This window comes from Paraplanobispora siamensis (assembly GCF_016863175.1).
In the GTDB taxonomy this organism is placed as follows: Bacteria; Actinomycetota; Actinomycetes; order Streptosporangiales; family Streptosporangiaceae; genus Planobispora; species Planobispora siamensis.
The window spans coordinates 1-57,671 of record NZ_BOOJ01000029.1 but is presented as its reverse complement, the minus strand read 5'-3'; the positions used below and the strand labels follow the sequence as shown (position 1 = coordinate 57,671).

General features: G+C 72.9%; 46 protein-coding genes (1 of these 46 running past the window's edge). 24 read left to right on the top strand and 22 right to left on the bottom strand.

Features of this window, described 5'->3' with window-relative positions; genetic code table 11:
- The 7 genes from Psi01_RS16520 to Psi01_RS16490 form a co-directional block, all read left to right on the top strand.
- On the top strand, positions 1–577 hold the 3' end of the coding sequence (locus tag Psi01_RS16520; RefSeq protein WP_204064910.1) for an SDR family oxidoreductase. 920 nt of this gene lie to the left of the window's left edge; only the last 577 of its 1,497 coding nucleotides appear in the window; the start codon falls outside the window, past its left edge; its stop codon occupies positions 575–577.
- 73 nt (positions 578–650) lie between these two features.
- On the top strand, positions 651–2,474 hold the full coding sequence (locus tag Psi01_RS16515; RefSeq protein WP_204064909.1) for an acyclic terpene utilization AtuA family protein: 1,824 nt from the start codon (positions 651–653) through the stop codon (positions 2,472–2,474).
- A 201-nt stretch (positions 2,475–2,675) separates the two neighbouring features.
- Positions 2,676–3,707: a phosphotransferase family protein gene (locus Psi01_RS16510; protein ID WP_204064908.1), complete on the top strand. Its 1,032-nt coding sequence runs from the start codon at positions 2,676–2,678 to the stop codon at positions 3,705–3,707.
- Between the two features lie 136 nt (positions 3,708–3,843).
- Positions 3,844–4,050 (top strand): hypothetical protein, encoded by a 207-nt coding sequence (locus Psi01_RS16505; protein WP_204064907.1) that lies wholly within the window; start codon positions 3,844–3,846, stop codon positions 4,048–4,050.
- A gap of 120 nt (positions 4,051–4,170) precedes the next feature.
- Positions 4,171–5,043: a helix-turn-helix domain-containing protein gene (locus tag Psi01_RS16500; RefSeq protein WP_204064906.1), complete on the top strand. Its 873-nt coding sequence runs from the start codon at positions 4,171–4,173 to the stop codon at positions 5,041–5,043.
- Between the two features lie 45 nt (positions 5,044–5,088).
- Entirely contained in the window at positions 5,089–5,349 is a 261-nt protein-coding gene (locus Psi01_RS16495) for a hypothetical protein (protein ID WP_204064905.1), read from the top strand.
- Between the two features lie 156 nt (positions 5,350–5,505).
- Complete coding sequence (locus tag Psi01_RS16490) at positions 5,506–6,834, top strand: S1 family peptidase (RefSeq protein WP_204064904.1); 1,329 nt, start codon at positions 5,506–5,508, stop codon at positions 6,832–6,834.
- 120 nt (positions 6,835–6,954) lie between these two features.
- On the opposite strand, the gene Psi01_RS16485 is transcribed toward Psi01_RS16490, so the two are convergent.
- The 7 genes from Psi01_RS16485 to Psi01_RS16455 all read right to left on the bottom strand — a co-directional run bounded on the left by Psi01_RS16485 (position 6,955) and on the right by Psi01_RS16455 (position 16,211).
- Positions 6,955–7,602, bottom strand: coding sequence for a TetR/AcrR family transcriptional regulator (locus Psi01_RS16485; RefSeq protein WP_204064903.1), 648 nt, complete (start codon positions 7,600–7,602; stop codon positions 6,955–6,957).
- A 155-nt stretch (positions 7,603–7,757) separates the two neighbouring features.
- The gene (locus Psi01_RS16480; RefSeq protein ID WP_204064902.1) at positions 7,758–9,833 is read right to left on the bottom strand and encodes a mannosyltransferase YkcB-related protein; all 2,076 of its coding nucleotides are present in this window, start codon (positions 9,831–9,833) and stop codon (positions 7,758–7,760) included.
- Positions 9,830–11,023, bottom strand: a complete 1,194-nt coding sequence (locus Psi01_RS16475) for a bifunctional glycosyltransferase family 2/GtrA family protein (RefSeq protein ID WP_239127766.1) — start codon at positions 11,021–11,023, stop codon at positions 9,830–9,832. Before Psi01_RS16475 ends, Psi01_RS16480 begins: the two co-directional genes overlap by 4 nt.
- Before the next feature lie 195 nt (positions 11,024–11,218).
- Positions 11,219–12,664: a HAMP domain-containing sensor histidine kinase gene (locus Psi01_RS16470; protein WP_204064900.1), complete on the bottom strand. Its 1,446-nt coding sequence runs from the start codon at positions 12,662–12,664 to the stop codon at positions 11,219–11,221.
- Entirely contained in the window at positions 12,661–13,377 is a 717-nt protein-coding gene (locus Psi01_RS16465) for a response regulator transcription factor (protein ID WP_204064899.1), read from the bottom strand. The genes Psi01_RS16470 and Psi01_RS16465 overlap by 4 nt, the downstream gene beginning before the upstream one ends.
- 185 nt (positions 13,378–13,562) lie before the next feature.
- The gene (locus tag Psi01_RS16460) at positions 13,563–15,083 is read right to left on the bottom strand and encodes a phytoene desaturase family protein (RefSeq protein ID WP_204064898.1); all 1,521 of its coding nucleotides are present in this window, start codon (positions 15,081–15,083) and stop codon (positions 13,563–13,565) included.
- 222 nt (positions 15,084–15,305) lie between these two features.
- Complete coding sequence (locus tag Psi01_RS16455; protein WP_204064897.1) at positions 15,306–16,211, bottom strand: LysR family transcriptional regulator; 906 nt, start codon at positions 16,209–16,211, stop codon at positions 15,306–15,308.
- Positions 16,212–16,475: 264 nt separating this feature from the next.
- Between Psi01_RS16455 and Psi01_RS16450 the strand changes: the two genes are divergently transcribed.
- The 4 genes from Psi01_RS16450 (at position 16,476) to Psi01_RS16435 (ending at position 21,155) form a co-directional block, all read left to right on the top strand.
- Complete coding sequence (locus tag Psi01_RS16450) at positions 16,476–17,414, top strand: pseudouridine-5'-phosphate glycosidase (protein ID WP_204064896.1); 939 nt, start codon at positions 16,476–16,478, stop codon at positions 17,412–17,414.
- Between the two features lie 16 nt (positions 17,415–17,430).
- Positions 17,431–18,372, top strand: coding sequence for a carbohydrate kinase family protein (locus Psi01_RS16445; protein ID WP_239127793.1), 942 nt, complete (start codon positions 17,431–17,433; stop codon positions 18,370–18,372).
- 64 nt (positions 18,373–18,436) lie between these two features.
- Positions 18,437–20,194, top strand: coding sequence for a hypothetical protein (locus Psi01_RS16440; RefSeq protein WP_204064894.1), 1,758 nt, complete (start codon positions 18,437–18,439; stop codon positions 20,192–20,194).
- Positions 20,195–20,372: 178 nt separating this feature from the next.
- Positions 20,373–21,155: a class I SAM-dependent methyltransferase gene (locus Psi01_RS16435; RefSeq protein ID WP_204064893.1), complete on the top strand. Its 783-nt coding sequence runs from the start codon at positions 20,373–20,375 to the stop codon at positions 21,153–21,155.
- Positions 21,156–21,340: 185 nt separating this feature from the next.
- Here Psi01_RS16435 and Psi01_RS16430 read toward each other — a convergent pair whose 3' ends face one another.
- The 4 genes from Psi01_RS16430 to Psi01_RS16415 form a co-directional block, all read right to left on the bottom strand.
- A complete protein-coding gene (locus tag Psi01_RS16430; protein WP_204064892.1) occupies positions 21,341–22,684 on the bottom strand; it encodes a glycoside hydrolase family 6 protein in 1,344 nt (447 codons plus the stop codon).
- Between the two features lie 240 nt (positions 22,685–22,924).
- Positions 22,925–23,749: a hypothetical protein gene (locus Psi01_RS16425; RefSeq protein ID WP_204064891.1), complete on the bottom strand. Its 825-nt coding sequence runs from the start codon at positions 23,747–23,749 to the stop codon at positions 22,925–22,927.
- A 321-nt stretch (positions 23,750–24,070) separates the two neighbouring features.
- Positions 24,071–24,634 (bottom strand): hypothetical protein, encoded by a 564-nt coding sequence (locus tag Psi01_RS16420; RefSeq protein WP_204064890.1) that lies wholly within the window; start codon positions 24,632–24,634, stop codon positions 24,071–24,073.
- A gap of 139 nt (positions 24,635–24,773) precedes the next feature.
- On the bottom strand, positions 24,774–25,361 hold the full coding sequence (locus tag Psi01_RS16415; RefSeq protein WP_204064889.1) for a peroxiredoxin-like family protein: 588 nt from the start codon (positions 25,359–25,361) through the stop codon (positions 24,774–24,776).
- A gap of 69 nt (positions 25,362–25,430) precedes the next feature.
- On the opposite strand from Psi01_RS16415, the gene Psi01_RS16410 reads away from it, so the two are divergent.
- Complete coding sequence (locus tag Psi01_RS16410) at positions 25,431–26,048, top strand: TetR/AcrR family transcriptional regulator C-terminal domain-containing protein (protein ID WP_204064888.1); 618 nt, start codon at positions 25,431–25,433, stop codon at positions 26,046–26,048.
- A 54-nt stretch (positions 26,049–26,102) separates the two neighbouring features.
- The gene (locus Psi01_RS16405; protein WP_204064887.1) at positions 26,103–26,939 is read left to right on the top strand and encodes an aldo/keto reductase; all 837 of its coding nucleotides are present in this window, start codon (positions 26,103–26,105) and stop codon (positions 26,937–26,939) included.
- A gap of 89 nt (positions 26,940–27,028) precedes the next feature.
- Here Psi01_RS16405 and Psi01_RS16400 read toward each other — a convergent pair whose 3' ends face one another.
- Entirely contained in the window at positions 27,029–27,958 is a 930-nt protein-coding gene (locus Psi01_RS16400) for a class I SAM-dependent methyltransferase (RefSeq protein WP_204064886.1), read from the bottom strand.
- Between the two features lie 47 nt (positions 27,959–28,005).
- Between Psi01_RS16400 and Psi01_RS16395 the strand changes: the two genes are divergently transcribed.
- Positions 28,006–28,578 (top strand): helix-turn-helix domain-containing protein, encoded by a 573-nt coding sequence (locus tag Psi01_RS16395; RefSeq protein WP_204064885.1) that lies wholly within the window; start codon positions 28,006–28,008, stop codon positions 28,576–28,578.
- Positions 28,579–28,595: 17 nt separating this feature from the next.
- Here Psi01_RS16395 and Psi01_RS16390 read toward each other — a convergent pair whose 3' ends face one another.
- On the bottom strand, positions 28,596–29,000 hold the full coding sequence (locus Psi01_RS16390) for a VOC family protein (protein WP_204064884.1): 405 nt from the start codon (positions 28,998–29,000) through the stop codon (positions 28,596–28,598).
- 180 nt (positions 29,001–29,180) lie between these two features.
- Here Psi01_RS16390 and Psi01_RS44120 point away from each other — a divergent pair, with 180 nt between their 5' ends.
- A complete protein-coding gene (locus tag Psi01_RS44120) occupies positions 29,181–29,612 on the top strand; it encodes an enediyne antibiotic chromoprotein (RefSeq protein ID WP_204064883.1) in 432 nt (143 codons plus the stop codon).
- A gap of 345 nt (positions 29,613–29,957) precedes the next feature.
- Here Psi01_RS44120 and Psi01_RS16380 read toward each other — a convergent pair whose 3' ends face one another.
- The 5 genes from Psi01_RS16380 to Psi01_RS16360 form a co-directional block, all read right to left on the bottom strand.
- Positions 29,958–30,323, bottom strand: coding sequence for a VOC family protein (locus tag Psi01_RS16380; protein ID WP_204064882.1), 366 nt, complete (start codon positions 30,321–30,323; stop codon positions 29,958–29,960).
- 597 nt (positions 30,324–30,920) lie between these two features.
- Positions 30,921–32,075 (bottom strand): acyl-CoA dehydrogenase family protein, encoded by a 1,155-nt coding sequence (locus tag Psi01_RS16375; RefSeq protein WP_204064881.1) that lies wholly within the window; start codon positions 32,073–32,075, stop codon positions 30,921–30,923.
- Entirely contained in the window at positions 32,072–32,995 is a 924-nt protein-coding gene (locus Psi01_RS16370) for a hydroxymethylglutaryl-CoA lyase (RefSeq protein WP_204064880.1), read from the bottom strand. Before Psi01_RS16370 ends, Psi01_RS16375 begins: the two co-directional genes overlap by 4 nt.
- Positions 32,996–33,056: 61 nt before the next feature.
- Complete coding sequence (locus tag Psi01_RS16365; RefSeq protein ID WP_373872498.1) at positions 33,057–35,075, bottom strand: acetyl/propionyl/methylcrotonyl-CoA carboxylase subunit alpha; 2,019 nt, start codon at positions 35,073–35,075, stop codon at positions 33,057–33,059.
- Positions 35,076–35,083: 8 nt separating this feature from the next.
- Entirely contained in the window at positions 35,084–36,691 is a 1,608-nt protein-coding gene (locus Psi01_RS16360) for a carboxyl transferase domain-containing protein (protein WP_204064879.1), read from the bottom strand.
- Positions 36,692–36,780: 89 nt separating this feature from the next.
- Between Psi01_RS16360 and Psi01_RS16355 the strand changes: the two genes are divergently transcribed.
- From Psi01_RS16355 to Psi01_RS16340, 4 genes are all read left to right on the top strand, one after another.
- Positions 36,781–37,380 carry an SACE_7040 family transcriptional regulator gene (locus Psi01_RS16355; protein WP_204064878.1) on the top strand — a complete coding sequence of 200 codons (600 nt, stop codon included), beginning with the start codon at positions 36,781–36,783 and terminating at the stop codon, positions 37,378–37,380.
- A 512-nt stretch (positions 37,381–37,892) separates the two neighbouring features.
- A complete protein-coding gene (locus Psi01_RS16350) occupies positions 37,893–39,221 on the top strand; it encodes an MFS transporter (RefSeq protein WP_204064877.1) in 1,329 nt (442 codons plus the stop codon).
- A 157-nt stretch (positions 39,222–39,378) separates the two neighbouring features.
- The gene (locus Psi01_RS16345; RefSeq protein WP_204064876.1) at positions 39,379–40,353 is read left to right on the top strand and encodes an ATP-binding cassette domain-containing protein; all 975 of its coding nucleotides are present in this window, start codon (positions 39,379–39,381) and stop codon (positions 40,351–40,353) included.
- Positions 40,354–40,377: 24 nt separating this feature from the next.
- Positions 40,378–41,232, top strand: coding sequence for an ABC transporter permease (locus Psi01_RS16340; protein ID WP_204064875.1), 855 nt, complete (start codon positions 40,378–40,380; stop codon positions 41,230–41,232).
- A gap of 235 nt (positions 41,233–41,467) precedes the next feature.
- Here the strand turns inward: Psi01_RS16340 and Psi01_RS16335 are convergent, their stop codons facing one another.
- Positions 41,468–42,583: a hypothetical protein gene (locus tag Psi01_RS16335; protein ID WP_204064874.1), complete on the bottom strand. Its 1,116-nt coding sequence runs from the start codon at positions 42,581–42,583 to the stop codon at positions 41,468–41,470.
- Positions 42,584–42,789: 206 nt separating this feature from the next.
- Here Psi01_RS16335 and Psi01_RS16330 point away from each other — a divergent pair, with 206 nt between their 5' ends.
- A complete protein-coding gene (locus Psi01_RS16330) occupies positions 42,790–45,000 on the top strand; it encodes a thiamine pyrophosphate-dependent enzyme (RefSeq protein ID WP_204064873.1) in 2,211 nt (736 codons plus the stop codon).
- 18 nt (positions 45,001–45,018) lie between these two features.
- On the opposite strand, the gene Psi01_RS16325 is transcribed toward Psi01_RS16330, so the two are convergent.
- The gene (locus Psi01_RS16325; RefSeq protein ID WP_239127765.1) at positions 45,019–46,173 is read right to left on the bottom strand and encodes a magnesium and cobalt transport protein CorA; all 1,155 of its coding nucleotides are present in this window, start codon (positions 46,171–46,173) and stop codon (positions 45,019–45,021) included.
- Between the two features lie 212 nt (positions 46,174–46,385).
- Between Psi01_RS16325 and Psi01_RS16320 the strand changes: the two genes are divergently transcribed.
- The 4 genes from Psi01_RS16320 to Psi01_RS16305 all read left to right on the top strand — a co-directional run bounded on the left by Psi01_RS16320 (position 46,386) and on the right by Psi01_RS16305 (position 52,884).
- Positions 46,386–47,105 carry a M50 family metallopeptidase gene (locus tag Psi01_RS16320; RefSeq protein ID WP_204064872.1) on the top strand — a complete coding sequence of 240 codons (720 nt, stop codon included), beginning with the start codon at positions 46,386–46,388 and terminating at the stop codon, positions 47,103–47,105.
- A gap of 103 nt (positions 47,106–47,208) precedes the next feature.
- Entirely contained in the window at positions 47,209–48,426 is a 1,218-nt protein-coding gene (locus Psi01_RS16315) for a hypothetical protein (protein ID WP_204064871.1), read from the top strand.
- Entirely contained in the window at positions 48,416–49,651 is a 1,236-nt protein-coding gene (locus Psi01_RS43350; RefSeq protein WP_239127764.1) for a hypothetical protein, read from the top strand. Before Psi01_RS16315 ends, Psi01_RS43350 begins: the two co-directional genes overlap by 11 nt.
- 71 nt (positions 49,652–49,722) lie before the next feature.
- Positions 49,723–52,884, top strand: coding sequence for a coiled-coil domain-containing protein (locus tag Psi01_RS16305; RefSeq protein WP_239127763.1), 3,162 nt, complete (start codon positions 49,723–49,725; stop codon positions 52,882–52,884).
- A 197-nt stretch (positions 52,885–53,081) separates the two neighbouring features.
- Here Psi01_RS16305 and Psi01_RS16300 read toward each other — a convergent pair whose 3' ends face one another.
- Positions 53,082–54,548, bottom strand: coding sequence for a GGDEF domain-containing protein (locus tag Psi01_RS16300; protein WP_204064870.1), 1,467 nt, complete (start codon positions 54,546–54,548; stop codon positions 53,082–53,084).
- Positions 54,549–54,838: 290 nt separating this feature from the next.
- Positions 54,839–57,671, bottom strand: a 2,833-nt coding sequence (locus Psi01_RS16295; protein ID WP_275424530.1) for an SbcC/MukB-like Walker B domain-containing protein, incomplete at its 5' end; no start/stop codon positions are given.

The following is a 57,671-nucleotide window of genomic DNA, read 5'->3' as shown; positions in this document are numbered from 1 at the left end:
CGCCACCCACTGGTCCTCCGCGTCCACCCCCGGCGCGCCGAGCGACCCCCTGCCCACCGACCCCGGCTGGGCGGGCGGCAGCCTCTACTGCGACGAACGCGAGCTGGCCGTGGCCGCGCCCGCGTCGCAGGTCTGGCGGGTGATCGAGGGCATCGGCGGGGCCAACGGCTGGTACTCCCTGCCCGTCGCCTGGCGGGCGCGCGGCCTGATCGACCGGCTGATGGGCGGCGTGGGCCTGCGCCGGGGACGCCGCGACCCCCACCGGCTCCGGGTGGGCGACCCGCTGGACTTCTGGCGGGTGGAGGAGATCGAACCCGGGAGGCTGCTGCGGCTGCGCGCCGAGATGCGCCTGCCGGGCCTGGCCTGGCTGGAGCTCTCGGTCTGCCCGCAGGACGGCTCCGACCGGCCGGCCTCTCCGGGCGGTGCCCCCGCCCGGTCCGTCTACCGGCAGCGCGCGCTGTTCCACCCGCACGGGCTGCTGGGGCACGCCTACTGGTGGAGCATCGCTCCCTTCCATAACCTCATCTTCGGCCGGATGCCGCGCAACATCGCCCGCGCGGCGCGGCAGCGGCGTTGATCCCGGCCGGGGAGCCCGCCCGGACGGCCGTCTGGAACAATGCTCCAGACCCGAACGGCCGAGGGAGGGCCCGATGCTCCGTGTCGCCAACTGTTCCGGCTTCTACGGCGACCGGTTGTCGGCCGCCCGGGAGATGGTCGAGGGCGGGCCGATCGACGTGCTCACCGGCGACTGGCTGGCCGAGCTGACGATGCTCATCCTCGCCGGGAACCGGCTCAAGGGCCGCCCCGGCTACGCGCCGACGTTCCTGAAGCAGATGGAACAGGTGCTCGGCACCTGCCTGGACCGGGGCATCAAGATCGTGTCCAACGCGGGCGGGCTGGATCCCGCCGGGTGCGCCGCGGCGGTGGCGGAGCTGGCCGACCGGCTCGGGCTGACGGTGCGGGTGGCCCACGTGACCGGGGACGACCTGCTCGCCGGCGGGCCGGACGGATCCCGGGACTCCGGAGACTCCGGGGAGCGGGGCCGGTGGGGTGTCCTGGGCGACGCGATCAACATGGACACCGGCGAGGAGCTGCCCGCCGCGCCCCTGACCGCCAACGCCTACCTCGGCGGGCGGCCGATCGCGCAGGCCCTGTCGGCCGGGGCCGACGTGGTGGTCACCGGCCGGGTCACCGACGCGGCGCTGGTCACCGGACCGGGCATCTGGCGGTACGGCTGGCGCCCCGACGACCTCGACGCGCTGGCCGGGTCGGTCGTCGCCGGGCACGTCATCGAGTGCGGCTGCCAGGCGACCGGCGGCAACTACGCGTTCTTCGGCGAGGTGCCCGACCCCGCGCGCTGCGGCTTCCCGCTGGTGGAGCTGGAGGCCGACGGGTCCTGCGTGGTGACCAAGCACCCCGGCACCGGGGGCCTGGTCTCGGTCGGCACGGTCACGGCCCAGCTGCTGTACGAGATCGCCTCGCCCCGCTATCCCGGCCCCGACGTCGTGGCCCGCTTCGACACGATCGCACTGGAGCAGCAGGGCCCGGACCGGGTCCGGATCTCCGGCGTGCGCGGCGAGGCCCCGCCGGACACGCTCAAGGTCGCGGTCAACTATCTCGGCGGCTACCGCAACACCATGACGCTGGTCCTGACCGGCCTGGACATCGAGGCCAAGGCCCGCCTGGCCGAGGAGGCCGTCTGGGCCCGCGTGCCGAAGGACTCCTTCGAGCAGGTCCACACGGAGCTGACCCCGCTCGCGGGGACCGCCCTGTTCCGGATCACCGTGATGGACCCCGACCGCAAGAAGGCCGGCCGCGCGTTCTCCTCCGCGGTGGTCGAGACCGGCCTGGCGAGCTATCCCGGGTTCTACGGCCTGACCCCGCCCGGCGACGCCACGCCGTACGGCGTCTACTGGCCCGTCCTCGTGCCCGCCGCCTCCGTCCGCCCCCGCGTCCGGCTCGACGGCCGCGAACTCCCCGCCCCGGACGCTCCCGCCGCTCCCCTCGCCGGCCCGCCTGCGCCGCCGCACACCCGGAGCACCGTCACCACCGCCGGTTCGTCCGCGTCGTCCCGCGCTCAGGACCTCGCCGCTCCCGCCACCGGGGAGACACCCACGCCGACGCCCTCGGACGGCGGACGGGAGGCCGTCCGGGCGCCGCTGGGGGCGATCATGGGGGCCCGGTCCGGGGACAAGGGGGGCAACGCCAATCTCGGGGTCTGGGTCGGGACTCCGGAGCGGTTCGCGTGGCTGGCCGGTCACCTGACGGTCGAGCGCCTTCGCGAACTCCTGCCCGCGACGGCCGGGCTGACGATCGAGCGCTTCGAGTTGCCGAACCTGCTCGCGCTCAACTTCGTCGTGCACGGCCTCCTCGGCCGGGGCGTCGCCGCCAGCCCCCGCCTGGACGCCCAGGCCAAGGCGCTGGGCGAGGAACTGCGCGCCGCCGTCACGGAGATCCCCCGGTCCTTCCTGTGACGCCCGTACGGCCCGCCTGCCCCGTTCCCACGCCCGCGCTGTGACGTCCGTAAGGCCCGCGCGATCCGCTCCCGCGTCCCCGCTGTGACGTCCGTAAGGCCCGCACCACCCGGGGTGCCGAGACAACCCGGGACTATTGACCCGCGCCGCGCGATCTCGTAGATTCGCCAGCACTAGAACATCGTTCGGTTAGGTGTCCCCATGACCTCCACGCACATCGACGTCAACGTGATCGACCTTGACGTGCTCGGGGCGTGGATGGACGGGCAGGGGCTGCCCGTCGGGGAGTTCGGGGTGGTCGAGCCGGTCGCGGGCGGGACGCAGAACGTCATGCTCCGCCTGACCCGTGGCGGCGTGCCGTACATCCTGCGCCGTCCGCCCCTGCACCTGCGGGCCCGGAGCAACGAGGTGATCCGGCGCGAGGCCCGGGTGCTCGCCGTCCTCAAGGACACCCCCGTCGCCGCGCCCCGGCTCGTCGCCGCCTGCCCGGACGAGACCGTCATGGGCGGCGCCGTCTTCTATCTCATGGAGCCGGTCGACGGCTTCAACGCCACCGTCGGGCTGCCGGAGCCGCACGCGAGCGACCCCGCGATCCGCCACCGCATGGGGCTGGAGGCGGCCTCGGCGCTGGCGGAGCTCGGCCGGGTGGACCCCGGCCCGCTCGACGGTTTCGGACGGCCCGAGGGGTTCCTGGAGCGGCAGGTCCCCCGGTGGATGGGCGAACTGGAGGGCTACTCGGCCCTGGAGGGCTATCCCGGCCCCGACATCCCCGGGCTGGCCCGGACCGCCGACTGGCTGGAGCGCAACCGGCCGCGGGACTTCACACCCGGGATCATGCACGGGGACTATCACCTGGCCAACCTGATGTTCGCCCACGACGGGCCGCGGGTGGCGGCGATCGTCGACTGGGAGATGTGCACGGTCGGCGACCCCCTGCTGGACCTCGGCTGGCTGCTGGCCACCTGGCCCGACCCCGACGGCCAGGGGCTCATCGGCGGCGGCATAGCCGGTCTGGCGACGGCGCGGGAGATCGTCGCGTGCTACGCGGCCCTGTCGGACCGGGACCTGTCGGCCATCGACTGGTACGCCGTGATGGCCTGCTTCAAGCTCGGCATCGTGCTCGAGGGCACCCACGCGCGGGCCTGCGCGGGCAAGGCCCCCAAGGAGATCGGCGACGCGCTGCACGCCACCACCCTCGCGTTGTTCTCCAGAGCGGAGACGCTGATGGCCTGATGCTGACGAACTGACACCGGTGGCCGCATGTAGTGAATGGTGGGGGAAATTTCGGGATTTATGACTGTCCTGATCTTCCAGGCTCTAGGATTGCGCGCAATTGCAATGTGAGGCTGGCTCGGGGAAGGACACAGTCATGCGTTTGCGTTTTCTCGGCTCCACCTCGGAGGCGGGGGCCTGCCCCTCCCTCTACGAGACCGACCGGGGCACCATCGTCGTCCAGGGGCTGCACGTCACCGACGCCGCCGCCCTGGCCGATCTGCGGCACGTCCTGGACGGCGAGACCGCCGTCGAGGTCCCGCGGGAACTGCTGGTCGACATCGCCCGCAAGGTGCTCTCCTGACACCCGCGGGACGCCCCTGCGGGTGACCCCGGGTCACCTGTTGATCACAATTGGAACCGCCCCTATGGCACCTTCCGTACCGCCGGGTCTACCCTCGTGCGGCACCGTACGGGAGGTCTCATGAGTGGGTTCCAGCAGGCCCGGGTCGAGCTGGGGGCGCAGCTCCGGCAATTGCGGGAAACCGCGGGCCTGTCGGGCAAGGAACTCGCCGAGCGCCTGAGGTGGCAGCCCTCGAAGATCTCCCGGATCGAGAACGCCCGCCAGACCGCCACCGAGGACGACGTCACCATGTGGGCGCGTGCCGTACAGGCCGCGCCCGAGGTCGTGGACGAGCTGATCGAGCAGGCCAACGGCCTGCTCGAACGCCAGGACTCCTGGCGGCAGCGGCACCGCAGCGGCCTGGCCGCCCTCCAGGAGGACATCCGCGACCTGGAGGCGCGCACGACCACCTTCCGGGTCTTCGAGCCGGGCGTGGTCATCGGCCTGCTGCAGACCACCGAGTACGCCCGCAGCATCTTCACCAGGATCAAGCGTCTCTACAACGCGCCCGACGAGATCGACGCGGCGATCCGGGTGCGCATGCAGCGCCAGGAGATCCTCTACGACCAGAGCAAGCGCTTCCGCTTCATCCTGCCTGAGGCGGTGCTGCGCTATCGGCTGGCCCCGCTGGACGTGATGCGCGGCCAGCTCGACCGGCTGCTCGCGGTGACCGCGCTGCCCAACGTGGAGTTCGGCGTGGTGCCCTTCGAGGCGCCCCTGCCCTCCGCGCTGCTCAACGGGTTCTGGATCTACGACCAGGACCACGTCGCGGTGCCGACCAGGACCAGGGACCTGATCCTGCGCGACCCCGAGGACATCGCCTTCTACGAGCGCACTTTCGACGAGTTCTGCGAGATCGCGGCCTTCCGGGAGGACGCCAGGCTGGTCATCATGCGGGTCCTCGATGATTTCGCGCGACAATCCGCCAATCAGTCACCGCAATTGCTTGATTAACCTCCCAAGATCGTGCAATCCTCAGCAAGACGGAGGTGAAGCACGATGCTCGACACGCTGTCCTGTCTTGAGAAGTTCGCCACGGCGATCCGTTCGCATGCCGACCTGTCCCTGCAGAGCGTGTCGCTCGGTGATCCGGCATACGTGTGCGTCCGCAACCGCTTCAGCGACACCCTCATGGAGACGGTGACCTGCTCCCCGGACGGCGGCTTCATCACCTCCTGGGGCTACCGGCTCGGCACCGCCGACAACATCGAGGACGCCGCGGCCCGTCTGGCCTTCCTGCTGGCGGCCCTGCCCGCCTGACCCCGGCCGCCCCGGCGAACGCCCGCGACCTGCAAGATCTCTCGCAGAGATCCACCGCGCCGCGGGCCCGCGGTGAGCTGGAACGTCAACCCGGCTGCAAGCCGCGCTCTAGTGACGCGGCGCACCCTCCCGCCTATACCACAGGGGAGGGAAGGTATGGGGAACTCACTTCGGCGCAGGCTCGCGGCGGGGCTCGCCGTGACCGGCGTCGTGATCTCACCCGGGCTCGTCGCCGGCGAGGCCCTGGCGGCCGGGGCGCCGCCGGGCGACGTGGCGGTCGGCACCAGGCTGGCGGCCGAGAGCGATCCCGCCGTCCAGCTGATCGCGCTGGACTACACGGCCACCGTGGTCGTGCCCCGGGCCGGGCCGCGCAGGACGTTCGCCGCCCTGCAGGCGCAGGCCGAACGGCACGCCAAGGCCAAGCGCATCCCCGGCGACCGGCAGAGCCAGATGAAGTGGGTGCTCCGCAAGGCCGCCGCGGACGTCGACCGCTATCTGCGGCCCGCGGGCGACGACCGCAGGGTCCGCTCGGGTTACGGGGGGTTCTGCACCGGATGGTGGATCACCTCGGACGGGTACATGGTGACAGGGTCGCACTGCGTCGGCTCGCCCAAGGCCGCACTCCGGCAGGGCTTCGCCGGCAAGGCCCTGCCGAAGATCGGTGACGGCGACGTCAGGACCTTCCTGAAGGAGATCTCGCAGGTCGCCCAGGCCGACGACGAGCTGATCAGGCTCACCAGGAACATGTTCGACAGGTTCAACGTCAAGCACATGCGGGTGACCGGCCTGAAGAGGTACATCTCCCTGGTCAGCCCCCTGCCCGGCGGCGGGATGGACAGGACGGCCAAGATCAGGCCGCTGAAGCTGGTCGCCCGGGGCCGGGACTATCCGGGTGAGGACTTCGCGCTGCTGAAGCTGGCCGGCGCCAGGAACCTGCCCACCGTGCCGCTGGGCCGGGACACCGACGTCCGCGTGGGCGACACCCTCTACATCAACGGCTTCCCCGGGCTCATCACCAGCAGCACGGTCTTCGACCTGCGCTCGAAGCTCTACCCGGCGCTGACCGAGGGGGCGTACAACGCCAAACGGACCACGGTTTGGAACGTTCCATACATCCAGGCACAGGCGCCGTCGTACAAGGGCAACTCGGGCGGGCCGGTGTTCAGCAGGGAGGGCAAGGTCGTCGGGATGCTGATCGCGGGCTCACCGGAGCCCGACGGCGGCGTCACCGAGAACCACAGCTTCATCCTGCCGGTGAACATCGTCAGGAAGCGGCTGGCCGCCGCCGGGGTGACGGCGCGCCAATCACTGACCAGCCGGGTCTACGACTCCGCGCTCGACGACTTCTTCGCCCACCGCTATCGGGCGGCCCTGCCCAAGTTCCGCAAGGTGCACGCGCTGTATCCGGCCCACCCGTACGTCGCCGGCTACATCGCCGACTCGCGCAAGGCCATCGCCGCGGGCAAGGACAGGACCGGGCGCTGAGACCACGCCGCGCGTCCCCGCGAGGCCGCCGGAAACGGCCCGCGGGGAACGCCGGTGCTCAGGAGAGGCTCGCGGGGGCGTCCGGCGCTCAGCGAACGGCCTCGCGGAAAAACGCGGCGCTCAGGGGGCGGTCTCGATGGGGAACGCGGAACGCTCCAGCCCCACCTCCCGCGCCGCGGCGACGCGGGCGTGTTCCAGGAGGCGGGCCCGGGACATGTTCCCGGCGTCCAGGGTGTAGCGGATGGCCAGGCCGTCGAGCATGCCGTCGAGACGCTCGGCCGCGCCCTGCGGATCGTCGCAGACGAACTCGCCCAGGACCACGCCGTGGGCGATCACGTCCCTGAGGACGTCGATCCAGGCGCCCTCGAACTGCAGCAGGATGGTCCGCACGTGCTCCTCGCGCATCCCGACCGCCCAGGCGTCGAGCCAGAGGATCCAGCCCTGGTCGTCCCGGGAGGCGGGGATGCACACGCGCAGGATGTGGTCCAGCCGCTCCACCGCGCTCTCGGGGCCGTCGGCGATCTCCCGCAGCCGCTGGATCTCCGCCTCGCTCGTGCTGCGGAGCATCTCGGTGATGAGATCGTCCTTGGTGGCGAAGTGATAGTGGATCAGCCCGCCGCTCACGTTGGTCGCCTTGGCGATGTCGGCCACGCGGGTGCTGGCCAGCCCTCGCTCCAGAACCACCTTCCGAGCGGCTTCGAGCAGTTCGGCCCGCCGCTGGTCTGCCTGGTCGGCGCGGCTGCCGCGCGCTCCTCCTCCGCTGTGCACGGCGCAAGACTACAGCAGCACGCCTGTCCGCCCCCGTTCTCTGTGATCCGGTCATCGGCGAGGGACGCCGGGGACAGAAGGGAACGGGAGACGGGGTGCGGAGGACGGGCCGGAAGAGAGCCGACGGGACCCGTGCCCGCCGGCCTCCCCGGCGTTCAGCCGCAGCGGTGGAGGGAGGACTGCTCGCTCTCCTGCCCGCCGTACTCCGACGGGGCGACCACGGTGCAGTTGGCCTGCACCCACGTGTTCACCTCGGAGCCGCCGCCTCCGCCGGGCCCGCCCCGGCCCCCGCCGAGCATCAGGTAGGCGAGCCGGCCGGAGGAGACGAATTCCTTGAGCCGGTCCACGGTCATGGCCGGGTCGCTGCCGGTGAAGCCGCCCATCGCGATGACCGGCTGACCGGTCGACAGGATGATCGACGACGCGCTCTGCGCGCTGCTCACCGCGACCAGCCAGCTCGCGCCGCCCCGGTTCCTCCGCAGGTACTCGATCATCTGCCGGCTCACGTTCCCGCCGGGTCCGCCCCGCATGCCGCCCCCGGCGTCACCCGGCGGCCCCTCCGCGGCGTCGCCGGGCGGCATCCCGCCGGGGAAGCCCTCACGTGTTCCACCGGGGAAGCCCTCGCGCGTCCCGCCGGGCATCCGCATGCCCCCGGGCCCGCCGAAGCCGCCGCTGCCCGCGGGACCCGCGGTGGGGTTGGTGCCGTTGACGGCCGAGCCCAGCGGGGTCACGGCGTAGGCGGCCGGACCGGCCAGGCCCGCGAACAGCCCGGCCACCAGTGCGACGGCGGCGACCCGCAGCCGCAGGCGCCGGCCCATCCGGGCCAGCAGCAGCCCGGCCGCGGCGACCGCGGTCAGCCCCGCCACCGTCCACGCCAGCCAGGGCACGAAGTCGGGGGTACGGCGCAGCACCGTGAACGCCCACGCCCCGGTCACCGCGATCCCCACCGGCAACGCCCAGGCCCAGGCGCGCGAGCGCCGGTGGGCCCGCCACATCAGCACCCCGCCCAGACCGGTCAGGGCCGCGACGGCCGGGGCCATCGCGGTGGAGTAGTACGGGTGGAAGGTGCCGCCGGAGAAGCTGAACACCGCGTAGTGGACGGCCAGCCAGCCGCCCCACATGATCAGGGCCGCGCGGGCCCCGGGAAGGTCCTCGCGTACGGCCGGCGCCCGCACCGCGGACGGCGCCGTCTGCGGAACCGCCTCTCCTCCGGACGGCGCCGCCGCCCGCGCGGCCCGGCGGGTGGCCAGGATCAGGCCGCAGACCAGGGCAAGGACCGCGAAGGGCAGCAGCCACGAGATCTGCCCGGCCATGACGTCGTTGAACAGCCGTCCCGCGCCCGGCTCGCCGCCGAAGCCGCCGCCTCCGCCGCCCCCGCGGCCCTCTCCGCCGAAGATCCGGCCCAGGCCGTTGTAGCCGATCACCAGGTCCCAGACGGAGTTGTCGGTGCTGCCCCCGATGTAGGGACGGTCGGCCGCGGGCCACAGGTCGACGATCAGCATCCACCAGCCGCTGGAGACCACCAGGGCCGCGCCCGCCGCGAGCAGCCGGCCGAGACGCCGCGGCACCGTGCCCGGGGCCGCCACCAGGTAGACCGCGGCGAAGGCGGGGACCACCAGGTAGGCCTGGAGCATCTTGGTGTTGAAGGCCAGGCCGACCAGGACCGCCGAGAAGACCAGGGTCCGCGTCCTGCCGTCGCGCACGGCCTCCAGGCAGAACCATCCGGCCAGCACCAGAAGCAGGACCAGGACGGTGTCGGGGTTGTTGTCCCGGTTGATGGCGACCGTGATCGGGGTCAGCGTCATCACCAGCGCGGCGACCAGCGCCGCCGCGTGGCCCGCCGTACCGGACAGCGAGCGCCGCACGGCCGAGTGGACCGCGGCGACGGCCGCGACGCCCGCGGCCGCCTGGGGCAGGAGCATGCTCCACGTCCCGTACCCGAAGATCCTCGCCGACAGTCCCATCACCCACAGGGCGAACGGCGGCTTGTCCACGGTGATGAACGACCCGGCGTCCAGGGCGCCGAAGAAGAACGCCTTCCAGCTCTGCGTGCCGGACAGGATGGCCGCGGCGTAGTAGGAGTTGGCGTCGCCGTTGCGGCCCAGCGCCCACACGTGCAGGACGGTCGCCAGGGCGAGCACGGACCAGAAGGCGGGAGGGGCCCAGCGGGGGGCGGCCCGCCGGGAGCGCGCGGGCGGGACCGCACGCCGGGTGACGGTGGCGGCGGTCATCGCGCGGCCTCCACCCGGCGCGGGTTGAAGACCCACGCGCGCAGCAGGAAGAAGCGGACCAGGGTGGCCAGGGCGTTGGCGGCGATCACCGCGGCGACCTCGGCGGCGGTGGAGGCCCCCGGGGCCAGTGCGGTCAGCACGGCCAGGCCGCCGGTGCTCAGCACCAGGCCGATGACGAAGGCCAGGCCGCCCTCGAGCTGCTGGCGCAGGGCCCCGGCCCGGCCGGTGACGCCGAAGGTGAAGCGGCGGTTGGCCGCGGTGTTGGCGACGGCGGTGACGAACAGGGCCAGGCCGTTGGCCGCCACCGAGGGCACCAGCGTCCGCAGGAGCACGAACAGGCCGAGGTGGGCCAGCGTGCTGATTACGCCGATGACGGCGAAGACGGGCAGCTGGCGGGCCAGGCCCCTGGGGAGACCGGCGTCGCGGACCCGGGGCGGGACCGGGATGCCGGCCGGGCCGGACAGGGTCCTGCGCGCCACGCGGGCCATGCCCTTCAGGTCGTCCTTGATGGTCTTGACGATGTCCACCCGGCTGTCGGGGTCGTCCACCCAGTCCACCGGGACCTCGTGGATGCGCAGCCCGTGCCGCTCGGCCAGCAGCAGCAGCTCGGTGTCGAAGAACCACTCCTCGTCCTCGACCGCCGGCAGCAGCGCCTGGGCGATCTCGGTGCGGACCGCCTTGAAGCCGCACTGGGCGTCGGAGAAGCCCGCGCCCATCGCCCCGCGCAGCAGCAGGTTGTACGAGCGCGAGATGAACTCCCGCTTCGGCCCGCGCACCACGTTCGAGCCCCGGGACAGGCGGGTGCCGATCGCCAGGTCGCTGTGGCCCGACAGCAGCGGGGCCACCAGCGGAAGGAAGGCGTCCAGATCGGTGGACAGGTCCACGTCCATGTAGCCGACCACGTCGGCGTCGCTCTCGGACCACACCCGCCGCAACGCCCGTCCCCGGCCCTTGGCGTCCAGGTGCACGGCCCGCACGTGCGGCAGCTCCCGGCTCAGGTCGACCGCGATCGGCCAGGTCCGGTCGGTGCTGGCGTTGTCGGCGATCGTGATGCGGAAGCCGTAGGGGAAGGTGGCGGTGAGATAGGAGTGCAGGCGGCGGACGCTCTCGGCGAGCACCCGCTGCTCGTTGTACACGGGAACGACGATCTCCACCAGCCGGGTGCGTACCGGCGCCGTCAGCTGGGTCATGCTGCCCCCCCGTGGATCGTGGCTCTGCTCTGTCATGGCCTCAGGCTCGGCGACCGGTCTTGGGCGTTCCTGAGGCGATCATTAATGCGGGGTGAGAAAAACGACGGTCCACAGCATGATCAATTGATCTTGTAAATGACTTGCGGGCGCCCGGCGGGCGCCCTCGCACCGCGGACGCCCGCCGGGCGTGCCAGGTCAGCGCCCGGCGGTCCCCTCCGGCGCGGGAGAGCCGGGAAGGCGCAGCCGGGCCAGGGCCCCGCCGCCGTCGGCGTTCTCCAGGACGACCTCTCCCCCGGCGTCCCGTACGGCCTGCGCCACGATGGCCAGGCCCAGTCCGGAGCCCGGCATGCTGCGCGCCGAGGACGAGCGCCAGAACCGGTCGAAGACGTAGGCCAGGTCCTCCTGCGCGATTCCGGGACCGTGGTCGCGCACGGTCAGCTCGCCGCCGCGCAGCCGTACCTCCACCGGTCCCGCCGCCACCGGTCCGCCGGCCTCCGCGTCACCGGCCGCCCGCCCCTCCGCCGGCGCCCCGGAGAACTTCACCGCGTTGTCCAGCAGGTTGACCACGGCGCGTTGCAGCGCCGCCCGGTCGCCCCGGACGTACCACGGCTCGATGTCGACCTCGATCGGGATGTCCCCGGCGCGCAGCCGGGCCCGGTCCACCGCCGACTCGACCACCCCGTGGAAGGCCACCTCGACGTACGGCTCGTGCTCCCCGGCGGAGCGGGAGAGCTGGAGCAGGTCCCCGATCAGGGTGGACATCTCCTCGAACTGGGCCTTGAGGCTGCCCAGCAGCCGGTGCCGCGTCTCCGGCGCCAGCGGGCGGCCGGTGTTCTCGCTGCGCAGCAGCAGGTCGACGTTCGTCCGCAGGCTGGTCAGCGGGGTGCGCAGCTCGTGCCCGGCGTCGGCGACCAGCCGCCGCTGCCGCTCGCGGGACCCGGCCAGCGCGGCGGTCATCGCGTTGAAGGAGCTGCCGAGCCGGGCCAGCTCGTCGGTGCCCTCGACCGGGATCCTGGTGTCGAGGTCCTCGGTCCTGGCGATGTGCTCCACCGCCCCGGTCAGGCGCTCGACCGGCCGCAGCGCCGTACGGGCGATGATCCTGCCGGCGGTCGCGGCGCCCACCACGCCGAACCCGGCGACCCCGGCCAGGATCACGGCGAGCGTGGTCAGCGTGGACTGGAACTCGCCCAGCCTGCGGGCCTCCATCACCACGCGCCCGCCGCCGATGGTGCGGGTCAGCACCCGCACCTCGGCCCCGTCCGTGGTCACCCCGTCCCGGAGCCGCTCCGTGCCGACCGGCGCGTTCCGCAGGGCGAGGTCCGCCGGGACGACCTCGACGGCGCCGTCACCGAGGGAGCACACCCCGCCCTGCGCGTCGACCACCTGGATCGGCGGCACGTGGGGCGGGAACCGGCGCGCGCCTCCGCGCAGGAAGTCGTCCCCCGCCGCGGCGTTGCTCTCACAGAAGGCGACCCAGCCGTCGCCCCGCGGTCCCGGCCCGCTGAGGGAACGGTCGACCTGGTTCAGCAGCGCCGTGCGCACGATGAACCAGCAGGCCCCCGCGCACACCGCGATGGCCGCCGCCACCGCCACCGCGACCAGCAGGGTCAGCCGCGCGCGCAGGGAACGGCGGCCCCTCACGGGGAGGTCCGCAACACGTAGCCGACGCCCCGGACGGTGTGGATCAGGCGGGAAAGCCCGTCGACCTCGGTCTTGCGGCGCAGATACATGACGTAGACGTCCAGGGAGTTGGAGGACGGCTCGAAGTCGAAGCCCCACACCTCGCTGAGGATCTGCTCGCGCGTGAGCACCTGCCGGGGGTGGAGCATGAACAGCTCCAGCAGCAGGTACTCGGTCCGGGTCAGCTCCAGCGGGATGCCCGCCCGGGTGACCTGCCGGGCGGCGACGTCCATCCGCAGGTCGTCGAAGACCAGCTCCCCGGAGTCCTCGGCCGCCGGGGCGGCCATCGCGCCGCGCCGCAGCAGCGCCCGGACCCGGGCCAGCAGCTCGTCCAGCTCGAACGGCTTGACCAGATAGTCGTCGGCGCCCGCGTCCAGCCCCGACACCCGGTCGCCCACGGCGTCGCGCGCGGTGAGCATGAGCACCGGGACGCGGTTGCCGGCCGCCCGGAGCCTGCGGCAGGTGGTCAGCCCGTCCAGCCTGGGCATCATCACATCGAGCAGCACCAGCTCGTACTGCTCGCGCTCCAGGGTCTCCAGGGCGGCCTGCCCGTCGGCGGCCAGGCCCACCCGGTAACCCTCGAACTCCAGGCTGTTCTGCAGCGCCTCCCTGAGCGCGGGCTCGTCGTCCACGACCAGCACCCGCGCCGCCCCACCATCACCCGTGGCAACCATGGCACCCACGGTAGGCGTCCTTCATGAGAGTCCGATGAAGGGACCTGTGCGTTTCCCCTGAGAGACGCCCCGCTCCCCTGAGAGACGCCCCGCTCCCCTGAGACGCCCCGCCGCGCGAGGCCGTACGGCCCGCCGCGAGGCCCGGGACCGCCCGGCTCAAGAACCGCGTCCGGGGACCGCCCGGCTCAAAAACCGCCCAGCACCGCCATGGCGGCGTTGTGCCCGGGGATACCGCTGACCCCGCCGCCGCGCCGGGCGCCCGCCCCGCACAGCAGGACCCGCTCGTGACCGGTCTCCACGCCCCAGGTCCCCGGCTCGCCGAACGGCCACGACAGGTCGCGGTGGAAGATGTGACCGCCGGGCAGGCCCGCCTCGTTCTCCAGGTCCACCGGCGTCTTGGCCTCCAGGCACGGGCTCCCGTCCGGGGCGCGCAGCAGGCAGTCCTCGATCGGCTCGGCGAGCACCGCGTCCATCGAGGCCAGCGTCGCGCGCAACGCCCGCTCGCGGGAGCCGGCGGGGTCCTCGCGGAACAGCCGGGCGGGCATGTGCAGACCGAACAGCGTCATCGTCTGCGCCCCGGCGGCGCGCAGGTCCGGTCCCAGGATCGACGGGTCCGTCAGCGAGTGGCAGTACACCTCGGCCGGGGGCAGGCTCGGGATCTCCCCCCGTGCGGCCTCGGCGTGCGCGCGGGCCAGCTGGTCGCGGCCCTCGTTGATGTGGAAGGTGCCGCTGAAGGCCGCCACCGGATCGACGTCCGGGTCCTTCAGCCGGGGCAGCCGGGACAGCACCATGTTGACCTTGAGCTGGGCGCCCTCGGGCGCGGGCTCCTCGGCTCCCAGCAGCCTGGCCAGTACGGCGGGCGGCACGTTGGCCAGCACCCGCTCCCCGGTCACCGTGTGCTCCCCGGCCGCGTCGCGGAAGACGACCTCGCCCGAGGGGTCGATCGCCACGGCCTCGGCGCCGGTCGCGATCTCGGCCCCGGCCGCCCGCGCGAGGTCCGCCAGGCCCCCGGAGACCGCGCCCATGCCGCCGACCGGGACGTTCCAGTCTCCCGTGCCGTCGCCGATCACGTGGTAGAGGAGGCAGCGGTTGGCCAGCAGGCTCTCGTCGCACGGGTCGGCGAAGGTGCCGATGAGCGCGTCGGTGAGCACCACGCCGCGCACGGTGTCGTCGGCGAAGCGCTCGTCCACGACCTCCCCGATGGGCCGCTCGAACAGCTCCCGCCACGCATCGCGCCCCACCAGGTCCCGAATCGCCGTACGGTCGGCGAGGGGTTCGAGCAGCGTCGGCGCGACCTTGGCGGCCACCTCGGCGGTCATCGCGTAGAACCGCTGCCACGCCCGCAGGTCGGCGGTCCCGCCGGTGACCCGCTCGAAGGACGCGGCGGTGCGCCCGGCGTCGTCGTTGTCGACCAGCAGGCCGGTGCCGCCTGCCGGGGTGTAGGAGGCGTACCGGCGGCGGCGCAGCTCCACCGCCAGGCCGAGGTCCTTGACGACCTTGGACGGCAGCAGGCTGACCAGGTAGGAGTAGCGCGAGAGCCGGGCGTCGACCCCGGGGAACGCCCTGGCCGAGACGGCCAGGCCGCCCACGTGGTCCAGGCGTTCCAGGACGAGCACGCGGCGGCCGGCGCGGGCGAGGTAGGCGGCGGCGACCAGGCCGTTGTGGCCGCCTCCGACGATCACGGCGTCATAGCGGGAACGGAGCATGGGGACATCCAAGGGTGAGACGTGGCGGGGCCGGAGGATCCGGCGGCGGGACAGAGCCGGAGGACCCGGCGGTCCGGCGGGGCCGGGGACACCCGGTGGTCGGACACGGCCGGAAGCGCCCGCGCTCAGAGCCCGGTCTGCCAGTGCGGCTCCGGCCGGAGCACGCCCCGCATCTCAATGCACGCCATGGCCGAAACCATACAGCGAATCCGACAAAACGGTCTATGGTCGCGCGGTGGACAGGGCGATCTCCAGAAGCGTCCCCGCCGGCCCGGTGGGGGTGCGCCCGCGCCGCCAGACGGCCCGCAACCGGCGCTGCAGATCGATCCCCCGCGTGGGCACCTCCGCCAGGCGGCCGGTCGCCAGCTCCGCCTCGACGGCGTAGCCGCTGAGCACCGCCGGGGCCGCGCCCTCGCGGGCGGCGCCCTTGACCGCGGCGTTCGAGCCGAGCTCCAGCCGGGGAGCCGCGACGGCGTGCCCCGCCAGCGCGCGGTCGAGAGTCTCCCTGGTCCCCGACCCGCGCTCGCGGACCACCAGCGGCGTGGCCGCCAGCTCCGCCTCCAGCAGCGGGGTACGGCGCCGCGCCCACGGATGGTCCGGCGCGACCACGACCACCAGCCGGTCGGTGGCCACCACCCTGGAGGCCAGCCCCTGCGGCACCGAGGGGCCCTCCACGAAGCCGAGCTCGACCCCGCCGAGCTCGCCGCCGACCAGCCTGACCACCTCCGCCGAGTTCTGCACGTCCAGCCCGACCTGGACCTGCGGCTCCCGGTGCTGCAACTCCCCCAGCCAGCGCGGCAGCAGATACTCGGCCACGGTCATGCTGGCGGCGATGTGCAGGTGCGCCGCCCGCGCGTGCCGTACGGCCTGCGCCCCGCGCACCAGCTCCTCGGCCGCCGCCAGCACCTGCGTCGCCCAGGCCGCGATCATCGCCCCCTGCGCGGTGAGCGTGGAGCCGCGGGGGGTGCGCTCCAGCAGCGTCAGGCCCAGACGGCGCTCCAGGAGCGCGATCCGCTTGCTCGCCGACGGCTGGGCCAGACCCGCCGCCCGGGCCGCCTGTCCCAGGCTGCCCAGCCGGTCGACGTCGACCAGCAACTGCAGGGAATCCAGGTCGGGCAGGCGACTCATAGCTCCAGGCTATGACCTGCGTGATCGGCGGGTTTCGGTGCCCCCGGCCGACTGCCTTTACAAAGTAGATTCACTTCTCCGGCGAAGAGGTCGCCGCGGTCATCGGCATGATCTCACCACGCCGGGCCCCCGCCCTCGGCTGATCTCCCGATGGACGGTTCGGGAACCGGCCCCCTAGCGTGCTCTCTTTAGAACGGAGATCCCTGTTTACACCGTTCTAATCAGGCAAGCATACGTTTCTGACCCGAGGAGACAGCCCAGCCCATGCGTACCTCCCCGCTACCGATCGACACCGTTCTCCGTCCGTCACAGGAGGTGGCCGAGGCGCTGGCACAGGGCGCGCCCGTCGTCGCGCTCGAGTCGACGATCATCTCGCACGGCCTGCCCCAGCCCCGCAACCTCGAGGTCGCCACCGAGCTGGAGGAGATCGTCCGGGAGCAGGGGGCGGTGCCCGCGACGATCGCGGTGCTGGACGGCGTGGCGCGCATCGGGCTGGACCACGCCGAGCTCAAGCGGATCGCCACCGAGTCCGGCCTGCGCAAGCTGGGCTACCGCGACCTGCCGGCCGCCGCCGCGCTGAAGGCCAGCGGCGCGACCACGGTCTCGGCCACCTCGTTCCTGGCGGCCCGGGCGGGGATCCGGGTCTTCGCCACCGGCGGTCTGGGCGGCGTGCACCGCCAGTGGTCCGACAGCCAGGACGAGTCGGCCGACCTCGACACGCTCAGCCGTACCCGCATCACCGTCGTGTGCGCGGGCGTGAAGTCGATCCTGGACGTCCCGGCCACCCTGCAGCGGCTGGAGACCCGGGGCGTCACCGTCACGGGGTTCAGGACCGACGAGTTCCCGGGCTTCTACCTGCACACCTCGGGCGAGCGGATCGACTGGCGGATCGAGACCCCGCAGGAGGCCGCGGCCGTCATGCGGGCCCAGGACGCGTTCGGCGGCCCGGAGACCGCGCTGATCGTGGCCAACCCGGTGCCGCTGGAGCAGCAGCTCGACCCGGACCTGCACGACAGGGTCCTCGCCGAGGCCCTGGACGCGGCGGAGCGCAAGAGGATCACCGGACAGGCGATCACCCCGTTCCTCCTGGACTACCTGGTACGCGGCACCGACGGTGCCTCCCTTGAGGCGAATCTGGCGGCCGTGCGAGGAAACACCCGCCTTGCCGGACAGATCGCGGCATCATGGAGTAAGGAAAGTTGAGGTACCCGTGACCGAAATGGGCCTGCTGGTCATCGGCGACGTGGTCACCGACGTCGTCGCGCTTCACGGAGAACTGAGTCTGGCGGGCCTCGCGGCCGGCACGGACACCGCCGCCGACATCGTGCTCCGGCCCGGCGGCTCGGGGGCCAACACGGCCTCCTGGGCCGCCCGCCTGGGCGCCGACGCGCGGATCCTCACCAGAGTCGGCTTCGACACCAGCGAATGGCACAGTGCGGAGCTGCTGCGCAGCGGGGTACGGCCCCACCTGAGGGTGGACCCCGAGCGGCCGACCGCCGTGGTCATCGCCATGGTGGACGTCACGGGGGAACGGTCCATGCTCACCAACCGGGGGGCGGGCGGCCACATCGGCACCGAGGACTGGGAGGAGGGCCTGCTCGACGGGGTGGGCCACCTCCACCTGTCGGGATACACCCTGTTCGCCGAGCCGGGCCTGCGCCTTTCCCGCCTGGCCCTGACCGACGCCACCCACCGGGGCGTCACGACCAGCGTGGACCCCGCCTCGACCGGTTTCCTGCGCGCGTTCGGCCCCGAACGCTTCATCGAGGAGACCCTGGTCGCCCGGCTGATCATCCCCAACCTGGACGAGGCGCTGCTGCTCACCGGCACGACCTGCGGCGAGCGCGCGGCCGAGGAGCTCAGCCTGCTGTACGGCGCCGCCGCGGTGAAGCTGGGTCCCCAGGGTGCCCTGATGGCCAGAGAGGGATGTCTCACCGCCAGGGTTCCCGGGCTCGCGGTGAAGGCCGTCGACTCCACCGGAGCAGGTGACGCGTTCGCCGCGGGCCTGCTCACCGCCCTGCTGACGGGGGCGGGCGACGAGGCCGCACTCGCGGCGGGCTGTCGGGCGGGCGCGGAAGCGGTTACAGTCATCGGCGGTCGCCCGCATATCCTTCAATCGGATTTGAGTTCCAACCAGCTTTACCCTCTTAGCACCAATTGATAGCTTGCGGCGTAGACTGCACCATTAGCCACATGCGTCACTTTGGGGAGGTTGCGGTCCGCCGATGGATGCCGAGTCATCGATCTGCCTGAGTGATCTGGTCCCGGCCCTGCGCTGGAGCCGGCAACAGCAGATAGCCGAAGCCCTGGCCGATCCCCGCCTGCCCGCGGGCTGGTGGTCCTCCGTCACGCTGCCCAAGGCCCTCGGCGCCACCGGCCTGGACTGGGTCTGCGACCGGCTCGCCCGGCTCTCGGTCTCCCGCTGGGACCACCTGCCGCTGAGCGACGTCCTGCCCGCGCTGCACGTGCACACGGTCGACCCCAACCTGCCCGGCTGGTCCGAGCCCGCGCGCTCGGCCATCACCGGTCTGGGCGGCTGGTCCCGGCTGCGCCGCCTGACGCCCGGCGACCTCACCGGCCCCGCCGTGCCCGCCTCGCCCGAGGTCCTGGTCACCGCCATGTTCCGCGAGGTGCTCGGCCGGATCCCCGGCATCTCCGAGCAGATCGCCCCCGCCGCCCAGGCCGCCGCCTCCGCTCCCGCGACGCAGAGTGCCCCGGCGCCCTCGCACACGGCGCCCTCGCACACGGCCCCGGCGCCTTCCCACGCGGCTGCTGCCCCGCAGGTTCCCTCGCACGCGGCGCCCGCCCCGCAGGCCCCCTCGCACGCGGCGGCCGCCCCGCAGAGTGTCCCGGCGCCCTCCCACGCGGCCCCGGCCGCGCAGCCCGCCGCTCCGGAGCCGCAGGCGCTGCCGTCCCGCCGGCCGCAGGTCGACCTCAGCGAGTACCCGCTGGTCCGCCTCGTCGACAACATGTTCCGCGACTGGAACCCGCTGGAGCGCGCGGTCGCCGTGGAACGCCTGTTCGCCGTCGACCCGATCAGCCTGCGGGCGCTGGCCCACAAGCTCAACGCCGACCTCAGCGCCCTGTCGCAGGCCCAGCGTGCCGCCGAGGAGCGCATCCTGCTGTGGCTGCGCTCGTCCGAGTCGGCCCCGCTGACCGGCCACATGTTCGGGCTGACCGAATGGCTGGGCGCCGCCGCCACCCAGGAGCAGCTCCTGGGCGCCGACCCCGCCCACCCCATCGAGGTGCCCACGCTCCGCACGCCGCTGTGGCGGGTGCTGGTCACCCTCATGCCGGACCGCAGGCTCCAGGACGGCTGGCTCGTCGTCGGCGACCTGGGCAGCCTGCGCGACCGCACCAGGAAGCTGCTGGCGGGCAAACCGGCCGACGCCGACATCGTGGTGCTCATGGAGCACCAGCTCGGCATCCGCGCCCACTCGGCCCAGGCCTGGCTGGACGCGCTCGCCGCGACCCCGGCGCAGGAGGAGGCCTTCGAGCCCGCCGCCGAGACCACCCGCCAGCTGCCCCGGCGTACGCCCGGTGCCAACGGCCACCACCGCGGCGGCCAGCCGATCCCGCAGGTCAACGCCTCCTCGATCGACCCCCGTGCCGCGCTGGCCACGCTCTCGGCGCTGTCGGGCAACAGCCGCCCGCACCTGATCACCAGCCAGCGCGCGCCGCTCCCCCCGCCGACCAGCCCGACCACCGATCCGAGCCGCTGGCAGCGGATCGAGGTGACCAGCGAGCACCTGCGCGGCGCCCCGGTCGCCGTGCCGGAGGGGTACGCCACCCAGCTCGGCATGCGCCCCGGCACCCTGCTGTCGGTGACCGGTCCCGGCGACAACGCGGTGGTCCTGGTCTGGCGCGACCACCCGGTCTTCGACTCGCTCCAGCCCGTGCTCATGCGCCTCAACGCCCGCCCGGGCGACCAGGTGTACGTGACCGTGGACGGCTACCGCCTGGAGGCGCAGCTGCCCAGCTGAGGGGCCGGCCGTGAGCACCCGGCCCGTCCTCGCGGGCGGGACGGGAGGCCTGCCGTGAGCACCCGGTCCGCCCTCGTGGCGGCGGTGGGAGCTCCTCCTCAAGCGCCCCTGCGGGCGGCGGTGGAAGGTCTGCCGCGGGCACCCGGTCCGCCCTCGCGGGCGGCGTTAGGGTGAGGCCGTGAACAGATCATCCGCCTTCGGGGACATCGACCCGGAGGCCCTCTCCCTGCGGGCCTCCTCCTTCGGCGGCCAGGCGGCCGCCTACGCCCGGGAGCGGCCCGGCTATCCCGACGCCGCCGTGCGCTGGTCGCTGGAGCCCGTCTCCGGCCCGGCCCGCCCGCGCGTGCTCGACCTGGGGGCCGGGACGGGCAAGCTCACCGAGTCGCTGCTGCGGCTCGGCGCCGACGTCGTCGCGGTGGAGCCCGATCCCGCCATGCTCGCCCAGCTCCGCTCCGGCCTGCCCTCGGTCAGGGCGGTGCAGGGGGCGGCGGAGGAGATCCCGCTGCCGGACGCCTCGGCCGACGCGATCCTCGTCGGGCAGGCGATGCACTGGTTCGACCTCGACCGCGCCCTGCCGGAGATCCGCAGGGTCCTGACGCCGGGCGGCGTGCTGGCGGGGCTGTGGAACCTCGACGACGACCGGGTCCCGTGGGTGAGGGGGCTGAAGGAGGTCGCGCGCAGCACCGTGTCGTTCCGGCAGTGGCATCCCGGCGCCGGCCCCCTGGAGGGGCGCGGGTTCCGCGTGGTCGAGCGGGCCGAGTTCGCCCACGGCCAGCGCAGGACCGCCGAGTCGATGGCCGCCACCATCGCCACCCACTCCCACGCCCTGACGCTCCCCGAGGCCGAGCGCACGGAGCTGCTGGCCCGCGTCCTCGGCTATCTGCGCTCCACTCCGGAGACCGCGGACGGGGAGTTCGAGCTCCCGATCGTCACGGTGGCGGTCCGCGCGCTGACCGGCTGACGACCCCGGAGCCCGGGGATCCCCCACGGCCCGCGGGAAGCAGGCCGGACACGTGGGAATCCCGTACGGCCCGTGGGGAGACGCCGGGCCGTACCGGATGCTCCGGGTGCGTGCGCGGTACGGCCCGCCGCCGGGTCCTGCGGGACGCGGGGCGGGCCGTACCTGATCTCCGGTGACCGCGTGGGTCAGGCGCAGGTCACCGAGGACGGGGTGGCGCTGCTCCCGGTGCCGACGAACCCGAAGGTCGTCGAGGCTCCGGTGGACAGGTTGCCGTTGTGCGCGACGTTCCGCACCGTGACCGCGGCGCCGCTCTGGCTGTGCTGGCCGTTCCACAGCTGGCTGACGGTCTGGTTGCCCGGGAAGGACCAGCGGACCGCCCAGCTCGACAGGGCCACGCCGCCGGTGTTCTTGACCGTCACCTCGGCCTGGAATCCGCCCTGCCAGGAGTTGACGATCCTGTAGGCGGCCGTGCAGGCCGCGTCCCCGGTCGGCGTCACCGTCGGGGTCACGGTGGGCGTCGCGGTCGGGGTCACCGTCGGGGTCACCGTGGGAGTGGCCGTGGGGGTCTGCTGGGGCGCCGCCATGGCCAGGTCGTAGGCCCGCTGCGGGACGAACTGCCCCGCTCCGGCGATGCAGCCGTCCGCCTCGCCCGGCAGCTTGATCCAGAGGAAGGCGTCGATCATGGAGTCGCCCGTGGCGGTCGTGCTCGGGGTGCCGATCGCCCGGCCGGCCGGGTCGCACCACTCGCTGCCCAGCGGGCCGTTGCCGTTGCGGCTGGTGTCGATGACCGCGCGCAGCCGCGAGACGCCGGTGGCGGACAGGATGTTCTTGGCGTAGGCCACCTCGGTGGAGGTCCACCGGTAGTTGGAGACGTTGAGCGAGATGCCGTCCGCGCTGTCGGCGACCCCGGCCGCCCTCAGCCGGTTCGCGGCCTCGCCGGCGCCCAGCCAGCCCGAGTGCCCGATGTCGAAGTAGACCTTGGCCTGCGAGGAGGCGGCCTTCAGCTTCTTGCCCGCGTACGCCATGGAGGCGTTGACCTCCTGCTGCAGCGAGGAGCTCATGCAGTTGGTCATGATCGGCAGCACGTCCGGCTCGAGGATGATCGCGGCGGGACGTCCCTGCAGGCCCGCGGCCACCTCGTCGATCCACTGGCGGTAGGCGGTGTGGTTCGGCGCGCCGCCGGTGCTCGCCCCGCTGCAGTCTCGGTTGGGGATGTTGTAGACGACCATGATGGGGACCTTGCCCGCGTTCGCCGCGGCGCCGACGAACGCCGACACCTGCGAGCGCACCGTGGAGGTGTTGGTCGTGGTGAACCAGCGCGCCTGGGGCACGGAGGCGATCCGGTCGCGGATGACCGGCGCCCGGGAGTCCCCGGGGTTGGCCGCGACCCACCTGGCCGCGCTGGTGTCCGGGTCGACGTAGAACGAGGAGTCCGCGGCCGAGGCCCCGCTCGCCATGGACACTCCGGCTGCGCAGGACAGCGCGGCCAGCGCTGTGCAGACCGTGGCCAGAATGGACTTTCTCCGCATGTAACGGCTCCTTAGGGGGTGATGTGGGAGCCTTGCCAAGCTAAGCCGCACACCCTCCGGGCACCTAGCCGGAGCCTGGCTCCGGACCGGCGCCGAGGCGTCTGAGCTGCGCGAAAGCCGCTGTCCCGCGATGAAAATTTCACGGTCCCGCCGGTTCCGCCGGTCGCGCGACGGCGCTTCTCCCCCTGCGGGACGGGTTCCGGCGAGCGGAGGGGTCCCCGGACAGGGCGGGACGCGCCCCTAGAGGGCGGAGCGGTCCCCGGGAAGGCCCGCGGCCATCTGGAAGCGCGCGGGACCGGTGCGTTCCAGCGTCCAGGAGCCGTCCCCGGTGACGGTCACCAGGAACGTGCCGTCCGGGAGCGCCTCCTCGACCTCGCAGCTGCCCACCTCGCTGGCCAGCAGGCTCGAATCGTCCTCGGTGTAGCCCTCGACCGCGAAGTAGTCGTCGCCGGCGAACCGCGACCTGAGCGTCTCGGCGCCCGCGGCCTCCTTCTCCAGATGGAGGACGTCGTCTCCGGACCCGGTGACCTTGGTTCCGCGCCACGTGCGGGCCGCCGACACCGGCTTCAGCGTGATCGTCCAGGAGCCGCCGGCGACGACCCGCAGCGCGGTGATGTCCTCCTCTCCCTCCACGTTGTACAGCCGCGTGCTGCGGTGATCGTCGTACCCGTGGGCCAGCGTCTCCGCGTCGTCCCCGGAGACGCCGACGCTCTGGACGAGGAAGCTCCCCCTGCCGTGGGCCACGGCCGTGATCAGGCCGATCTCGCCCGTCCGCTCGATCGGGATCAGCTTGTCCCCCGATCCGCTGTAGCGCTTCGCGGCTGCCCGGGGCGTCCGTGACGGGGAGGGCTCCGGAGTCGCGGAGGATCCGGCGGACGCCTCGGAAGGGGATCCGGCGGACGCCTCGGAAGGGGATCCGGTGGACGGCGCGGCGGCGGACCCGGTGGACGGCGCGGCGGAGGGCGGGGGGCTCGGCGCGGACGCCCCGAGGGAGTCGCGGACGGCGGCGCAGCCGGTGAGGCCGAGCACCAGCCCGGCGGCCACGAACACCGGCGAGAGTCGCATCGCCGCACTCCGGGGACGGGGACCCGGACGGGAGGGATCTGTGGCGCGGACACCCCCGCGCGGCCCCCTCGAACCCGGCCCCGCCCCCTCCTGCCTGAGGGGACCAGCCGTCATGCATGGAGAGAATACCCCCGCAATCCCACATTCCGGCCGGTGAAGCCGGGATGCGGCAGCCGTACGGCCGGAGCGGACCCCGGCCGGCGCGATCGAGACGGAGTACGGCCCCGCGGGCGTCATCAGGGCGCGGCGCCGTCCGACCGGCACGGCCGGGGTGCGGGTACGGCCCGGCCGGAGCCGGTGCGCCCAGGCCGGGCCCGCGGGTCAGGACGTCTGGCCGGAGTCCTCGGTGGTGTCGGCGGGGCCGCGCCTGCCGCCGTGGTGGCCGCCGAGCAGGCCGGCCCGGTGGGCCTTCAGGACGGCGTCGGCCTCGGCCTGGGTGAGGGTGCCGGCGGTGACGGCCGCCTTGAGCCTCTCGCTCAGAGCCGCCTCGGCCTCGGCGGAGCGCTGCCGGCGCAGCGTGTCCAGGGCTGCGGTGATCTTGTCGGCGCTGACGCCGAGCTTGGCGGCCAGGGCCTCGGCCAGCTGCTCGCGACCGGCCTCCTTGTCGGTCCCGGAGGGACGTCCGGTGCCGCGGACCTCCTCCAGGGCCGCGGTGACCTTGGCCTCGTCGAGACCGAGGGCCTCGGCGAGCTTGGCGGCCATCTGGCCGCGGTCGCCGTGCCGGCCGCCCCGCGTGGTGTCGGACGAGGTGCCGGAGCCGGTGGTGGACGAGGACGACGGCGTGGGCGTGGGCTCGGCCGCCCAGGCCGCTATCGGCATGACCAGCCCGCCGGCCACGGCGGTGCCGATCCCGGCGACGACGGCTATGCGCTTGGTGCGGTTCATGACACTCCTTTGTCGATATGGGTCGGTGACCTGCATCGACAGTCGGTCAGCAGGATGAGATCCCCGTAGCCGCAGTCTGAGAATCGGATGAGGATGCCGGCGTGGTCGCCGCCTGCCGGTGAGCGCCGCGGTCTCCGGGTCAGTGGCCCCGCGCGCCCTCGTCCGCCTGCGATCTCCAGGCGGCCGCCAGGGCCAGCACCTCCTCCACCGGCCACTGGTCGTAGACGTGCTCGCCGTACCTGCACGCGACCACCCGGCCGTCGGGGTCGATCAGGAAGTCGGCCGGCAGCCCGAACCGGCCGCCGTGCGGGCGGGCGGCCGGTCCGCGCTCGCGTCCGCGGGCGATCTCCCGCAGGCTGCGCGCGACGGCCCTGGCGATCGTCGCCCACGCCCGGGGATCGAGCAGCGCGCGGACGGCCGACTCGACGCCGAACTCCGCGTAGAGCCGCCTGCCCGGGTCGGCGACGACGGCGAACGGCAGGCCGGCGACGTGCTCGGCCAGCTCCCCGGCCGGGGAGTGGAAGACCACCACCTCGCGGACGCCGGCCGCCTCGATCTCGGCGTGCCGGGCGACGACGGAGCGCAGGTGCAGGTTGCAGACCGGGCAGCCGGCGAAGCGCCGGAACTGCAGGTGGACCAGGCGCCCGGGATCGGGCACGGGTACCGCGGGCCCGGTGACGGAGGGCAGCTCGCGGGCGGGGACGGTGAAGCCGGGACGGAGACGCATCGGAGACCTCTCGTAGGCGTACGACATACGCTTACGATTGTAGGCGTATGCCGTACACTTTCAGCCGCCATGCCACGACCCCGTTCGCTCACCCAGGGACAGATCGCCGCCGCCGCCCTCGCCGTCATCGACCGCGACGGGCTCGCGGCGCTGTCGATGCGCACGGTCGCCGGGGAGCTGGGCATGAGCACGATGGCGCTCTACCGCTACGTCGGCGACCGCGACGAGCTGGAGGGGCTCGTGGTCGAGCTCGTGCTCGACGGCGTCGACGCCTCTCCCCCGCCCGGGGCGACCTGGCAGGAGCGGATCACGGTCCTGGCCGGCCGGGTGCGCGAGCGGGTGGGCGCGCACCCGGGCGTCGTGCCGCTGACCATGACCCACCGGCACCGTTCGGCGGGCATACTGCGCTGGTCGGAGACGGTGCTGGGGGTCCTCGCCGAGGCCGGTGTCGAGGGCCCCGAACGGGTCGTCGCGCTGCGCGGCCTGCTGAGCTATCTGATCGGCGCGATCCAGCTGGAGCACCTGGGCCCGCTGTCGGGCGAGGGGACCGCCGCCATCGCCGGGCTGCCCCGCGCCGAGTTCCCCCGCATGGCCGAGACGGCCGGTCACGCACTCCTCATCGGCGCCGAGGAGGAGTTCCACGGCGGCCTGGCCATCGTCCTGCGCGGGATCGCCGCCCGGACCTGACGATCACCGGCGCTGCTACCATGATCGCCCTCGGATGAAGGGCGGAGACCGCGGATGACATCGGAGACGTTCCGCATCGGGGGCGAGCGCACCGTGCGGCGGCTGGGGTTCGGGGCCATGCAGTTGCCGACCGCCCCCGGACCGGTCCGGGAGGCCTCCGTCGCCGTGGCCCGGCGCGCCGTCGAGCTGGGCGTCACGCTGATCGACACGGCCCATCTGTACGGCTGGGGCGCCAACGAGGAACTCCTCGCCGAGGCGCTGCACCCCTACCCCGACGACCTCCTCATCGCGACCAAGGTGGGCGTCGCACCGCCGGACCCGCCGCGTGACGCGGAGATCTGCGGCCGGCCGGACTTCCTGCGGGAGCAGGTCGAGCAGGGCCTGCGCAGGCTCAGGGTCGACCGCCTGGAGCTGCTCCAGCTCCACCGCATCGACCCGGCGGTGCCCCTCGCCGACCAGGTCGGGACCCTGGGCGAACTCCGGGCGGAGGGCAAGATCGCCCACATCGGGCTGTCCGAGGTCACCGTCGCCGAGCTGGAGGAGGCCCGGCGGATCGTCGACATCGCCAGCGTGCAGAACCGCTACAACATGCTCGACCGGGAGCACGAGGCCGTGCTCGACGCCTGCGCCGCGGCGGGGATCGCCTTCCTGCCCTGGCGGCCCGTCCTGCCGGCGGTGTCGCACGCCTCCGCCGGGATCGCCGCCGTGGCGGCCGAACTCGGCGCCACTCAGGCGCAGGTCGCGCTCGCGTGGCTGCTCCACCGCTCACCGGTCATGCTGCCGATTCCGGGCACCGCCACGATCGGGCACCTGGAGGAGAACGTCGCCGCGGCGGACCTGCGGCTGAGCGAGGATCAGCTGCGGCGGCTCGACCGGCCCGGACCGCGCTGAGCCGCCCCGGGGAGCGGTGCCCCGATCCGGCCCGGCCGGCGGCTCGATCCGGCTCGGTCGGCGTCCCGGCGGCCCGGGGGCGGATCCCCTCACGGGCGCCTGGCCACCCAGACCGTCCTGACGGTGCGCACGGACAGGTCGTCGCGCCGCAGGATGCTCTCCGGGTCGTCCCCGTCCAGCAGTCTGTCCAGTGCGGCCAGGTCGTCGGCGTCCAGCCGGCCCTCCAGCCTGGGGCGCGTGCGTCCCAGGGACAGCTGGGCGTAGCGACCGGCCGCCGCCGGCAACGGGGGCGCCAGCTCGACGGCGAAGATCCGCTCGGCCTCGACGGTGAAGCCCGCCTTGGCCAGGCGCGGCCCCCAGTCGGAGCCCATGGTCGGCATGTCGACGGCCCGCATCTCGGCCACGACCGCATGGCAGCGCTCTTCGAGCCCGGGCCGGCCGAAGCCGAGGTCGTCGGGCAGGAAACGCGGGAAGGAGTCGATCTCCGCCGCGACCATGAGCCCGCCGGGGCGGAGCGTGGCCAGGACGTCGGCGAGGACGCGATCGGGGTCCGCCATGTGGTGCAGGGAAGCCGAGGCCCACACCAGGTCGACGGGGTCGAGCTGCGGCCAGGCCGCGTCCAGGTCCGCCTGGACGGTGCGAACTCGATCGGCCAGCCTGCGGGCGCGGGCGTTCTCCTCAAGGCGGCGCAGCATGTCCTCGGACATGTCCAGCGCGATCGCCTCGGCCCCGTCGAAGTGCCCGAGCAGGGCGAAGGAGCCGGTGCCGGTCCCGCTGCCCAGGTCGAGGATCCGGCGCGGAGGCCGGTCCGCGGTCAGCTCGCGGATCCAGCCGGTCACCTCGGACAGGTAGGAGTGCAGAACCTCGGCGTCGAGATCCAGGACCTCCGCCAGGGCCGCGGAGTCGTGTCCGTGGCCATGTCCGTGGCCATGTCCGTGGCCATGTCCGTGTCCGTGGCCATGTCCGTGGCCGTGGCCGTGATCCTGGTGCTTGTGGGAATGATGCTGGTGGCTCGTCATGCTCCGACTGTATGCGCAGCTTGCGCATATGACATACAGTTTTGCGCATGAAGCAAGACGCGGATCTCGACGGTCTGGTACGGCAGCGCATCAGAGGGCTGCGTACGGCCCGCGGCTGGTCACTCGACGACCTGGCCGCCCGCTGCTATCTGAGCCCTTCCACGCTGAGCCGGATCGAGACGGGCCACCGGCGGATCAGCCTCGACCAGCTGGTCTCGATCGCCCGCGCCCTGGGCACCACCCTCGACCAGCTCGTGGAGTCGGCCTCCGACGATGACGTGGTGATCAGGCCGCAGCGCGACGAGGCCCGGGGGATGACCTCCTGGCTGCTGAGCCGGGACCCCGGGATGACCGTGGCCAAGGTGCGCATCACCAGGCCGGCGCCCCAGCCCGGCAGCACGGAGCTGAACGTCCACCCCGGCAAGGACTGGTTCACCGTCCTGTCGGGCACCGTCGTCCTGCTGCTGGGAGAGCGGACCATCCTCGTCGAGACCGGCCAGGCGGCGGAGTTCTCCACGATGATCCCGCACGCCTTCGGCGCCTACGACGGCCCGGCCGAGGTCCTGGCCATCCTCGACCACGACGGCCAGCGCACCCACCTGCGCCCGTCCACCTCCTGAAGGACCCGCCGAGGGTCTCAGGCGGGCGGCCGGGAACCGGTACGGCGTCCTTCGACGCAGAACCGGTTGCCCTCCGGATCGGCGAGCACCACGTACGCCGGTTCCTCCGGCCGGGGGTCGTCCGGATAGTGCGGCCAGTCGACGCGCTGCGCCCCCAGCGCCACCAGCCGGTCGACCTCCTCGTCGAGATCACGTTCCCCGGCGCTGAGATCGAAGTGGATGCGGGGGAACTCGGCGGCGGGACTCTCACTCACGTCCATCGCGATCGCGACCCCCGCCACTCCCGGCGGAGGCTCCAGGACGATCCACTCGTCGCCCTCGAAACGCGGCGGCCGCCGTACGTATCCGAGCGCCCGGCTCCAGAACTCCCCCGCCCGCACATCGTCGGCGACACCCAGCGAGATCTGCGCAATCGTCGTCACCGGCCGAGACTACCAAGGCGCCGTCCGGCGGAAGTCACACGATGGAAAGCCTCACGGCTGACAGGAAACGGATATCGCCCGGCATCTTGCTGACTCCGGCATTCATGTCCCAGCCGTCCTGAATGCAGCAAGATTTTCCTTGCAAGCGCGAGTCAATCGCAGCAGAAAAGGAGTCAAGAAATGCAGAACAAGTCCCGCCTCCTCACCAAGCTCGGCATCGCCACCGCCGTCGCCCTCGGCGGCCTCACCCTCGCCTCCCAGCCCGCCGCCTTCGCCGCCGCCCCCGGCTTCTCCGTCACCCCCGCCACCGGCCTGACCGACGGCGCCACCGCCACCGTGACCGTCACCGGCGCCACCGCGGGCACGCAGTTCAGCGTCGTCCAGTGCGCCACCGTGAACGACCAGCTGGCGTGCAACGAGGACACCGTCAAGACCGTCACCACCGATGCCGCCGGCTCGGCCGGCACGGCCTTCGTGGTGCGCAAGACCTTCCAGGGCACCACCCCGGCCGGCGCCTCGGTCGGCACCGTGGACTGCGCCGCCACCACCTGTTTCGTCAGCGCCGGAAACGAAACCGCCTTCCTCGGCTCCCAGGCCCTGACCTTCAAGTAATCCGTTCCCCGAGTGAATCGACCTTTTTCGTCAACCGAATGGAACGCCATCCGCAATTTCACTGAATGATTCCACGCCGGCCCCGGAAGGGACGATAATATAAAAATTATCCATCGCCCCGGAAAGGGCCGGCCGGATGGATTCCCAGATCAGAGATCGCCCAGGCCGAGCCGGCGGGACCGCTGCTAACAATTGAGGGCAACGGTGCTCCGAGGTCGGCCTGAGGCGGGGCAATGATCTCAAGACCTGATCACCGCTGTGCATGGAGTTCTCACAGAGGCTGGAGGGACCGCTCGGGGTCATCCCGTACCACTCCGTCTATAGCGGTCTACGGCGCCTAGCGGTTCAGGCGCCGGGCAGGGCCTGGTTGAGCTCAAGGAGATGACCGTCGGGATCGAGGGCGAAGCATCGGCGTTCCCCTCCCCATGGGGGAACGGTGGGCGGGCCCAGCACCCGTGCGCCGAGAGCGGCGATGCCTTCAGCCGCGCTGTCGCAGTCAGGCACCTGTAGGACCAGCAGGAAAGGCCTGCTGTCCGCCGTGGACATCGGGGCAAGGGAGATCTGCGGTCTGTCGGGTGGCGGGGAGGCGGCCACCGCCAGATGCAGGCGCTGGGTCCCGGTTTCGAGCAGGGCGTAGTGCTGCAGCCGCAACCGCACTGTCGCACCCAGAGCCCGCGTGTAGAACTCCACCGAGACATCGAGGTCTGACACAGCGATCAGTGGGGCCACACTGACTTCGATCGGATCCGTCATCACGATCCCGTTCAGCGGAGACTGGACCTGGCACGAAAAGATCTTTGGGTGTCCCATCACCATAGGGAAGAGGTCACAGGGGGCACAACAGCGTTCACCAGGTCTGTGGGAGCAAGCCCCCGGCGTACCGGTACTCCGCCCAAGGGGAAGATCGGGGCGTGAACCGATCGCATGCTGGGATACGGCATGAAGCTCTATGCCCAAAGCGGCACCTGCCACATGCCCTGAATCGAGGCGATCCGGGTCCATGTCGGCAAGTACCCGTCGCTCGTTTGCTCACTGCCTTGGAAGAAGCCGAACGGCAGGCTGCGCACGCACAACCTGCTGTTTCGCTGGACCGATCCGGCACTTCTATGCCAGCGTCATGCTCAGTGAAGGTGTCGCCATCAAAGAACTCGCCGAGCATCTCGGGCACGTGGGCCCGGCCTTCGCACTCCTGTCCTACGCGCACATGCGGCCGGGTTCTCATGACCGCGCCCGGCGGGTCATCGATGAGCGGCTGTTCCGGCCCCGCTCCGCATCTGACGGAACAGGGCCGGTGACGAGATCGCCAGGTCAGAGGTCGCCGAGGCCGAGCTGGCGGGCGATCAGCATGCGCTGGACCTCGCTGGTGCCCTCGCCGATCTCCAGGATCTTGGCGTCGCGGTAGAAGCGGCCCACCGGGTACTCGTTCATGAACCCGTACCCGCCGAAGATCTGGGTGGCGTCGCGGGCGTTGTCCATCGCCGCGTTGGAGGAGACCAGCTTGGCGATGGCCGCCTCCTTCTTGAACGGCTCGCCGGCCAGCATCTTCTCGGCCGCGTGGTAGTAGGCCAGGCGGGCGGTGTGGGTGCGGACCTCCATGTCGGCGATCTTGAACTGGATGGCCTGGTAGTGACCGATCGGGTGGCCGAACGCCTGGCGGTCGCGGACGTAGCGCAGGCACTCGTCCACGCAGCCCTGGGCCAGGCCGACCGAGAGCGCCGCGATCGCGATGCGGCCCTCGTCGAGGGTCTGCAGGAACTGGGCGTAACCCCGGCCGCGCTCGCCGAGCAGGTTCTCGGCCGGGACCCGGCAGTCGGTGAAGGCCAGCTCGCGGGTGTCGGAGCAGTTCCAGCCGACCTTGGAGTACTTCTTGGCGACGGTGAAGCCGGGCGTGCCCGCCGGGACCAGGATGGTGGAGATCTCGGGGCGGCCGTCGGCGCGCCGGCCGGTGATCGCGGCCACGCCGACGACGCCGGTGATGTCGGTGCCGGAGTTGGTGATGAACGCCTTGGAGCCGTTGATCACCCACTCGTTCCCGTCGAGCACGGCCGTGGTCCGCATGCCGCCCGGCACGTCGGATCCGCCGCCCGGCTCGGTCAGGCCGAAGGCTCCCAGCATCTCGCCGGTGGTCAGCTTCGGCAGCCACTCGGCGCGCTGCTCGGCCGTGCCGAACCGGTAGATCGGCATGGCGCCCAGCGAGACCGCGGCCTCAACGGTGATCGACACGCTGGAGTCGACCCGGGCCAGCTCCTCCAGGGCCAGGCAGAGCGCGAAGTAGTCGCCGCCCATGCCGCCGTACTCCTCGGGGATGGGCAGGCCGAACAGACCCATCTGCCCCATCTGGCGGACGATGTCGTAGGGGAACTCCTCGCGCTCGTACAGCTCGCCGATCACCGGGGCCACCACGTCGTGGGCGAACGCCTCGACGGTCTTGCGCAGGTCCTCGTACTCTTCGGTCAGCTTCATGGTTTCGAACTCCTAGAGAGGGCCTGGACGACCCGGGAGGGACTGGGACGGCCGAGCCGGGCGGCCAGCCAGGTGCTGGTCTCCACCAGCGCGTCGAGGTTCAGGCCGGTCTCCACGCCGAGGCCGTGCAGCATCCAGACCAGGTCCTCGGTGGCGAGGTTGCCGGTGGCGCTCTCGGCGTACGGGCAGCCGCCGATGCCGCCGGTGGAGGCGTCCACCACGGTCACGCCCGCGCGCAGCGCCGCCAGCGTGTTGGCCAGGGCCTGGCCGTAGGTGTCGTGGAAGTGCACCGCCAGCCGGTCGGGACCGCCGAACGCCTCGATCAGGGCGCTCACGTGCCCGGGGGTGCCGACGCCGACGGTGTCGCCGAGCGAGAGCTCGTAGCAGCCCAGGTCCAGCAGCCTGCGCCCGACCTCGACGACCTGGGCGATCGGGGTCGGCCCCTCCCATGGGTCGCCGAAGCACATCGAGACGTACGCCCTGACCCTCAGCCCGTGCTCCAGCGCCCGCGCGACGACCGGCGCGAACATCTCGAACTGCGAGTCGAGCGTGCGGTTGAGGTTCTTGGCGGCGAACGTCTCGGTGGCGCTGCCGAAGATCACGATCTCGGTGACGCCGTGTTCGAGCGCCCGGTCGAGCCCGCGTTCGTTCGGCACGAGCACCGGGTAGCGCACGCCGGGGACCCGTTCCATCGACGTCAGCAGCTCGGCGGCGTCGGCGAGCTGGGGCACCCATTTCGGGTGCACGAAGCTCGTCGCCTCGATCACCCGGTGCCCGGCCGCCGCCAGCCGGGCCACGAACTTGGCCTTGACCTCGACGGGGATCACGGCGGACTCGTTCTGCAGCCCGTCGCGCGGCCCGACCTCGTAGACCGTGACCCGCTCCGGCAGGCCCTCCATCCGGTACGGCTCCCGCCGCATCACGTCCTCCCTCCGGTACGGCTCCCGCCCGCCCGCGCCGTCGCACGGCCCGATCCGGCCATCACGGCTCCTCCGGCCGGACGACGGCCAGGACCGCGTCCATGTCGACCGCCTGGCCCGCGCGGACCGGCAGCTCGGCGACCGTTCCCGCGACGGGGGCGGTCACGGTGTGCTCCATCTTCATCGCCTCGACGATGACCAGCGGCTGGCCCTCCTCGACCCGCTCACCGGCGGTCACCTTCACCAGGAGCACGGTGCCGGGCATCGGGCTGCGGACCACGCCGTCCCCGGCCCCGGCCGCGCCCGCCCGGTCCCCGGGGTCGCCCAGGTGGTGGCGGGTGAGCGCCCAGGTGTCGCCGTCGCGGCCGAGCCAGACCGTGTCGCCGTCGCGGGCGGCCGTGTAGCGGCGCCGTACCCCGTCGAGGGTGACGAGCAGGCCGGTCCCGTCCCGCTCCAGCCGCGCCCGCAGGGTGCGGTCGCCCTCCTCGCCCTCGTGCGCGGGCAGCCGGACCTCGGCGCCGGAGGCGGGCAGGCCCCGCACGGCGATCCCGGCCACGCCGTCGCGGCTCTCCAGGCGCCAGGTGGTCCACGCGGCCGGGGAGCCCGGCCGCCAGCCGTCGGGGACGTCCCACGGGTCGGCCGGGGCGGCGGGCACCCGCTCGTGCTGCAGGAGCAGGGCCGCGGCGGCCAGGACGTCGCCGGGCGTCGCGGCGCCGGGGACCAGCTCGTCGAGGCGGCGCTCGACCAGGCCGGTGTCGAGGTCGCCGGCGACCACCTCGGGGTGGGTGACCAGCGCCCGCAGGAAGGCGATGTTCGTCGTCACGCCGAGGACGGTCGTCGCGGCCAGGGCGCCGTCGAGGGTGCGCAGCGCGCTCGCCCGGTCCGGGCCCCAGGCGATGACCTTCGACAGCATCGGGTCGTAGTCGCTGCCGACCCTCCCGCCGACCGCGATGCCGGAGTCCACTCGGATCGTGGGAGATTCGGGGCCGGGGAGGCCGGGTTCGTGGAGGGCGAGGATGCGGCCGCCGGTGGGCAGGAAGCCGCGGGCGGGGTCCTCGGCGTAGACGCGGGCCTCGACGGCGTGGCCGCGCAGCCGTACCTCGTCCTGGGTGAGCGGGAGCCGCTCGCCCGCCGCCACCCGCAGCTGGAGCTCGACCAGGTCCAGACCGGTGACCATCTCGGTGACCGGGTGCTCGACCTGCAGGCGGGTGTTCATCTCCATGAAGTAGTAGTCGGCCGTGGCGCCCTGGACGATGAACTCCACCGTCCCGGCGCCGACGTAGCCGACGGACCGGGCCGCCTCCACCGCCGCCGCGCCCATCCGGGCCCGGGTCTCCTCGTCGAGCAGCGGGGACGGCGCCTCCTCGATGATCTTCTGGTGACGGCGCTGCAGGCTGCACTCGCGCTCGCCCAGGTGGATGACGTTGCCGTGGGTGTCGGCCAGCACCTGGATCTCGATGTGCCGGGGATTCTCCACGAACCGCTCGATCAGCAGGGTCGCGTCGCCGAACGCCGCGGCGGCCGTACGGCGGGCGGAGGCCAGCGCGTCCGGCAGCTCGGCGGCGGAGCGGACCAGCACCATGCCCTTGCCGCCGCCGCCCGCCGACGGCTTGATCAGCGCGGGGAAGCCGATCTCGGCGGTGAGCAGGTCGTCGGCCGGCTCGGCCGCGCCGGGCACCACCGGCACCCCGGCCGCCGCGACGGTCTCCTTGGCGCGGATCTTGTCGCCCATGGCCTCGATGGCCTCCGCCGGCGGCCCGACGAAGACCAGCCCGGCCTCGGCGCAGCGCCGGGCGAAGGCGGTGTTCTCGGCCAGGAAGCCGTAGCCGGGGTGGACGGCCCGGGCTCCGGTGGCCGCGGCGGCCTCGACGATGCCCTCGATGTCGAGGTAGCCGCCGGGGAGCCGGACCGCCACGTCGGCCTCACGGACGTGCGGCGCCCCGGCGTCGGCGTCGCTGTGCACGGCGACGGAGCGGACGCCCAGCCGCCGGAGGGTGCGGATGATCCGCAGGGCGATCTCGCCCCGGTTGGCGATGAGGACGGTGTGGAACATCGCGGGTGAGCCTGGCAGGTGTGTCATGGTCGCGGTCACATCCGGAAGACGCCGTAGCCGACGGGGTCGAGGGGGGCGTTGGCCGAGGCGGACAGGGCCAGGCCGAGGACGGTGCGGGTGTCGAGCGGGTCGATGACGCCGTCGTCCCACAGGCGGGCGGTGGAGTAGTAGGGGTTGCCCTGGTTCTCGTACTGCTCGCGGATGGGCCGCTTGAACTCCTCTTCCTCCTGCGCGCTCCAGGCGTCGCCGAGCTGGTCGCGGCGGACGGTGGCCAGCACGTTGGCGGCCTGCTCGCCGCCCATCACCGAGATCCGGGCGTTGGGCCACATCCACAGGAAGCGGGGCGAGTAGGCGCGTCCGGCCATGGCGTAGTTGCCCGCGCCGAAGGAGCCGCCGATGACGACGGTGAACTTGGGCACCCGGGCGCAGGAGACGGCGGTGACCATCTTGGCGCCGTGCTTGGCGATGCCCCCGGCCTCGTAGGCCCGGCCGACCATGAAGCCGCTGATGTTCTGCAGGAAGACCAGCGGGACGGCACGGCGGTCGCACAGCTCGATGAAGTGCGCGCCCTTGAGCGCGGACTCGGCGAACAGGATGCCGTTGTTGGCGATGATCCCGACCGGGTGGCCGTGGATGCGGGCGAAACCGGTGACGAGCGTGGAGCCGTACTCCGCCTTGAACTCGCCGAAGCGGCTGCCGTCGACGATGCGGGCGATGACCTCGCGGACGTCGTACGGCGTGCGGGTGTCGGCGGGCACGATGCCGTACAGGTCGCGGGGGTCGTGCACGGGCTCCTCGGAGGGCGCCCGCTCCCACGGCGCGGACGGCCGGGGGCCGAGGGTCGAGACGATGTCGCGGACGATCCGCAGGGCGTGGGCGTCGTCCTCGGCCAGGTGGTCGGTGACGCCGCTGACCCGGGCGTGCAGGTCGCCGCCGCCGAGCTCCTCGGCGGTGACCTCCTCGCCGGTGGCGGCCTTCACCAGCGGCGGGCCGCCCAGGAAGATCGTGCCCTGGTTGCGCACGATGACGGCCTCGTCGCTCATCGCCGGGACGTAGGCGCCGCCCGCCGTGCAGGAGCCGAGGACCGCGGCGATCTGCGGGATGCCCCGCGCCGACATGGTGGCCTGGTTGTAGAAGATCCGGCCGAAGTGCTCGCGGTCCGGGAAGACCTCGTCCTGCCGGGGCAGGAACGCGCCGCCGGAGTCGACGAGGTAGACGCACGGCAGGTTGTTGTGGAGGGCGACCTCCTGGGCCCGCAGGTGCTTCTTGACCGTGACCGGATAGTAGGTGCCGCCCTTGACGGTGGCGTCGTTGGCGACGACCACGCACTCTCGGCCGGAGACCCGGCCGACGCCGGTGATGATCCCGGCCGCCGGGGCCTCGTCGCCGTACATGCCGGTGGCGGCCAGCTGGGACAGCTCCAGGAACCGGGAGCCCGGGTCGAGCAGGGTGTCGACGCGGTCGCGGGGAAGGAGTTTGCCGCGCGAGACGTGCCGGGCCCGCGACTTCTCCGGACCGCCCAGCGCCGCGGTCGCGACCCGCTCGCGCAGGTCTGCGGCGAGCCGCTCGTTGGTCCCGGCGTTGGCCTTGAAGCCCTCGCCGCCGGGGTCGCAGGTGCTTCGCAGCACCGGCCAGCCACCCATGTGAGCCCCCTCCACCCGGCTCCGTCGCCGGGGTTAACGGTCACTAACCCTACCGAGGATGTTAGTCATCATTAACCTCACCGTCTACTATGCGAGAGGTGACGACTGCCCAGACCCCTACCCGCAATCGCGGGTCACGGCGCACGGAGATCCTGGACGCCGCCGCCCGGCTGTTCGCGGCGCGCGGCTTCCACGGCGTGTCCATCGAGGACATCGGCGCGGCGGTCGGCACCTCGGGTCCCGCCCTGTACCGGCACTTCAGCGGCAAGGAGGCGCTGCTGGCCGAGATGCTGCTGGACGTCAGCGAGCGGCTGCACGCCTCGGCCGCCGACCGGGTCACCGCGGCCTCCGACGCCGAGCAGGCCCTGGACGCCCTGCTCAACGGCCAGATCGAGTTCGCTCTCGGCCATCCCGCGCTGATCACCGTGCACGACCGCGAGCTCGGCAACGTCCCAGAACCGGCCCGCCGGCAGATCCGCCGCCTGCAGCGCCTGTACGTCGAGGAGTGGGTCACGGTGCTGAGCGAGCTCTACCCCGGCTGCCCGCCGGCCCGGCTGCGCGCCGCCACCCACGCCGTCTTCGGCCTGCTCAACTCCACCCCGCACAGCGCGGGCGAGCTGCCGCCCGAGGCCATGGCCCCCCTGATGCGCGCGATGGCGCGGGCGGCGCTCGCCGAGGCCGGGAATTAACGATCGCTAACAAAAAAGGGGCGCGCCGGACAGGCGCGCACCCCGGTGCACACAGAACGATCGGGAACTCAGCCCCAGACAACGTCTCGCCGCATGACACCCTCCCTTCCGTCGACTCCGTACCGCCACCGCGGTGATCATAAGTAATTCATATGAGGTTGCTCTATATATGGACATATAGAGAGACCAATTCTCCCGGCACCGGGACATACGAATCAGAGATTTGACATTCGGACGCGCTCGGCGTCGAGCGGTTCGCACCAGGTCGTGAGCATGCCGAGTCAGGGCGGCCGGGATGTCAACCGTTCCACAGCCGCGCGTGCGCCGTACCGGCGGGAACGGACAGCAACTGTGCGTCCACCGGTGCTGACGTGACCAGAATTACCAGGATGACCGAAACTCCTATATGTCCCCTTATGTAAGGATGAATCGCCTATGATCATCCGGAGATCGCCGCGTTCCTCGCCCTGCGGGATCCGAGCCCCTCCCATAACGCTGGAGATCACACGTCGATGGCCGAGAAAGCCCGGGGGACCACCGGCGCGTCGCCGGCGGAGGACGCCGCCGATCCCGCACCCGGCCGCACCGCCGACCGGCCCGCCACCTTCCGGGAGGTCTTCGGCGTCGCCGAGTACCGCTATCTCTTCGCCTCGGCGATCCTGTCGTGGATCGGCGACTACTTCGCCCGGGTGGCGGTCGCCTATCTGATCTTCCGCGACACCGGCTCGGTGCTGCTGTCGGCGGCGGGCTTCGCCATCAGTTACCTGCCCTGGGTGGCCGGGGGCCCCATCCTGGCCGCGCTCGCGGAACGGTATCCGTACCGGCGCGTGATGATCCTGTGCGATGTCGCCCGGACGGCGCTGATCGCACTGATGGCCGTGCCCGACATGCCGCTGCCCGCGCTGCTCCTGCTCCTGCTGGCCGCCTCGGTCCTCACCCCGCCGTTCCAGGCCGCCCGCTCGGCCATGCTGGCGCAGGTGCTGGACGGGGACCGGTACGTGGTGGGCCTGTCGGTGCAGAACATCGCCGGCCAGACCGCGCAGGTGGCCGGTTACGCGGTCGGCGGAGTCATCACCGCCGTCGACGCCCGGGTCGCCCTGCTCCTCAACGCGGCCTCATTCGGCGCCTCGGCGCTGCTGCTCTGGCGCGGCGTGCGCCCCCGCCCCGCGGCGACGGGCGCGACCGCCCGCGCCTCCCTGCTGAGGGAGACCGCCGAAGGCGCACGGGTGGTCTTCGGGCACCGGGTGATGAGACCGATCGCACTCGTGGCGTTCAGCATGGTCGCCATCGTGATCGTCCCCGAAGGGCTGGCCGTCGCCTGGTCGGCCGAGCTCGGCGGGGGTTCACGGGCGGCGGGGCTGCTCATGGCGGCGATCCCGGTCGGCAGCGCCGTCGGCGCCGTGGTCATCGGCCGCATGATGGCGCCGGAACGGCGGATAAGGCTCATCAGGCCGTTCCTGCTGGCGTGCCCTCTCCTCCTGGTGCCGGCGCTGCTCTCCCCGCCGCTCGCCGTGGTGTTCTTCATGATGCTGGGGGCCGGGATCGCCGGCACGGTGATCGTGCCGCTGAACGGCCTGTTCGTCCAGGTGCTGCCCGGCGCCTTCCGCGCCCGCGCCTTCGGGCTCATGCAGGGCGGCCTGCAGATCACGCACGCGGCCGCCGTGCTCGCCGCCGGGGCGCTCGCCGAGGCGTTCTCCGTCGCGGCGGTCGTCGGGATCTGGTCGCTGTGCGGCCTGGTCCTGATGGCGGTGGCGGTGACGGCGTGGCCGTCGAAGGAGGTCATCGACGCCGAGGTCGCCCGCGCCGCGGAGCTCAACCGCCCGGTTCCGGCGTCCGGCTGAGGCTCGTACATCCCGCCCTGCGCGGCACTCCACCCTCGTTGAAGATATATCTTTACTATATCTAGATATTCGGTATATTTCGCCCTGGGGGCAAGGAGGAGACGGACACAGGGTCCGGGGAGAAGAATCAACCGAGACGCACGGAGGGGCGGTGTCGATGGCCGAGGCAGCGGTGGCCGTGAAGGGCCTCACGAAGACGTACGGGAAGATCGAGGCCGTCAAGGGCGTCGACTTCGAGGTGGCGCCCGGTGAGGTGTTCGGGTTCCTCGGGCCGAACGGCGCGGGCAAGACCACCACGATCAGCATGCTCTGCACGCTCGCCGACCCCTCGGGCGGCTCGGCCACCGTGGCCGGGTACGACGTGGTGCGCGAGCGTGACGAGGTACGGCGCAACATCGGGCTGGTCTTCCAGGATCCGACCCTGGACGGCTATCTGAGCGCCGAGCAGAACCTCAGGTTCCACGCCGAGCTGTACGGCGTGCCCAAGACGCTGGTGGACGACCGGATCCGGCAGGTCATGGAGATGGTCGCCCTGTGGGACCGCAAGGGCGACAAGGTGCAGACCTTCTCCGGCGGCATGAAACGGCGCCTGGAGATCGCCCGGGGGCTGCTGCACTCCCCCCGCGTGCTGTTCCTCGACGAGCCCACCGTGGGACTGGACCCGCAGACCCGCTCCGCCATCTGGGGCTACATCAACCGGCTGAGGCGCGCCGAGGACATCACGATCTTCATGACGACGCACTACATGGACGAGGCCGAGTTCTGCGACCGCATCGCGATCATCGACCACGGCGAGATCGTGGTGATCGACTCCCCCGAGGCGCTCAAGGCCAGCGTCGGGGAGGACAGGGTGCAGATCCAGACCGCCGACGACGAGGCCGCGATCGCCGCGCTGCGTGACCGCTTCGGCCTGGAGGCCGCGGTCCGCGAGGGCCAGGTGACCTTCGCGGTCGCCTCGGGCGAGCAGTTCGTGCCCAGGCTCTTCGCCGAGCTGGGCGTGCCCATCCGCTCGGTGAGCGTGTCCCGGCCGTCCCTGGACGATGTGTTCATGTCCTACACCGGCTCGACCATCCGCGACGCCGAGGCCGAGGGCTCGGCGAACGCGTGGATGCGGGCCATGGCCCGCCGCTGAGCCCCTTCAGTCAGGAGGTAGAAGATGGCCACCGACGTGGTGGGCGTGCGGATCCCGCTGCGCACCGCCGGACACGACATGCGCGCGGTCAAGGTCGTGCTCCACCGGGAGATGCTGCGCTTCGTCAACGACCGCACGCGCATGCTCTCGATGCTGATCCAGCCGGTGCTGTGGCTGTTCGTGATGGGCACCGGGCTCGGCTCGCTCGCGCAGGGGGCGATCCCCGGGATCGACTTCCGGACGTTCATGTATCCGGGGATGATCGCGATGACGGTCATCATGACCGCGATGTTCTCGGCCGGATCCATCGTGTGGGACCGGGAGTTCGGCTTCCTGCGCGAGATGCTCGTCGCCCCGGTCAGCAGGGGCGCGATCGTGGTGGGCAAGTGCCTGGGCGGATCGGTCGTGGCGGTCGGGCAGGGCGTCGTCATCCTGGCCATGGCCGGGCTGGTCGGCGTGCCGTACGACCCGGCGCTGATGCTGACGCTGCTGGCGGAGATGTTCCTGGCGGCGTTCACCATCACCGCCTTCGGCGTCACCCTCGCCGCGCGGATGAAGAACATGCAGACCTTCTTCGGCCTGATGCAGATGGCCATCATGCCGATGATGTTCCTGTCCGGGGCGATGTTCCCGCTGGCCAACCTGCCGTCCTGGCTGCACGTGCTGACCACCGTGAACCCGCTGACCTACGCGGTCGACCCGATGCGCCAGGCGGTCTTCTCCCGCCTGGACGTGCCGCCCGAGGTCGACGCCACGCTCAACCCCGGGGTGAGCTGGTTCGGCTGGCAGGTCCCCGTCCCCCTGGAGCTGGGCCTGGTCGCCCTCATGGGCGCCGTCCTGCTGGGGGTGGCGATCGTGCAGTTCCGCAGGAGCGACTGAGACCGGGCACTGAGCCGGGCACTGAGCCGGGCACTGAGCGGGCCGGGCAGGGTGCGGACTGAGACGGGACCGGGCAGGGTGCGGACATGGGACGGCCCGGGTGCTCGAGCACCCGGGCCGCCGTCGTGTCCGGCCCGCCGGGCGGGCCGGGGTCATTCAGGTCTCCGGCCGGAGCCGGAGGCCGTCCGGGTCGGCGCCCCACCTCATCGGGATCAGCGCCCGACCTCGTCCGGGGTCAGCGCTTGACCCGGACGTAGTCGACCCGGCTGGTGTCGCCGTAGAAGTCGTCGTCACCCTTGAAGACGAACTTCCAGTAGCCGGACTTGTAGGCCTTGGCCTTGGTGTAGAGCTTGCCGTCGTCGTTGGACCACGCGGTCTTCACGTAGTACCACTTGTGCGAGCCCTTGGGCTTGAAGTACAGCCCCACCTTGGACTGGTAGCCGTCCCAGCTCCCGTCGTCGCGGACCTGGAGCTTGCCGGTGAACTTCAGATAACGGCCGTAGCGGACCGGCTCGGGCGAGGCGTTGAACTTCGCCACCCGGCTGTCGGCACGCTCGGGCTCGGGCTCCGGCTCCGGCTCACGGACCGTCACGTGCAGGGTGCGGTCGGTGCCCTTGACGCCCTTGGCGCCCTCGAACACGGCCTTCCAGTGGCCGGAGGTGCGGGCCTCGGCGTTGACGCCGAAGCGGCCGCGGTGGTCGGTCCAGTCGGAGGCCACGTGCTCCCAGCGGGACGAGCCGTCGGCGCGGAACAGCACGTGGACCTTCTGGCCCTTGTAGCCGTCCCAGCCCTTCTCGGTGTCGACCTGCAGGACGCCGCGGACGTGGATGGTGTCACCCTTGTCCACGGGGTCGGGCCAGGCGCGGTAGTCGACGATCCGGCTGTAGACGAACTTCGGCGGCGTCTTGACGTCGACGCGGTCGGTGTCGCTGACCGAGCCCTTGGCCGCCGAGGTGGCGAAGAACTCCGCCCGCCACCAGCCGGTGACCTCGGCCGTGACCGTCGCCTTGAACGAGCCGTCGGCGGTCGTCTTGAGCGTGGCGATGTGCTGGTAGGCGTCGGTGTCCTTGGCGCGAAGAGTGATCTTCACGTCCTGGCCGCCGTAACCCTTCCAGCTCTTGTCGACCTCCTGGAGCAGCCGGCCGGAGACCTCGATCTTGTCACCCTTCTTGACCAGGTCGGGGGTGGCGTCGAAGTCGACGATCTTGGTTTCCAGCAGGGCCGCGACCTCCGCGGAGGCGGCGGCGGGGACCAGGGCGGTCCCGGTTGCGGCCGTCGCGGACGGCGCCAGAGCGAGGGCTCCGGCACCGATGGCCACCACGACGGCGATGGATCGGGTGCGTTGCAACATGCGGATTTCATCCTCCCCGTTGCATGAACGCGGCATGAGGGTGCCACGTAATCGTTCTGTCAAGTAGACGTCCAGATCCGGCAGATCGATGTCACATCTGACAAATAGTTATTAATAACTGTTGAATAGGACCGATCCACAGGATCCGCCGAGCAAAGCAGTCAAGGGTGGCGACGGGGACGCTCCGCCGAGACATAATCGGTTGCGTGGCGCGCGACACTGTTGAGACTCACTTCGCAGAGACGGTGGCGACCCTGGTCCCCGGGGCTCCTCGTGATCCCGCTTCCCCGGTGCGCGACGGCACGAGCCTGACGGGAGCCCGCTGCAGGGAGTTGTTCGGCTTCCAGCTCGGCAGCCGCCTGCTGGACATCACAGCACGTCACCTGCGCGAACAGGGCGAGGGCTACTACACCATCGGCTCGGCGGGCCACGAGGGCAACGCCGCGGTGGCCGCGGCCCTGCGCACCACCGACCCGGCCCTGCTGCACTATCGCTCCGGGGCCTTCTATCTGACCAGGTCGGCGATGGCCGGGCGGCTGCCCGAGGAGGGCATGCGCGACGTGCTGCTCGGCCTGGTCGCCGCGGCCGAGGAGCCGATCGCCGGCGGCCGCCACAAGGTCTTCGGCCATCCGGACCTGGCGGTGATCCCGCAGACCTCCACGATCGCCAGCCACCTGCCGCGCGCGGTGGGCACGGCCTTCGCCATCGAGCGCGCCCACCAGCTCGGCGTGCGCGGCAGGTGGCCGCAGGACGCCATCGCGGTGTGCAGCTTCGGCGACGCCTCGCTCAACCACGCCAGCGCCCTGTCGGCCTTCAACACCGCCGCCTACTGCTCCTACCAGGGCCTCGGCCTGCCGCTGCTGTTCGTGTGCGAGGACAACGGGCTGGGCATCAGCGTGCGCACCCCGAACGGGTGGGTGGAGGCCGCCCGCCACCCCCTGCTGGAGTACTTCCCGGCCGACGGCTGCGACCTGGCCGACGCCCACGACACGGCGCGGGCCGCCGCCGACCACGTCCGCGCGCACCGCTCCCCCGCCATCCTGCACCTGCGCACGGTCCGGCTGATGGGCCACGCGGGCTCCGACGTGGAGCTGTCCTACCGGACCAAGCGGGAGATCAACGCCGACCTCGAGCGCGACCCCCTGGTCGCCACCGCCAGGCTGCTCGTCGAGGCCGGCCTGGCCACGCCCGACGGGCTGATCTCCCTGTACGAGACGACCCGCGAGCACCTGTTCAAGATGGCCATGGAGAGCTCCCGGCGCCCGCGCCTGACCTCCGCCGCCGACATCGTGGAGCCGCTGGCCCCGCGCACCCCCGAGTCGGTCGCCCGGGTCTCGGCGGTGTCCTCGCCGGACCGGGACAGGGCCTTCGGCGGCAGGCTGCCCGAGCAGGAGGGCCCGCTGACCCTCGCCCAGGCGATCAACCGGACGCTGGCCGACGCGCTGGCCTCCCACCCCGAGGCGATGATCTTCGGCGAGGACGTGGCCCGCAAGGGGGGCGTCTACGGCGTCACCCGCGGCCTGCAGAAGCGCTTCGGCGCCGGCCGGGTGTTCGACACGCTGCTGGACGAGCAGACCGTCCTGGGCCTGGCGCTCGGCACGGGCGTGTCGGGCATGCTGCCGATCGCCGAGATCCAGTATCTCGCCTACCTGCACAACGCCCTGGACCAGATCCGCGGCGAGGCGGCCACCCTGTCGTTCTTCTCCCGCGGCGCCTACCGCAACCCGATGGTCGTGCGCGTGCCCTCCTACGCCTACCAGAAGGGCTTCGGGGGCCACTTCCACAACGACCACTCCGTCACCGCGCTGCGCGACATCCCCGGCCTGGTCATCGCCTCCCCGGCCCGGCCCGACGACGCCGCGGCGATGCTGCGCACCTGCGTCGCCGCCGCCCGCGCCGACGGCAACGTCTGCCTGTTCCTGGAACCGATCGCGCTGTACAACACCCGCGACATGTTCGACGACGGCGACAACGGCTGGCTGGCGCCGTACGCCCCGCCCTCCCGCTGGGCGGAGACGCACGTCCCGATCGGCCGCGCCCGCAGCTACGGCGACGGCCGCGACCTGACCATCGTGACCTTCGGCAACGGCCTGCGGATGAGCCTGCGCGCGGCGGTCAGGCTGACCGCCGAGGGCCACAGCTGCCGGGTCCTCGACCTGCGCTGGCTGTCCCCGCTGCCGGTGGACGACCTGCTGCGGGCGGCGGAGCTGACCGGCAAGGTGCTGATCGCCGACGAGACCCGCCGCACCGGCGGCGTCTCCGAGGCGATCGTCACCGAGCTGCTGGACGCCGGTTTCACCGGCAAGATCGCCCGGGTGACCTCCTCCGACAGCTTCGTCCCGCTGGGCGACGCGGCCAGGCACGTGCTGCTGTGCGAGGGCGAGATCGAAGAGGCCGCCCGCAAGCTCCTGGGCTGAGCCCCTCGTCGTGCCCGGTCAGAGCCAGTCGCGGCGTTTGAAGACCAGATAGAGGGTGACGCAGACGACCGCCATCAGCAGGACGGCGAACGGATAGCCCCAGGCCCAGTGGGTCTCGGGCATGACGTCGAAGTTCATCCCGTAGACGGTGCCGACCAGTGTGGGCGCGAACAGGATGGCGGCCCAGGCGGAGATCTTCTTGACCTCCTCGTTCTGGGCGTTGCTGGCCTCGGTGAGGTTGGTCATGTGCTCGTTCTGGGCCTGGGCGACCATGGTCGAGTTGACCACCAGGATGTCGTGGAGCATCTGCCGGAACCCGGCGACGCGCTCCACCACGGTGATCGCGTGGTCGGCCACGTCGCGCAGGTAGGTCTGCAGGTCCTCGGTCAGGCCGTACTTCTGCGCGCCCGCCACGAAACCGTCGATCATGGCGAGCAGCGGCCTGGTCGCCCGCTGGAACTCGATCACCTCGCGCGACAGCTCGTAGATGCGGCGGGAGACGCCGGGCTCGTTGCCGAAGACCTCCACCTCGATCTCGTCGATGTCGTTCTGCAGCCCGGCGACGACCGGGGCGTAGCCGTCCACGACGGCGTCCAGGATGGCGTCCAGGATGGCGTACAGCACCGCCTGCGGGCCCTGGGCCAGCAGTTCGGGGTCGTCCTCCATCCGGCGGCGGACCTGCGACAGGTCCGGGCTCTCGCTGTGCCGTACGGTGATCACGAAGTTGGGGCCGACGAAGACGTGCAGCTCGCCGAAGACGACCTCCTCGACGTCGTCGAGATACCGGGCCGGGCGCAGCACCACGAACAGCGTGTCGTCGTAGCGGTCGGCCTTGGGCCGCTGGTGGGCCACGATGGCGTCCTCGACGGCCAGCTCGTGCAGGTCGAATTCCTCGGCGACGTTGCAGATCACCGCGCCGTCCGGCCGGTAGAAGCCGATCCAGGCCATGCCGCCCGGGGTGTCCTTCAGGGCCGCGAAGGCCTCGGGCAGCGAGGCGGGGGTGGCCACCCGCCGCCCGCCGGCGTAGATCGCCCTGTCGACCACGTGCGAGTGGGAGGAGAACGGCTCGCTCTCCCCCGGCCGGGGATCCATCGACCGCTCCGGGGAGTCGAGCCCGCCCCGGGAACGGCCCCGCATCAGGGCGCGTAGGTCCTGCGCCCGCCGATCCGCCACGTCCGCCTCCTCAGCCGGTCCCGCGGGCCCGCCCGGCGACGGCGGTCCCGCCCGGCGCTCCTGCCCCGGATCACCGGTTTCCACCGTCCATCAGGTGCGATCTCGAGATAATCCCGGCAGCTATCCAGCATTCCCCGCCTGTCGCCGCCAGACTCGATGTCATGGGACGCTTTGCTGCGCCGTTCCGAACCGCCAGTGAGGAGAGCTGATCGTTGACCGACGTCTGGGTGACCCTTACCACGGCCCAGCCCGGGCCGCCCGCATGGGTCGTGCTGCTGTCCGCCGTGGCGGCGCTGGCCGTCGTGGCGTGGTCCACCTCCTGGCAGCTCTCCCGGGGGCTGATCACCATCGCGCACGAGGGCGGGCACGCGCTGATGGCGCTGCTGACCCGGCGCAAGCTCCAGGGCATCCGGCTGCACTCCGACACCTCCGGCGTCACCCTCACCCGGGGCAGGCCCACCGGTCCCGGCATGATCCTGACGGCCGCCGCGGGCTACATCGCGCCGTCGCTGCTGGGGCTGGGCGGCGCGTGGCTGACCGCCTCCGGGCACATCGCCATCCTCATCACGGTTGTGATCGTGCTGCTGGTCGCCATGCTGCTGATGATCCGCAACCTGTTCGGGGTGGTGAGCCTGCTGGTCACCGGCGGGGCGATCGCGGCGCTCACCTGGTACGCGCCGCCTGAGGTGGACGCGGTCATCGCCTATCTGGCCGTCTGGTTCCTGCTGTTCGGCGGGATCCGGCCGATCCTGGAGCTGCGGCGCAAGCGCAGGCACGGCCGGGTGCCCGACTCCGACGCCGACCAGCTCGCCCGGCTGACCTTCCTGCCCGCCGGGGCCTGGGTGATGCTGTTCCTGCTCGTCGCGGCGGCCTCCCTGGCGGGCGGCGCCTACCTGCTGGTCCCGCTGCCCGCCCTGAACAGCCTCTTCTGAGCGGGTTTCTCCGTAAGGCTCCGTACGGCCCGCGCGGCCCGGGACGATCGCCCTGGGCGGATCGGGGACGGGATTGTCGGGCGCAGGCCGTACGGTATACCGCGTGCCAGAGACGAACCACGAGATCACGCTGGACTCCGCCCTGGGCGAGGAGGCCGTGCTCGCGACCTACCGCCGGATGTTCGCCGCGCTCGCGCGCGACAGCGGCGCGGTCGTGGACGACCCCGTGCTGGTCGACATCGCCGAGACCCTGTTCGCCGCCTTCGCCGAGGCCGGCGAGGAGTGGCTGACCCACGAGCAGATGCGGCACGTCTGCCGGGCCCATCCGGTGGAGCTGTTCGAGAACCGGCTGCGGGTGCTCAAGGGCCTCGGCGCGATCCGCGAGGTCTTCCCCAAGCCCAACCAGCTGCGCTACCGGGCGTCGTTCACCAGCGTGGTGGGGCTGATGTTCATCCGGCGGATGATGGACGACGGCGGCCAGTCCGAGATGCACCGGCTGCTGGCGCTGGAGGATCTCAACGTCGCCGACCCCCGCACGACCATGGAGGAGGCGCGCGCCAGCGCGCAGAACCTGGCGCGGGCGTTCCGGCTCTGGGCGCTGGAGCTGATCACGCTGACCGGCGGCACCATCGAGGAGTTGCGCGAGCAGGCTCCCAAGCTCTGGGGCACCGAGGAGATCGCCCGCCGGGCGCAGAGCCTGCACGGCACGATCCTGAACCGCTGGCCCGACCTCGACCGCACCTGCACCGAGCTGCGCGCCGCGATCTACGCCTACAGCGACGCCTCCCGGCGCGCCGCCGGGCGGCTGGCCGACTCGGCGGGCACCACGAGGAACCTCACCCTGCTGCCCGCGGAGACCTGGCGGACCTTCGCCCAGACCGCCAGCAAGGAGCGCCTGGCCGCGGTGCTCGACGGCTTCGTCTTCGACGCCCCGGCCCCCTGGCACGACCCGGCGGCGATCGTCAGGGCCGTCGACGAGAGCCCGCGGCCCGCGCCCGTGCACCCCACTCCCCCGCGCTCGGCGCTGCCCGACCCCGGTCCCGCCGACTCCCACGACACGGGCCCGGCCGGGCTCGACCGGCTGGCCTCGGTGGCCGAGGGCGCGCTCGGCGGGCGCTCCACGGCGCGGCTGGAGGAGCTGCTGACCGCCGACGGCGAGTGGGTCTCCGCCCGCCGCCTGCTCGCCGACCTCGTCTCGATCGACCTGCGTCCCGAGTCGCCCTACCGCCTGCGCTGGTCCGACGAGCTCACCGCCGCCCCCGGCGCCGAGCCCGCCTGGCTGTCGCACGGCGTGCTGGAGAGGACCGGCAATGACGCCTGAGCCCGCGCACGCCCGCACCCGGGCGACCGGCGGTGAGCATGAGGGTGCAGGGGGCACGGCGCTCGCGCACGCCCGCGCCCGGGCGACCGGCCCGCTGCCGCTGGGGGCCGGCCAGCCCGCCCCGCCCGGGATGGTCCGGTTGGAGCACGGCGACGGCACCGGCTTCGCGCTGCCCGCCTGGCCCGACGGGGCGACCCCCTCGCTCCTGGAGGAATACCAGGTCGCCCCGGTCGCCGTGGAACGGTCCGGGGAGACCCGGCGGGTGCTGGCCGCGGCGCTGAGGTGCTGCTGGAGCGACCTGGCCGCTGGTCCCTGGCCGGGCACGCCCGCGCCGGTCGACGACGTGCTGGCGGCCTACCGGGCGCTGATCGGCCGCGGTGACGACCTCATGCGCAACTGGGCGATCGGCGCGCTGCGCCGCCTGCACGACTCGGCCTGGCTGGTGGTGGCCGACGGCCTGGTACGGCTCGGCCCCCGCTGCGCCTGCTGGCCGGAGGAGTCGCACGCGCAGCTGCGGGAGCTGGTGCGCCGCCTGCCCGCCCCCGGCCAGGCGGCGGCCGGTCTCGACGTGCTGCCCGCCGCCGGGCCGGACGAGGGCTCGGCGAGCGTCACGCCGCCCGGCGGCGTGGACGAGGACCTGCTCGGCCCCTTCGACGAGCGCCGCCGGGCGGAGATCGTCGCCGCGTTCATGGCGGTGGAGCACGCCGCCGAGCCGGTGCACGAGGCCCGCTTCCCGGCGCTGCGCGATCCGGCTCCGCGCCGGGTGCTCGCGGAGATGCTGGAGCGCCGGGGCCGGGTCCTGATCCAGGACCGCGAGCGGTGGACCTCCGGTTACGCCGACGGTGCGGCGGCCGGGGCGGGCACCCTCCTGGACGAGGCCCAGCGCGCCGTCCTGGTGCTGGTGCTGATCCACTCGGTGGCGATCCCCCGGGCCGAGGGCCTGCTGCCCGCCGACAGCTGGCTGTCGTCGTTCCCCGTCCAGGCGGAGGAGCTGCGGCGGCACACCATGCTGCCGATCGGCGAGCTGGAGGCCGCGCTGCGGACTCTGCGCCACGCCGGTCTGGTGACCCAGGTGAAGGCCGGTGAGGAGGCAGGCGGCTACGTTCCCGGCCCGCAGTTCCACCGGCTGACCGGCCCGGCCCGGCGCCGCCTGCAGGAGGAGCTGATCCTCGCCGCGGGCCCGCACACTCCGCTGGCGGCGGCCGTACGGGCCAGGCGCCGGTGAGCGCGGCACGCCCGGAGAGCACGCCGGGCAGAGCCGATACGAAGATCACGCAGAGGGAAGGAACGACGGGGTTGACCGAGCAGCCGGAGCGGGCCGCGCAGGCCGTGGACACGGGCCGGGCCTCCAGGACGAGTGCCCAGGAGAGCCTCGTGGCGGTGGACTCCGGGGCGAACGCGCCGAGCGAGAATGTCGTCGGCGACCGTGTCCTGGTCGCCGTGCAGGCCGTCAACATCTCCCGGCTGTCCACCCACCCGGTGCCGACCGTGCCGGGCACGCTGATCGTGGTGGCCGGGGCCGGGCCGAAGGACTCCAACGGCGCGGGCAAGTCGTCGTTCATCGCGATGATCACGGCGCTGCTCGGCGACGAGCAGTGGCGCTTCGCCTCCGGCGCCAAGGCGGTCGCCGAGCTGCTGTTCAACGCCGAGCTCGCCGCCGGGGCCGGTGGGAAGTCCTGGGCCAGCGCGGCCCACGGCTACATCGTGGGCGTCTTCTCCGCGCCCGGCACGATGGACGACGCGGTGACCGTCTGGTTGCGCGTCAACCAGGAGGCGCCGCACCTGGAGATCCGCTGGACGCGGGGAGTGCGCATGGCCGTCGCCTCCTCCGAGGCGGAGCGGGTGGCGCGGGCCGACGAGATCTGGGCGACCCTGCCGCGCTCGGCCGGGCGGCGCGACGTGGTCGCGCGCGACCTGACGCGGTTCCTGTACGGCGACCGCGTGCGGTGCGTGTCGTTCCTGTCCACCTCGGTGCGGAGCAAGGTCGCCACGAACCTGCTCTCCCAGCCCCTCAACGAGATCTCCCCCGAGCGGGTCTTCGAGGCGATCGCCGCGCTGACCGGCCTGGACTCCGAGCTCGACCAGGAGCGCGAGGCCCGGCGCGACGAGCACGCCAAGCGGGTCCGGGCCGAGCGGGCGATGGAGCTGCTCAAGGAGTTCGAGGGCGAGTCGCGGGCGCTGCTGGAGACCTTCGACCGGCGCGACCGGGCCAGGGTCAGCCTGGCGGACGCGCTGCGCTGCTGGCGGGGACGGCTGGCGCGCAGGCTCGCCGACGCCGCGCGGCGGGACGAGGCGCTGGCCGCCGACCTGGAGCGGTTGGATGAGGCGGGCGAGCGTGCGGCCGAGGCGATCCGTGAGGTCCGCGCGGAGATCGCCACGCTGAAGGAGGACACGCTTGACCGTGCCCTGGCCGCGGCCCGCGCCGAGCTGGCCGGTCTGCAGGCCCGTGCCGCCAGGCTCGAGGCCGACCGGGCCGTGGCGGAGAACTCCGCCGACGAGCTGCGCGCCCGGATCCCCGCCCTGCAGGAGCGGCGGCGCCTGGCCGACGGCCGCGACGTGCCGGCCGCCGAGAGCGAGCTGGCGCAGGCGAGGGCGCGGCTCAACGAGGCGCTGAAGGCCCTGGGCGTGGCCGACCGCGAGGTCGACGACGCCCGGGCGGCGCTCGACGACGCCGAGGGCGGCCCGGCCGCCGCCCAGCTCAAGGCCCTCGCCGAGGCGGGCATCGGCGCGACGGGCCTGCTCGACGCGATCGACGTGGCCGAGCACGCCCGCGACGACGAGGCGTCCGGACCGGGCGGCGCCCGGACCGGACAGGGCGGCACGGCGAACGGGCAGGGCGGCACGGATGGGCACGGTGGCCCGGTCGGTCGGCACGGCCTGCCGGGCGGGAACGGCGACGCGACCGGGGAGGGCACGGCGGCGGGGGTTCTGGCGGCCGTCACCGGGGGCCGCGGATGGCCGCAGGAGCACGCCGTCGTCGTGGACGCCGGCGACCTGGAGGCGGCGGGCCGCGCCCTGGCGGGCCTGCTGGGGTCGGTGCTGGTCAGCGCCGCGGGGGTCACCGTGGTGGGGTCGTTCGAGGCGGTGGCCACCGGCAGGGAGGCCCGGATCAAGGCAGCGGAGCTGCGGCTGCACCGGGCGCGTGACGTGCAGGAGACGGCGGCGGGCGCCGTACGGACCGCCGAGGACGGGGTGGCCGACGCCGGGCGGCGGCTGGAGGGTGCCCGGGCGGCCGTGGAGCTGGACGACCTGGAGCGGCGGCTGGCCGGGCTGCGCGCCAGGCTGACCGAGCTGACCGAGGCGCTGGCCGAGGTCGCGCCCCGGGTCGGCGAGGCCGAGCGGGAGGCGGGTGCGCTGGACTTCCGCGCCCGGACCAGGAACATGGAGATCGAACGCCTGGAGGGTCGCCGGGCCCGCCACGAGGCCGAGCGCGACCAGGCCCGCGAACGGGCGGCCGCGGTCGCCGCCGACCGCGAGGCGCTGGGGCTGGAGGCGCTGGCCCGCGACTGGGGCGGCACCGCCGCCGGGGCGCGGGAGTGGCTGGAGGCGCTGCCCGAGCACGAGCTCCCGCTGACCGCCGAGGAGTGGTGGCGGGCAGCCGAGCGCCGCCTGGACGAGGCGCTGCGCGACACCTTCCCCGGCGAGGACGAGGAGATGCCGGAGGAGCTGCGCTTCCTGCTGCGGGAGCGGACCGAGCCCGGCGCCGGCCGGACCGCGCGCGAACAGGCCACCTTCCCCGGCGTGTGCGCCGCGCTCTCGTCCTACCTGCGCGGCCAGGAGGAGTACGAACGGCACCAGCGCCGCCAGATCGAGACCCAGCTCGCCACCCGGCAGCGCGACCTGACCGCCGCCGCCCGGGGCGCGGAGGAGGCCGCGCAGTCCACCGCCGTCCACCGCGCGGCGCTGACCGCGGCGATCAAGGCGCGGCTGACCCGGGTGGCCGAGGAGTTCGACCGGCTGGACACCTCCTACGGCGGGTACGGCGCGACGCTGGAGTTCCCCGTCCCGGCCGCGCCCGCCGACCCCGAGCAGCGCTGGGCCTGGCGGGTCACGCCGAAGTGGCGCCGGGGCGAGGGGCAGGGGTTCGTGCCCTACAACCGGCGGGCCAACACCGCGCTGATGGACGAGAAGGCGGTCAAGCTGGTCTGCGCGGCGGCGATCGCCTCATCCGGCGGCGGGCACCTGTGCCTGGTCCTGGACGAGCTGGGCCGCAACCTCGGCAAGGAGCACCGGCGCGAGGCGGTGGCGCTGTTCCGCCGGATCGGCGAGACCTACGGCATCACGGTGATCGGCGCCCTGCAGGACGACATGGAGCCCTACGCGGTGGACGCCTGCGGTCAGTACATCAAGCTGCGCCGTTCCTCCGACGCCATGCCGTACAACGAGCCGCCGGTGATCATCGGCCACGACGCCCACGCCGACCGCGTACGCGCCCTCGCCTCCGCGGTGAGCCGATAGCCCCGCCGCCCTCCACTCCGGTCCGCGTGCCCGGGTACGGCCGTCCGCCCCGGCACGCGGGTCTCGCGGTACGGCCGCCCGCCCCGGCCTACGGCCGCCCGCCCCGGCACGCGGGTCCCGCCGTACGGCCGCCCGCCCCGGCACGCGGGCTCCGCCGTACGGCTGTCCGTCCCGGCTTGCAGGTTTCCCGGAGGGGATTACCCGCCCGCGAACGCCGAGGGCTCCAGGAACGGGCCCTCGGTCTCGGATGGCGGGGCCGCCAGCACGACGCGGTCGCGTCCGGCGGTCTTGGCGGCGTACAGCGCGGTGTCGGCGCGGCGCAGCAGCCGCAGGGGAGTCTCCCGGCCGTCCCACAGGGCAAGACCGGCTGAGAAGGTCTGCTCGTGCGGGGTGACCAGGCGCAGCGCCTCCAGCAGGTGCTCGGCGGCCTCCAGGTCGCGGCCGGGCATCAGCAGCACGAACTCCTCGCCGCCGTAGCGGGCCAGCATGTCGGTGGAGCTCAGCACCAGGCTCCAGGCGGTGGCGGCCCCGGCCAGCAGCTGGTCGCCGCCCTGGTGGCCGTGGGTGTCGTTGAAGCGCTTGAAGTGGTCCAGGTCGAGCATGGCCAGCGTCAGCGGGATGTCCTCGCGGGTGGCCCGTTCGTAGTCACGGACCAGCTGGGCGTCCAGGGTGCGGCGGTTGGGCAGCCCGGTGAGCATGTCGGTGCGGGCGATCTCGTCCAGGCGGCGGGCCTGGTGCTGCAGGCGGCGCAGCATGACGGCCATACGGGCCACGACCAGGACGAACAGCACCGCGGAGGCGATCGCGACCGGCCAGGCGCTGAGCTCGAAGCCGAAGGCGAGCTGCACGATCAGGGTGCCGGGGGCGAGCAGGACGACGGCGGTCAGAGTGAGCAGACGGCCGGTGGTGAAGGCGGGCGGCGTGTCGGAGGTGGGGCGCAGCAGGTCCCTGGCTGAGGGGTGCAGCGCGGCGGCGCCCCAGACCACGTACGACAGCAGGAACGGCGTCAGCGAGATCGGCATGCCGTGGATGATCGTGTCCCCGACCAGGACGAAGATCACGTCGCCGGCCATGACCAGGATCATGGCGGCGATGACCATGCGCCCGGCGGCGCTCCGCGCGCGCGAGGTCGCCAGCACCAGGACGAGCCCGGCCAGCAGCAGCACGTCGCTGAACGGATAGCCCAGCGTGATCAGCTGTTCCAGAGGGGACTCGTATCCGCCGAGGCTCGGGCTGATCACGAGCACCCAGTAGGGCAGGACCAGGCCTACCGTGAGGATGGCGCTGTCGAGCAGGGCCTCCCGGTTCTCCGGCGAACGATGGTGCCGGGCGAGCATGAGCAGAGCCCCGGCGACGAGCGGATACTGCAGCAGATAGAAGGCGTCGGCCGGTGACGGGAAGGGGTCGATCTTGGCGACGTGCTCGTAGTAGGCCCACATGGCGTCGCCCACGGCCGCGGCTAGCTGGCCGCCCGCCATGAGCGCCCAGAGCATGCGGACCCCGCCGCGGGAGCGGGCGGCCGCCACGGACGCGGCCGTGGCGCTGGACATGCCGATGGCGACGTACACCAGATCACGGGCGACGCCGTACGGCATCGCCAGGTAAATCGCCACGACGACGATGCCGCCGAGGAGATAGGCGCGCCAAACCCGCGAACTGTCCATGCCGCTCCATCGGCGAACATCAGCGACTTCTTAGCGTAGCTGTGAGATCGCTTACTGTCAGTATGTTGGGATCTTACCGGAATCGTCACCGTGGACCGCAACCCCCGCACGGGCGTCATCGGCGATCTACGGGCGGTCGCCGATGGTTTACGGGCGCCACCGGCGGCCGATGACGCCCCACCGGTGGAGGGTCGGACCACCGGCGGACGACCGGATCACCGATGGGGGCCGGACCAGTGATGGACGACCGGATCACCGATGGATGACCGGATCACCGGCGGACGGCCGGATCACTGATGGATGGTCGAGCCGTGGCGGTCCTTGCGGATCCGCAGCTGGGCGGGGACGCGGGTGCGCAGCTCGCCGACGTGGCTGACGATGCCGACGGCCCGGCCGCCGTCGCGCAGGCCGTCCAGGATGTCGAGGACGCCGTCGAGGGTGTCCTCGTCGAGGGTGCCGAAGCCCTCGTCGACGAAGAGGGTGCCGAGCTCGGCTCCCCCGGCCTCCGCGGTGACCACGTCGGCCAGGCCGAGGGCCAGCGCCAGCGACGTTATGAAGCTCTCGCCGCCGGACAGCGTCGCGGGGTCGCGGTCCACGCCGGTCCAGCCGTCGAGGATGCGCAGGCCCAGGCCGCCGCCCGACCTGCTCCGGTCGCCCGCCGAGCGCCTGAGATCGTGGTCGAGGAGATAACGCCCGCCCGACATGTGGTCCAGCCGCTCGTTGGCCGAGGCGACCACCTGGCGGAGCCGCTCGCCCAGGACGTAGGACGACAGTCGCATGTTCCACCGGTTGTCGGTGGAGTTGCCACTGGTCAGGGCGGCGAGCCGGTCGGCCAGGCGGTGCCGTTCGGCGGCGGGCCGCCAGCGGTCCAGGCAGTCGGCCAGCTCGGCGCGGAGCGTGACCAGCCTGGCCCGGCGGGCCTCGGCCCGGTCTCGGGCGGAGATCACACCGGCGTGGGCGGCGTCGGCCGCGTCCCTGGCCCGCTTCAGCGTCTCCAGGTCGGGCTCGGACTCGGCGGCGGCGCTGATCAGCTCGGGGTCGGCCAGCTGGGCGTCGACGGCGGCGCGCTCCCGGTCGAGGTCGCGCAGCTGCCTGGCCTTGTCCTCCTGCTCGGCGGCCGGGCGGACCGCCGCCCGGGCGTCGTCGAGCCCCCGGAATCCGGCCTCGGTGACCGCGGCCACGGCCCGCGCCCGCGCCGTCTCCAGCTCGGCCGCGGTGGACCTCTCCTCCCTGGTCGCCTCCAGGGCCTCCCTGAGCAGCTCGGCCTCGTCGGTCAGCCGCTCCAGCCGGGCGGCGAGCGTCGGGTCCTCCCCCCGCGCCTCGTCCAGACGCGCGGACAACCGGTCCGCGTCGGCGGTGAGGGCGTCCAGGTTCGCCCGGCGCGCGGACGACTCGACCGCGAGCGCGCGGGACCGCTCCTGCTCCCGCCTGAGCTCCGCCGTGACACTCTCGGCCTCCGCCATGAGCGCGGCCACCGCCCCGGCCGACTCCCGCAGAGCCTCCACGAGACGCTCCGCCTCCCGGAGATCCTGTACGGCGTGCCCGAAGGTGAGCGGGCCGGGCTCCGTGTGACCGGTGCCCCCCACCTCTCCCGAAGGCGCCACAGCGGCCATGGCTCCGTGTCCGCCGGCCCTGCCCTCGGCGCCATCGAGCGCCCTCGTGCCGCCGGCGACGAAGTGGTCACCGATCCTGTCTCGGGCGTCACCCGGCGCCTTCGCATCGTCGGCGGCGAGGTGTCCGCCGGCCCTGCCCTCGGCGCCGTCGGACGCCTTCACGCCGTCCGAGGCGGCGTGGCCGTCGGCCGGGCCGTCCTGCCGGGTGCCGAAGGTGTCGCGGTCGATGCCGTGGCGGGTGGCGGCCTCCTGGTGCCGGGCGGCGATCTCCTCGGTTCGCAGGGCGGCGGCCAGGGCGGTGGCGAGGGCGGCGGCCTCGGCGGTGAGCCGGTCGCGGCGGGCCTGGACGGTGGCGTCGCCGCCCCGGGCCGCGTCGAGGCGGGCCGTCAGCCGGGCCTGCTCGGCGTGGGCTCCGTTCCTGCGGGCGTGTCCCTCGGCCAGATCGCGGGCGATCTCTCCGGCGCGCGCCGTCACCGCCTCCAGCTCGGAGGTGAGGCGTTCCACCTCGCCGGCCAGCCCGGGCTCGGCCTCCGCGGTGGCGAGCAGGGCGTCCAGCTCCCGGCCGGCGTCGGCGACCACCTCTCCGGCCTCCGCGACGGTCAGTTCCCCCGCGACTCCCAGGGCGTCGCCGAGCTGTGAGGTGAGGGTGGCGACCTCGTTCTCCGCGGCCTGGCGGCGCTCCAGAGCCGCGTCGTAGGCGAGCTGGGCGGCGCCCTCGTCGTCGGCGGTGGGGGCCTGGGCGGCCGGCGCGGCCGGGGCGGGGTGGTCGGGCGAGCCGCAGACCGTGCAGGGCTCACCGGGGACGAGCTTGGCGGCGAGTTCGGCCGCCATCCCGTCGATGCGGGCCTGCCGCAGCTCCTGCAGCCGGTCGCGGAGCTCCTGGGCGTGGTCGACGGCCTCGGCCCGGGAGACCTTCGCCGTTTCGAGGGCGGTGCGCAGCGCGTCGCGGCGCCGGGCCGCCTCCAGCGTGGCGGCCGCGGCGTCGGCCGCCGCCCGGGCCTGCGGGATCCCGGCGGCCTCGGTCCTGGCGGCGGCCAGCCGCGCCGACGCCTCGGCGAGAACGGCGGGCAGCTCGCTCCGGGCACCGGCGAGCTCGGCCTCCCGGTCGGCCAGCTCCCGCAGGGCGTCGTCGAGGCCGGAGATCTCGGCCTCCAGCTCTGCCAGCCGCGCCTCGTCGGCCCGCAGCCCTTCCAGCCCGGCGAGGGCGTCGCGGCGGTCGCGCTCCCAGGCACGGAGCAGTTCCCGGAGCCCGGGCGTCTGCGGCGTGAGACCCTGCCCCGGGCCGAGACCGAAGGCGGCCATGCCGCGGTCATCGGCCTCACCGGACCCGGCCAGACCGCAGTCATCGATCTCACCGGACCCGGCCAGGCCAAGACCGCCGGCCTCGCCGGACCCGATCACGCCGGGACCGCCGACCTCATCGGGCCCGTTCGGGCCGAGAGCGTCGGCCCCGGCGATCCCGTTCAGGCCGAGAGCGCCGGCCCCGGCGGGCCCGGTCGCGCCGGGGGCG

What these genes read in the sequence shown, in the direction of transcription:
- Psi01_RS16515 (WP_204064909.1), top strand. Translation starts at nt 651, where the DNA reads ATGCTCCGTGTCGCCAACTGTTCCGGCTTCTACGGCGACCGGTTGTCG.
- Psi01_RS16510 (WP_204064908.1), top strand. Translation starts at nt 2,676, where the DNA reads ATGACCTCCACGCACATCGACGTCAACGTGATCGACCTTGACGTGCTC.
- Psi01_RS16505 (WP_204064907.1), top strand. Translation starts at nt 3,844, where the DNA reads ATGCGTTTGCGTTTTCTCGGCTCCACCTCGGAGGCGGGGGCCTGCCCC.
- Psi01_RS16500 (WP_204064906.1), top strand. Translation starts at nt 4,171, where the DNA reads ATGAGTGGGTTCCAGCAGGCCCGGGTCGAGCTGGGGGCGCAGCTCCGG.
- Psi01_RS16495 (WP_204064905.1), top strand. Translation starts at nt 5,089, where the DNA reads ATGCTCGACACGCTGTCCTGTCTTGAGAAGTTCGCCACGGCGATCCGT.
- Psi01_RS16490 (WP_204064904.1), top strand. Translation starts at nt 5,506, where the DNA reads ATGGGGAACTCACTTCGGCGCAGGCTCGCGGCGGGGCTCGCCGTGACC.
- Psi01_RS16480 (WP_204064902.1), bottom strand. Translation starts at nt 9,833, where the DNA reads ATGACCGCCGCCACCGTCACCCGGCGTGCGGTCCCGCCCGCGCGCTCC.
- Psi01_RS16475 (WP_239127766.1), bottom strand. Translation starts at nt 11,023, where the DNA reads ATGACCCAGCTGACGGCGCCGGTACGCACCCGGCTGGTGGAGATCGTC.
- Psi01_RS16465 (WP_204064899.1), bottom strand. Translation starts at nt 13,377, where the DNA reads ATGGTTGCCACGGGTGATGGTGGGGCGGCGCGGGTGCTGGTCGTGGAC.
- Psi01_RS16460 (WP_204064898.1), bottom strand. Translation starts at nt 15,083, where the DNA reads ATGCTCCGTTCCCGCTATGACGCCGTGATCGTCGGAGGCGGCCACAAC.
- Psi01_RS16455 (WP_204064897.1), bottom strand. Translation starts at nt 16,211, where the DNA reads ATGAGTCGCCTGCCCGACCTGGATTCCCTGCAGTTGCTGGTCGACGTC.
- Psi01_RS16450 (WP_204064896.1), top strand. Translation starts at nt 16,476, where the DNA reads ATGCGTACCTCCCCGCTACCGATCGACACCGTTCTCCGTCCGTCACAG.
- Psi01_RS16445 (WP_239127793.1), top strand. Translation starts at nt 17,431, where the DNA reads ATGGGCCTGCTGGTCATCGGCGACGTGGTCACCGACGTCGTCGCGCTT.
- Psi01_RS16440 (WP_204064894.1), top strand. Translation starts at nt 18,437, where the DNA reads ATGGATGCCGAGTCATCGATCTGCCTGAGTGATCTGGTCCCGGCCCTG.
- Psi01_RS16430 (WP_204064892.1), bottom strand. Translation starts at nt 22,684, where the DNA reads ATGCGGAGAAAGTCCATTCTGGCCACGGTCTGCACAGCGCTGGCCGCG.
- Psi01_RS16425 (WP_204064891.1), bottom strand. Translation starts at nt 23,749, where the DNA reads ATGCGACTCTCGCCGGTGTTCGTGGCCGCCGGGCTGGTGCTCGGCCTC.
- Psi01_RS16420 (WP_204064890.1), bottom strand. Translation starts at nt 24,634, where the DNA reads ATGAACCGCACCAAGCGCATAGCCGTCGTCGCCGGGATCGGCACCGCC.
- Psi01_RS16415 (WP_204064889.1), bottom strand. Translation starts at nt 25,361, where the DNA reads ATGCGTCTCCGTCCCGGCTTCACCGTCCCCGCCCGCGAGCTGCCCTCC.
- Psi01_RS16410 (WP_204064888.1), top strand. Translation starts at nt 25,431, where the DNA reads ATGCCACGACCCCGTTCGCTCACCCAGGGACAGATCGCCGCCGCCGCC.
- Psi01_RS16405 (WP_204064887.1), top strand. Translation starts at nt 26,103, where the DNA reads ATGACATCGGAGACGTTCCGCATCGGGGGCGAGCGCACCGTGCGGCGG.
- Psi01_RS16400 (WP_204064886.1), bottom strand. Translation starts at nt 27,958, where the DNA reads ATGACGAGCCACCAGCATCATTCCCACAAGCACCAGGATCACGGCCAC.
- Psi01_RS16395 (WP_204064885.1), top strand. Translation starts at nt 28,006, where the DNA reads ATGAAGCAAGACGCGGATCTCGACGGTCTGGTACGGCAGCGCATCAGA.
- Psi01_RS44120 (WP_204064883.1), top strand. Translation starts at nt 29,181, where the DNA reads ATGCAGAACAAGTCCCGCCTCCTCACCAAGCTCGGCATCGCCACCGCC.
- Psi01_RS16375 (WP_204064881.1), bottom strand. Translation starts at nt 32,075, where the DNA reads ATGAAGCTGACCGAAGAGTACGAGGACCTGCGCAAGACCGTCGAGGCG.
- Psi01_RS16370 (WP_204064880.1), bottom strand. Translation starts at nt 32,995, where the DNA reads ATGCGGCGGGAGCCGTACCGGATGGAGGGCCTGCCGGAGCGGGTCACG.
- Psi01_RS16365 (WP_373872498.1), bottom strand. Translation starts at nt 35,075, where the DNA reads ATGACACACCTGCCAGGCTCACCCGCGATGTTCCACACCGTCCTCATC.
- Psi01_RS16360 (WP_204064879.1), bottom strand. Translation starts at nt 36,691, where the DNA reads ATGGGTGGCTGGCCGGTGCTGCGAAGCACCTGCGACCCCGGCGGCGAG.
- Psi01_RS16355 (WP_204064878.1), top strand. Translation starts at nt 36,781, where the DNA reads ATGCGAGAGGTGACGACTGCCCAGACCCCTACCCGCAATCGCGGGTCA.
- Psi01_RS16350 (WP_204064877.1), top strand. Translation starts at nt 37,893, where the DNA reads ATGGCCGAGAAAGCCCGGGGGACCACCGGCGCGTCGCCGGCGGAGGAC.
- Psi01_RS16345 (WP_204064876.1), top strand. Translation starts at nt 39,379, where the DNA reads ATGGCCGAGGCAGCGGTGGCCGTGAAGGGCCTCACGAAGACGTACGGG.
- Psi01_RS16340 (WP_204064875.1), top strand. Translation starts at nt 40,378, where the DNA reads ATGGCCACCGACGTGGTGGGCGTGCGGATCCCGCTGCGCACCGCCGGA.
- Psi01_RS16335 (WP_204064874.1), bottom strand. Translation starts at nt 42,583, where the DNA reads ATGTTGCAACGCACCCGATCCATCGCCGTCGTGGTGGCCATCGGTGCC.
- Psi01_RS43350 (WP_239127764.1), top strand. Translation starts at nt 48,416, where the DNA reads ATGACGCCTGAGCCCGCGCACGCCCGCACCCGGGCGACCGGCGGTGAG.
- Psi01_RS16300 (WP_204064870.1), bottom strand. Translation starts at nt 54,548, where the DNA reads ATGGACAGTTCGCGGGTTTGGCGCGCCTATCTCCTCGGCGGCATCGTC.